The sequence below is a fragment of the Acidiphilium sp. MT5 genome, from assembly GCF_054767495.1.
The window spans coordinates 230,687-288,357 of the sequence record NZ_BAABMR010000003.1 but is presented as its reverse complement, the minus strand read 5'-3'; the positions used below and the strand labels follow the sequence as shown (position 1 = coordinate 288,357).

Here is a 57,671-nt window from a genome sequence, read left to right as displayed (position 1 = left end):
GTCAAGATCACACTTGAGCTACCAGCAGCAGTCCATCGCGATCTCGTTGCCTATGGCGAAATCCTCGGACGCGAAGATGGCCAAGCTCCCATCCCACCGGCACGGTTAATTGGACCAATGCTTGCCAAGTTCATGGTAAAAGATCGTGCGTTTGCCATGCTACGGCGAACACAGCTCACATCAACGCTGGTTTAGGCCCTCCCGAGCAAAAATGATCTCTCTCATATAACAAACGACTGACAGCTCGCCATAAGTGTTTTACCCAGGGTAGGGATACGCGTATTTCGTTGCTGCGGTGCGGGTGCCCTAACGGTAATATGGTGCCGAGCCACCGAAGGAAGTTATTTCGCATACGCTCTGCTGCAGCTTCGCCAGCATGGCCAGCGATTTCGGCTTCGCCGAACTGAAAACCGAAGGCAGACTTGATCGCGAGGCCCGTTGCATCAAGCAGTGCTGCATTGGTATTGACGACGTCTTGGGGGTTGCAGCCGACGAGGTCGATGCAGCACTTCCGGCCTTGTTGGATCGGCAGCCAGCCGTTCGGCTCGAATCGGCCGATCTAAGGGGAGCAAACCCCATTCGATCCGCGGACAGCTGGCCTGATAGGGTAAATTTGGCCCCAACCGTGTCTCCGATGTCTTTACTACTTCGTAGAAGTATGGACATGTGGTGTCTCAGTGAGCGTCCCTTCTGCTGGTCCGGGTTGAGACAGGGGAACGGCCTGACAGCGATGGATGAACGACGGCGGGAGCTAGATTGGGTGAGCAAACTGGTTTGGTAGGTGAACTGGGCACGCGTTTTGGACTAGGCGGCAACAAATTATCTGCGAGTATTACGGAGTGGTCCAAACCGTCAGAGGCATTTACCTTGATATTTATGAGTCGCGCTCCGTGAGCGGAAAAAGCGTTGGACTACAGTTGGAGCTGAAGCATTGCCTCGGACAAATCAGGTTCGGACCGGGACTTACTCGAATGCAAGTCGGCGAGGCTATGTGCATAGACCAACTTCGCGTAACTGCGCTGATCGAAGGCAAAACCCAGAGACTCTCAAACGATCAACTTTTGAAAACACTAAGTGCTTTCGAAGACGACCTCGAGGCGCTCATCACAACAGCAAGAGCCAAACGAGGTTTTTTTCGTGTCGCGCTGGCGTCCGAAGCATGAACATCGAAACCATTTATCTGGGGAAATTTGCATGGAGCTAGACCGCTTGAACACATCATTAGTATCCACCATCGATTACGTCCAAAGTGACGAAAGCGGGGTCAAGCCTATGCAAGGCGATGAGATGTCAGGATTTGCCTCTTTCGATAGGCAAGTCCGAAGCAGCCAATTTGGGCGTCAGGAGTAGGTCGCAATGGACGTCTTCGATCTCGACCACACGTTGGTTGAAGATTACGCAAGATTTGCCCGGTCGTTTACTAAGATTCGCGCGCCCGATATTCAAAAGCAGGTTGAACAAATCTACGAGAGCCGCCGATTTTGGCCAGAACCACTCGTGAGTATCAACCCTCATTTCGAGCGTGATGTGACGGTTGCCGATCTCGTAATAGACGGCTCTCTCCATCAAGAGACTGGCCGAATTTTTCGGCTTCCTGGTGAACCGTTCACGCTGTTCAGACATCAGGCCCAAGCCTTGGCTAAGGCGAATGCCCGTCAGAGCTTTGTTGTCACTACCGGCACCGGCTCTGGCAAATCCCTCTGTTTCTTTCTACCAATCATCGACGCTGCGGTCCGTGCTCGTGCCGCCGGAGAGCCTCAGCGAACCCGCGCGATTATCATCTATCCTATGAATGCACTCGCCAACAGTCAGCTCGAAGAACTGAAAAAGTTCGTTGGCCAGTCCGGGATCAACCCCCGGTTATGTCCAACATTCGCGCGCTATACGGGCCAGGAAGACGACACAGAACGGCAAGAAATTCGGGAGACCAAGCCTGACATTCTGCTGACTAATTTTATGATGCTCGAGCTTCTAATGACGCGCCAAAACGCGCTTGACCAAGCCGTAATCACAAATGCGGATGGCTTGGACTTCGTTGTTCTCGATGAGTTGCACACGTATCGCGGTCGTCAGGGCGCGGACGTCGCGATGTTGGTTCGGCGCCTCAAGGATCGACTGTGCCGTGAGAAGGATCCGATCTGTATCGGTACGTCAGCCACGATGGCGAGCAACGACTCTGCAACCGATCCCGCAGACGCCGTTGCCCTGGTTGCTTCGCGACTGTTCGGGACCAAGGTCGCGAGTAATGCCGTAATTGGCGAGAGCCTTGCGCGCGCAACAGACCCTTCGAAAAATCTCGCGTCGATTTCGAGTTCGCTTCGGCGCGCAGTCGAAGGACCTATTCAAAACTCTATTTCGGATGCAGAACTCCGGTCCCATCCTCTCGCAATCTGGATCGAACTGGAAATAGGGCTTGAAGACGGTCAAAGACTGACGCGTCGTTCGCCAATCACTCTTGCTTGCGCTGCCGAACGGCTTGCGCAGCAAACGGGCTGTGACATCAGCCTCTGTCGCTCACAACTCAAGGCCATGCTGATCGCCATGAGCCGTCCAGTCAGCGAACGTGGCGGTAGCGGAGATCGCGCGTTTTTGGCGTTCAAAGTGCACCAATTTATCTCTGGTGCTGGTCGTCTTTACGCAACCATACGCGAGCCAGGTAGACGTCGCGTGACCCTCGAGGGGCAGCTTTTCGACCCGGAGGATCCCTCCGCGCGTCTTTACTCAACTTTTTTTTGCCGAAACTGCGGTCAAGAGTACCATCCAGTTATCCTGACGGAGCAGACCGGCACTCAACAATTGGTGCCCCGGTCAATAGACGAAACGCCTATACTAGACGAGGATCATCTAAACCAGGCGGGCTATCTCTTGCCCATTGATGCACAAGACCAAGAGTTTGCGTTCGATGGCTCGCCAGAACAATTCCCAGAGGATTGGATAGATACCGCTGGACGCGTCAAAAGTAATCTGCGTCCCTTCCAGCCTCAGCATTTTACGTTGGATGAAGGCGGCATCATTGGAGGTAAAGGACGAGATGCGTGGTTCATCCCCGGTAAGTTTCGCTTCTGTTTAACTTGCAAGGACCAGCCACCGGGTCAGGCTCGCGAAATCAATAAGCTAGCAGGTCTGTCGGGGGAAGGTCGTAGTTCAGCAACTACGCTGCTTGTCTCAAGCGCTCTCCGCTGGATGAATACGCCCGGCAGTATGGTCAAGGCGGATAGGCGAAAGCTTCTGGGTTTCACTGATAACAGGCAAGATGCTGCCCTCCAGGCCGGCCACTTCAACGACTTCCTCTTTGTAACGTTGCTTCGTGCAGCAATTCTTGCCGCCGTCATCGGAGCGGGACCGGAGGGTCTGGGTGAGGACGAGTTTGGTCGGCGAGTCCAAGCCGCACTTGGTTTTGTATCCACCAATCGGGTTCGTCGTGCTGAATGGATGGTGGACCCAGACATCAAAGGCGCCGGTCAAATCGAATCTGATCGCACTTTAGCGCGCGTGCTTACCCACCGAGTTTGGACCGATCAGCGGCGTGGATGGCGGTTCACAAATCCAAATCTTGAGGAATTAGGGCTGGTCCGCGCCGAGTATGTTTCTCTTGACGACTTGGCTCAAGACGAGGAGGCATTCGCCAACGCGCCGCCGGAGTTGAAAACTGCGGATCCGACCACGCGCAGACATGCCCTTCACATCGTATTGGACGCGCTGCGACGGGGGCTTGCTGTCACCGCGAATGCCCTGGACCCCGGGACAGTTGAGGCGATTGCCAATGCGGCGCGGCAGAGCCTGCGTGAACCGTGGTCGATTTCCCAGCAGGAGGTCCCTCGTGTTGCGGCCGCCCTGATCATTGATGCGCCAAAAAGGGCTGAGGCCGGTATTCGAGGGGAGAGTCTCATCGTCCGCGGAGGTTCCCGTAGCAGTTTGGCCCGACAACTTGGCCATGCTCGCGTGTGGGGCAAGCGTCTCGACGGAAAGACCTATCTCTCTGTCTTGCGGGCTCTCCTAGAAGCCGCAGAAGAGTATCAATTGGTCCGAAGCGTCACGACCAGCTTTGACGTGGACGGATGGCAATTGGCCGCAAATGCCGTTCGGCTTTTGCCCGCGCAAGGTCGAACTGACGGACGCGAGCCAAACCCGTACTTCGTCAGCCTGTACCGCTCGTTGGCTGAGGCTCTCGCGGCCGGCGGCGACGGACTTTTCGGGATTGAGGGAAGGGCCCACACGGCTCAAGTCGACCAGGCGCAGCGCGAATGGCGTGAATGGCGGTTCAGGTGGGGCGCTGAAGATCAAGCCAAGATCGCCGCAGAAAAGGACGCGATGCGGCAGGCCGGAGAACCCGCCGCCTTCCTGCCGGCACTCTTTTGCTCACCGACCATGGAGCTTGGTGTCGACATCTCAGCGCTTAACGCTGTTTATCTGCGCAACGTGCCGCCGACGCCGGCCAACTACGCCCAGCGATCCGGGCGGGCGGGAAGATCGGGTCAGGCAGCCCTTGTGGTGACCTACTGCGCCGCGCAAAGCCCGCATGACCAATACTATTTCGAAGATCCGAGCAGGATGGTCAGCGGCTATGTCCGCCCGCCTGCTATTGATCTTGCTAACCGCGATCTGGTCGAAGCCCATCTGCATGCCGTTTGGCTAGCCGAGACTGGCAGGGAGTTGAAGGCGGATATCCCACATGTCCTTGATCTCGCTGACGAGAATCTTCCGGTCCAAGATGACCTCATAGAGGCTATCACGACACCCGATTTGACGGCGCGAGCTGCCAGAGGAATGGAGCGCATCCTGGCAAGCATAGCGCCCGAACTGAGCGCGACCGCTGCGCCATGGGCGGAAGATCGGCAAGCCTTTGCGACCACCACTGCATTTAACGCGTCGCGTCGCTTCTCGGAAGCATTCGACCGGTGGCGCCAGCTTTATCGTGGTGCGCGGACCCAACTTATCGAGGCTAATCGCAAGTCGGAGACCCATGGGATCTCCGCAAGCGAACGTAAGGACGCCAAGATCCAGCAGGCCCAGGCCAATGAGCAATTGGCGCTGCTCGAACGCGGCAACTCAAGTGGCAACTCAGATTTCTACACATATCGATATTTGGCCACTGAAGGATTCCTGCCCGGATACAATTTTCCTCGGCTGCCACTTTATGCATTCGTGCCAGCTGTCGGCGGTGGTGGCCCAAAGGCCGCCTACCTTCAGCGTGCACGATTTCTCGCGATCTCCGAATTCGGTCCAGGCAGTCTGATCTACCATGAGGGACGCGCCTACCGTGTAGTGAAGGTCAAGTTGCCCCCGGGAGTTCGTAATAACGAAGGCGGTCGCCTCGTCACGGGTGCGATATATGTTTGCGATTCGTGTGGCGCTGGTCATGAGCAAGTCGAGCCAGAACGATGCCATGCGTGTGGAGAGCCCATGAGTGGTGTCCATCCAATCCGCAATGTCTTGCGGATCGACAACGTTGAAACGACGCCAGCTGAAAGAATTACGGCCAATGACGAAGACCGCCAACGAAGAGGCTTCGATATTCAAACGATCTTCGCATGGCCCCGCCGTAACGGAATTATCGACGTGAGTTCAGCGATCGCCGGTGATTCCGCTGGACCGATCCTCCATCTTGACTACGCCTCTCGAGCGACAATTAGTCGGCTCAATAAGGGCCTCCGTCGGCGGAGAGAGAAAAGCATCTTGGGCTTTGGGATTGACCCGGCGACTGGCCGTTGGATCGGAGGTCTGCTCAATGACGATGCCGATGAGACGCCCGAAGGGCCGATCAAGCAGCGCATCGTGCCCATCGTGCAGGATAACAAGAACGCCGCGCTCCTTCGGTTGGCAGGCGAGCCGCTGGAGCCTGCGGCGATGACCACCTTACAGCACGCATTGGCGCGTGGACTCGAGCTGGTATTCCAGCTTGAGGAAGGTGAGCTGCTGACCGAACCGGTCCCTTCTCGCGACGGTCGGCACGCAATCCTCGCCTTCGAGGCAACAGAAGGAGGGGCTGGAGTTCTCGGTCGAGTCGCCAGCGAACCCCACACGCTTGGCCATGTCGCGAAAGCCGCCCTTGAGCTCATGCATTACCGAAACCTGGATGATGCGATCGCGGCGTTAGATCCCAACATTCTCACCACCGATCCCAACGCAGCCTGCGTGAGAGGCTGCTATCGTTGCCTACTGTCCTATTACAACCAGCCCGACCATGAGCTGATCGACCGCACGAACCGTGAGGCCGTCGGCGCGCTTCTGCGACTTGCCTGCAGCGAAGTCTCGTCTGTCGCCCCAACGGATCACGCTACGACGGAGGACGATTGGATCGCGGCGTTCCGGCGTTGGAACCTTCCAATACCAAATGACACTCCACTCGTAATCGATGGTCACACGCTGCGGTTTGTCTGGTCCGAACACCGGGTTGCGGCTGCGCCGGCACCGCTAACAGCAGCCGCCCGCGAAGCCGCCGACAACTTGGGTTTTGCTACAGTTGAGCTACCCTCCGCCCCTGGCGCGACGGCGCCGGTTGATCTTCTAAAGCTGTTGGGACCCGCCTTATGAGCGCCAGCTTCTCGCCCGGCGACCTCGTTTTTGCGCGTGGGCGCGAATGGGTAGCTCTCCCGTCACCTGATCCCGAGACGCTCTGCCTACGCCCTCTTTCAGGTTCGGAATCTGATGTGCAAATCCTTATCCCGACCTTAGAGCGCGAGCCGGTAAGACCCGCCCAGTTTGGTATCCCCGAACCGACTGAGATGGCCACCCAGGATGGCGCCCGTCTGTTGTCGGAAGCCCTCCGCCTATCGCTACGGCGCGGCGCTGGACCCTTCCGCTCCGCCGCACGGGTTGGCTTCGAGCCACGCGCCTATCAGCTGGTCCCCCTGCTGATGGCCCTTCGGCTTCCCATCATACGCCTTCTGATCGCCGACGATGTCGGCATCGGCAAGACCATCGAAGCGGGCCTAGTGCTGCGCGAACTGATGGACCGCGGTGAGGTTGATCGCTTCTCGGTGCTATGCCCTCCGCATTTGGTCGAGCAGTGGATCGAGGAGCTGCGCGACAAATTCGACATCGACGCCGCCGCCGTGACCGCCGCCTCGGCCTCGCGCCTTGAGCGCGGCCTTCCTGCATCACAGACGCTGTTCGATGCCAACCCCTACACGGTGGTGAGCCTTGACTACATCAAGGCGGATCGACGCCGCGAAACCTTTGCCCGGGTTTGCCCCCGTCTGGTCATCGTGGACGAGGCTCATGCCTGCATCGGCACACATCAAGGTCGCCAACAACGCTTTGAGTTGCTGAAGCGACTCGCCGATGATGCGGAGCGTCATCTTCTGCTCCTGACCGCGACGCCGCACAGCGGCGACGAAGATGCGTTTGATCGTCTGCTCGGTTTGCTGGGCCCCGGCCTCGGCACTGGGGCTCTTGAAGATGAGGCCTCCCGCATCCGCCTCTCCCGCCACTTCGTCCAGCGTCGCCGCATCGACATCACCGGCCGCGCCAAAGGCGAAAATGAGTGGGGCGAAGACCGCGTCTTTCCCCGCCACGAGACCAAGGAAAGCCCGTATTCCTTCAACGCAGAGCATAACGCCTTCCACGACGCCGTGCTCGACTACTGCCTTGGCGTTGTCGATGGCGCAGGGCCGGACCTGCGCCATCGCCGTCTTGCCTTCTGGGGCACGCTGGCGCTCATGCGCTGCGTCGGATCGTCCCCGGCGGCCGCCGCCAGCGCGCTGCGCAACCGCCTTGCCGCCGATCCCGACCGGCTTGCCGAACAGGTCTTCGATGATGAGGCGGACGCGGTGGACATCGAGCCTGCCTCGGGCCTTGACGAACACGGGCCGTTGGCATCGCTCGTAGGCCAGGCTGAGCGCCTGGCGAAGGCTGCGGACCCGAAGCTCAATGCGATGATCAATGAATTGCGCCCGTTACTCGCCGAGGGTGCCAACCCTGTGGTGTTCTGCCGCTTCATCGCCACCGCCGACCACATGGCTGCGGCGCTGCGCCGCGCCTTTCCGCGTCTGCGGATCGAGGCCGTCACCGGGGCACTGACAGCCGAGGAACGCCGCGCCCGTGTCGAGGACATGGGGGAGGCTGAGCAGCGCCTGCTGGTCGCCACCGACTGCCTCTCGGAGGGCATCAACCTTCAATCCCTCTTCGACACCGTCATCCATTACGACCTGTCCTGGAACCCGACGCGCCATCAGCAACGCGAGGGCCGCGTCGATCGCTTCGGCCAACCCGCGAAACTGGTCCGCTCGATCCTGCTCTACTCCCCCGACAGCGCGATCGACGGTGCGGTGTTGGATGTGATCCTCCGCAAGGCCGAGCGCATCCGCAAAGCTACCGGAATCACCGTCCCGTTGCCGGAGGACCGCGGCGCGGTGACCGGCGCGCTGATGAACGCCGTGCTGCTGCGCAAGGGCCGCACCCGCCAGCTCAGTCTCGACCTCGATTTCGGGGCGGATGCCGCGTCCATGGAAACGCGCTGGCGTGACGCCGAGGAAGGCGAACGCCGCTCGCGTGCCCGCTTCGCACAGAACGCCCTTAAGCCCGAGGACGTCGCCCCTGAGTGGCAGCGCTGGCGCGATCTGCTCGGCGGGCCGAACGAGGTCCGCCGCTTCGTCGAACGGGCCATGAGCCGCCTCGATGCTCCGCTCGATCCCGTCCGACAGAACCTAGTCCGTGCCCATCTCGGAGCCCTGCCCACCACGATCCGCGAACGGCTGGCCGCGCGCGGCATGGAGGGGTCGATCCGCCTGTCCTTCGATGAACCGCCGGCTTCTGCTGCAGAAATGGTAACGCGGACACACAAGCTGCCGGCAACGCTGGCGGAATCCCTACTCGAAGGAGCGCTGGATCCGTCCGCCGCCGCACTGCCCGCGCTCGGCCGCACCGGCGCTTGGCCGACCGATCAGGTCCGCACTGTCACCACGGTGCTGCTGCTGCGCCTGCGCTTCAAGCTCACGGTGCATGGCAGGCGCGAACGTCTGCTGCTGGTGGAGGAAGCAGGCACGCTCGCGCTGGAAGCGAACCGTGACGCACCGAGCCTCGCGGGGGAAGCGGCGCGTGCGCTGCTCGCGCATCCGGCCAGCGGAGATCTCGCACCGATCGCGCGCGACCGGCTGCTGACCCAGGCGCGCGACCGCGTGCGCACCGTACTCCCGACCACGATCGCAGACTATGCGCGGGAACGCGCCCGAGAACTCGCCGACGACCACGCCCGCGTGCGAAGCGCCGCCGGTGCACCCCGCGTCCATGTCGAACCTGTCTTACCGCCAGACGTGATCGGCCTCTACGTGCTGTTGCCGGGGAAGGTCTGATCCATGGCTCGTTCGCCCCGCGCCCGCACGCCGCGCGCTCTCACCCTGGGTCTCGACGCCATCACCGTCGAGGGATCGCTCATCGCACCGGCCATGCTGGCCCAAATCGCCGCACAGCCGGACGACGACGCCACGCGGACCGCCTACCGTATCCCCAAGGGCCTTTCGCTCCGCGACGAGATTGCCCGCTCCTTTCGCATCGGCCAGGCGCTGTTCAGCGATCTAACCGCCAGCCCCACCACTTTCGCAGCCAAGACCATCGCCTTCGCCGAATCCTTCCTGCGCGACGTGCTGGGCTTCACCGACATCACCCGCCCCGGCACGTCTCCTATGGGCACGCGCACGCGGGAAGATCGGGTCTTCGCCGTCACGCTCGAAGCCCTCGGCGGGCGGGTTCCCGTCGTGGTCGTCCCACCCTCGGACGATCTCGACCGACCAAGCACGCATCTACCCGGCGATCATCGCCGCCGCTCGTGCGCCTCAGCCCTGCAGGACTGGCTGAACGCTAACGACGACGCCGTCTGGGGCCTCGCCACCAACGGCGAGCGATTGCGGCTGCTGCGCGACAACGCCAGCCTCACCCGCCCGGCCTATATCGAGGCCGACCTTAAGCGCATCTTCGAGGGCGAGGCCTTCGCTGACTTCACAGCACTTTGGCTACTGCTGCACGCGCAATGCTTCGGGCATCCGGGCAACCCACCCTTCGACAGCAAGCTGGAACACTGGCGCGAGGCCGGAAGCAAGGAAGGCACCGCAGCGCGGGAGCGGTTGCGCGAAGGCGTGGAGGCCGCCCTGTTGGCGCTCGGCACCGGATTTCTGGCCGATCCCGCCAACGCAGATCTGCGTGACCGGCTGCGCACCGGCACGCTGCCGCTGCCCAACTTCTTCGGCCAGTTGCTGCGCCTGATCTATCGGCTAATCTTCCTGCTCACCGCCGAGGACCGCGACCTTCTCCATCCGTCCGGCACCGCGCTCGGTCCCCGCAAGCTCTATGCGGACGGCTATTCGCTCTCCCGCCTGCGCGACCGCGCCATTCGCCGATCCGCTTGGGACCGCTACCACGACGCCTGGGAGGGGCTGCTCATCACCTTTGCTGCCCTGGCGCGCGGCGAGCCGCTTCTCGGCCTGCCAGCACTGGATGGGCTATTCGCGCCGAGCACCATGCCGGACCTTGACGCGCTGCACCTGTCCAACCGCGCGCTGCTGGAGGCGATCTACCGCCTCGCCTGGCTGCGCAACGACGGCGCGCTGGTACCTGTGAACTGGCGGGACATGGAAACCGAGGAACTCGGCTCGGTCTATGAATCGCTCCTCGAACTCACCCCGCGCTTGACTGATGACGCACGCGCGATGACCTTCGCCGAAGGCACCGAGCAAAGAGGCAACGCGCGCAAGACCACCGGCAGCTACTACACGCCCGATACGCTGGTACAAACCCTGCTCGATTCTGCGCTCGACCCGGTGCTCGACCGAGTGGAAGCCGAGGCAGAAAACCCCGCCGCCGCCCTGCTCGGCGTCACCGTCATTGATCCCGCCTGCGGCTCCGGCCATTTTCTCCTCGCGGCGGGGCGGCGCATCGCCACACGGTTGGCCCACGCCCGCTCAGACGGCGTCGCCTCGGCCGAAGATTTTCGCCACGCCCTACGCGATGTGGCCCGATCCTCTCTGTTCGGCGTTGACCGCAATCCCATGGCGGTTGAGCTCACCAAGGTGGCGCTTTGGATTGAAACCGTCGATCCCGGTAAACCGCTCGGCTTCCTTGATGCCAATCTCCGGGTTGGCGACTCCCTGCTCGGAATATTCAACCTCGAAGCACTCAATGACGGCATTCCCGCCGCCGCCTACAAGCCGCTGACCGGCGACGACAAAGAAACCGCAAAACACTACACCGCCCGCAACAACAGCGAGCAAATCGGCCAAGGTCGGCTTGATCTGTTCGCAGGCGGCGGCACCATGCCCCTGCCGCCTCTGGCGCGCATGCTCGAGACCATCCGCCATTTACCTGAGGACACACCAGACCAAATCGCGGCAAAACGCAGTGCCTTCGAAACAACCCGGCAAAGCCCGGAAAACCATGCCTTCCACGTCGCTGCCGATCTTTTCGTCGCCGCTTTTTTGCTCCCGAAAACCGGCGGCGTGCCAACGGCGCATGACGGCGCGACAATTCCAACCACCGATCATGTGCGCCAGGCTCTAGCCGGGCGGCAAGTCGCGCCCACGCTCCAGGCCCGTGCCATGGATAGCGCAGCCAAAGCTCGCGCCTTCCACTGGCCGCTGGAGTTTCCCGATGTTTTCGCCGCAGGTGGGTTTGACGTGGTGTTGGGCAATCCGCCCTGGGAACGCATCAAACTCCAAGAGCAGGAATTCTTCGCAGCACTAGACCCCGAAATTGCCACCGCACCGAACGCCGCCGCGCGCGGTCGGCTAATCGCGGCGCTTGCCAAGGCCGAGCCAGGCACGCGCGAGTTCGCGCTGCATGAGGCGTTCCAAATGGCCAAGCGTCTTGCCGAGGCATCCTCAGTCTTCGCGCGCGAAGGCGGGCGCTTCCCGCTGACTGGGCGCGGCGACGTAAACACCTATGCCTTATTCGCGGAACATTTCGCCAGTCTGGTAAGCCCGCGTGGTCGCGCCGGGGTGATTGTGCCCACGGGTCTCATCACAGACTACACGACGAGCGCGTTCTTTTCATCGCTGACCGAGCGCAATCGTCTGATCCGCTCTCTTGCTTTCGACAACCAGAAAAAAATTTTCCCGGGCATCCATTCAGACACGCCGTTTACGCTCCTTACATTCGGCGCCGCCGAGACAAATCCAGAGTTTGCGGCCTACATCCTTGAAATCGGGCACCTGACGGATCCCGAACGGAGGTATTGTCTTTCGCCTTCCGACATTGCGCGGATCAACCCCAACACCAAAACTGCCCCAGTTTTTCGCGCCCGAGCCGATGCCGCATTAACGGCGAAAATCTATGGCCGCGTGCCGGTGCTCATCGACGAGGCCAAGGGAGCCGCCGGAAACCCCTGGCGCATGTCGTTTGCGCGCCTGTTCGATATGTCTAATGACAGCCAGTTATTCAAAACGGCAGCACAGCTACAGGAATTAGGTTTCGAGCGCGCGGGCGTGGATAGGCAGCGCGGCGCGGCGCGCTGCAGACCGCTCTATGAAGCCAAGATGATCCACCAGTTTGATCATCGCTGGGCCACCTATAACGGCACCGACAGCCGCGACGCGACCCAGGCTGAAAAGCAGAACCCCGATTTCGAGCCAGTTCCGCGCTACTGGGTGCCCGAAGCCGAAATCGCCGACCGCCTGCGCAGCAAAAACTGGGCGCGAGGTTGGCTGATGGGCTGGCGGGACATCACCAACGCGACGAACGAACGCACAGTGATCGCGACGGCATTTCCGAGGGCGGGTGTGGGAAACAAGATTCCACTTATTTTTCCCGGTTCACAGTTCTCGCCACGATTGGTCACCGCGTTGGTGGGAAACCTATCATCTCTGGCGCTTGACTTTGCGGCACGGCAGAAGGTGGGCGGCACCACGCTCAATTTCTTCATTCTGTTCCAATTCCCCGTCCTCCCGCCAACTGTCTATACCGAAACCGACCTCGCCTTCATCGTCCCGCGCGTGCTGGAACTCACCTACACCAGCCACGCCATGACGCCCTTCGCCCGCGATCTCGGCTACGGAGCAAAACCTTTCGCCTGGGACGAGGAGCGCCGGAGCAAAATCCGCGCCGAGCTAGACGCCTTCTACGCCCGCGCCTACGGCCTCACCCGCGACGAACTGCGCTACATCCTCGACCCCGAAGACGCGATGGGCCAAGGCTATCCCTCCGAAACCTTCCGCGTGCTAAAAAAGAACGAAATCGCCCGCCACGGCGAATACCGCACCGCCCGCCTCGTGCTGGCGGCGTGGGACGCTATGGAACGTAATCAAATCGTGTAAGGATTTCTCCCATGCTCACATCCCTCCGCATTCAGAATTTCAAATCTTGGGGCGACACCGGCACGATTCGTCTCGCGCCGCTGACAGTCATTTTTGGCGCCAACAGCGCGGGCAAAAGCAGTCTCGGCCACTTGCTGCTCGCACTGAAACAGACCGCCTTGTCCAGTGACCGTCGCCGCGCGCTCAACCTCGGTGATCCAACCACGTTGATCGATCTCGGGACCTTCGCCGACTGTATTCACGGGCATGATGTTTCGAAAATTCTGGACTTTGATCTCGAATGGAAGTTACCCAAGTCTCTGGAAATCCGCGACGCGGTGAAGCTCAAGCAGCTCTATTCAGGTGACGTCTTGGCACTTCATGCAAGCCTTGCCGCCGACTCAAAAACTGGTCAACCCAGAACGAAATCTGTTCAATATCGCCTCAAATCCGGCAGCAATGAGGTATTGAGCGCCGAGGTTTCAGGCGTGAGCGGTGGTAAGTTTGAATTGACCGCGTTACATCTTACCTTGGTGAAAGCGCAGGGACGTGCCTGGCCGTTGGAAGAACCTGAAAAATTTTACCGCCTTTCAGAACGGAGCATCGCCCGGTTTCAGAACGCGGATTTCATGGCCGATTTCGCACTGGAAACCGAAGCCATGCTGCGCAGCATTTCGTATCTTGGACCACTGCGCCAGCCTCCCGCGCGGATGTATCAATGGTCCGGTGACACGCCGGATGATGTTGGACAACGCGGCGAACATGCCATCGCTGCGATTTTAGCGGCGGAAGGTGAGAAAACAAAGCTTAATCGAGGCCCGAGGAAACCGCTTATGGGGTTTGCGGAATTCATCGCCTCGTGGCTGAAGGATTTGGGAATTATAAGCAGCTTTACCGTCCGGCCGGTGGCAGAGGGGCGCAAGGAATATGAAGTGCTTCTAACAACCCAGGCAAGCGCACCTGAAGTAAAACTCACAGACGTCGGTTTTGGGGTTTCGCAAGTTCTACCCGCATTGGTGCAGGCATTTTATTGTCCTGCTGGTTCGACAGTGTGGATGGAACAACCAGAGATACATTTACATCCGCGCGTTCAGGCCGAGCTTGCTGACGTGTTCATTTCCGCAGTGCAAGCGCGTGAAGCCGGCAAACCGCGCCATGTTCAGTTGATTGTTGAAAGCCACTCAGAGCATTTTCTCAACAGGCTCCAACGCCGGATTGCCGAGGAAACGATTAAGCCGGAAGATGTTTCTATCTATTTTGCGCGCCGCAAAGGTGCCAGCACTGAATTACAGCCGCTACGGCTCAACAAATTCGGCGATATCGAGAATTGGCCGGAGAATTTTTTCGGCGATGAAATGGCAGACCTTACCGCCCGCACCGTTGCCGCCGCGCGGCGCCGCCAGAAAGAGAATTCTAAATGAGTATCGTGGTTGTGGATACCAACGTCGTCCTAGTTGCCAATGGCCAGCATCAGGATGTCTCCGACCAATGCGTTGTAAACTGCGCTGAAAGATTACAGGCGGTCATGCAGCAAGGGCGGCTCGCACTGGATGATTGCTTCCGTATCCTTTTAGAATATCAGAATAAAACGACTCCAAAAAACGGCAATCGCCCCGGTGATGCCTTTGTGAAATGGGCCTTGCAGAACAACGCGAATACGCTTCGGGTGGAGTGTGTTAAATTGGAGGACCACGCCGACCGGGCTTTCGTGACCTTTCCCGACGACCGAGATCTCGAAAAGTTCGACCCGCCCGATCGCAAATTCGTTGCGGTCGCAAGTGCACACCCTGAAGAGCCGCCAATTCTGCAAGCGGCGGACTCAAAATGGCTCGGTTTGGCAAGCGCTCTAAAACGTCACTCTATCACGGTGGATTTCTTGTGCCATGACGACATCAAGCGTTTCCGGGCCAACAAGTCTAAGCCATGACGGACTTCTTCCGGTTTCCACATACCCCACATCTCGCCTGGCTCGATACTGGCAAGCCGCGGGATGACAAGGTGCTAGCGCCGACGGAGGCCAACTCACTGCTAGCAGGAGAAGTCATCGTGGAGGAGAAGCTCGATGGTGCCAACCTTGGCGTGTCGGGTGATCCCTCCGGCCAGCTGCGCCTGCAGAACCGTGGTGAATACCTGATCCCGCCCTTCCTCGGGCAATTTTCCAGAGCGGCTGCCTGGATAGCTTGCCATGAAAACGACTTGGCCCCGCTACTCGGAAACACGCTGATCCTGTTCGGCGAGTGGTGCGCCGCCCGCCATTCCGTCGTCTATGATCATCTGCCGGACTGGTTCGTCGCCTTCGACATTTATGATCGGACAGCCGGAAAGTTTTGGAGCACGCAGCGTCGCGATGCCTGGGCGGCGGCGCTGGACCTTGCGGTCGCGCCGGTGCTTGCGCGGCGGCGAATGACGCTGGCCGAGCTGAAGTCGCTGGTCATGGCCGACACCAGCCGGTTCGGCACCACGCCGTTGGAGGGCGTGATCGTCCGGCGGGAGGGCCCAGCGTTCCTCGAACAGCGCGCCAAGCTGGTGCGGCCGGACTTCACACAGGCGATCGGGGAACACTGGCGCAGCCGCCGCATCGAATGGAACGCCTTAGCGCACGCATGATTGCGCCCGAAGACCCGCCAAGCTTCATCATTCGCACCGAAGCGCAGAAAGCCGCCGCAGATAACGGCTTTCGGCTGCCGCGCGGCGGAGAAAATGGCTGGTTGCGCTTCGGTTCCACCACCGCCCAAGGCGATGTCTGGATTGCCGGGGCTTCGCCAACCGGGCCCTGGCTCCTCGCGCTCGACCGTGCGGAGGTCGCGGCGGAGATCGGGGCGGCTGAGACCGCGCTCGCCACCGGGCCGGGGGCGGCGATATTCGTCTTCGACACACTGCCACCTCTCTACGCAGCCCTCGATCGCGCCTACCGCCTCTCGGTCAGCTTGCCGAACGCACCGCTCATGCGGTTCGAGGTGGTCGCAGAAAACCTGCCTCGGACCACCGAGGCTGAGCGGCTCGTGATCCAGCGCGTCGGCCAGGATGTGTTCCGTCAAGCCCTGATGGCTTATTGGGGCGGTCGCTGCCCCCTCACGGGCATCACCGACCCAGCACTTCTGCGCGCCTCGCACATCATCCCGTGGGCTGAATGCGAAACCGACGCCGAACGCCTCGACGTCCACAATGGCCTCCTCCTCTCAGCCCTCTGGGACGCCGCATTCGACCGTGCGCTCGTGACGTTTAACGACCATGGAGAACCCGAATTTTCGCCGGACCTCAGCGATCAAGCGCGCGCAGAACTTCGCTGGAGCACCCCAATAGCCTTAACCGATAATCACCGCCGACGGCTTACTCGCCATCGAGAGCGAGCCCGAGCCGAAAAATTTCAAACGGGGCAATAAGCACGGCTTTGCCGACCAAAGCTTAGCGCCGACAAGACGGGTCGTTCACCAGCGTATGACTTTTAGAATCGGCCAGAAACCCCGCCTAAATTACGATTCCCTATCCGGCGATTTTCCTTTGAATGCTTACAAAGTGCTTACACGAGAGCCTGAAAAGGACACTGTAAGCAGAGTGGGTCCCAAAGGACCGCTCTTAAACCACTGATTTCCTTGGGAAAATCTGGAGCGGGCGATGGGATTCGAACCCACGACCCCAACCTTGGCAAGGTTGTGCTCTACCCCTGAGCTACGCCCGCTCGGTGCGTGAGAGCGGCATACTGCGACCCGCGCGCGATTGCAAGCGGGGGGATCATCGCTTATTTCAGGTGCAACTCTGCCAGCCCACCGCCGGGGGGTCGTGCGCGCGCGCTTGCCCTTGCGTTCTGGGGTTTGCGCATCATCTCCCGGTCAACGAGATTGGATTTTTCTCATGGAACTGCTCGATACCAATAGCGCCCCGGCCAATACTGGCGTCATTATGGATGGCGATCAAACCACCTTCATCAAGGATGTGATCGAGGCCTCGCGCCGTATGCCGGTCCTGGTGGATTTCTGGGCCAGCTGGTGCGGCCCCTGCAAAACCCTCACCCCCACGCTGGAAAAAGTCGTCCGCGCCGCCGGTGGCAAGGTGCGGCTGGTTAAAATCGATGTTGATCGCAATCGTGCTTTGGTCGAGCAGCTCGCCGGGCTGGGCTTGCCGATGCAATCGATTCCCACCGTCGCCGCGTTTTGGCAGGGCCAGATTGCCGATCTATTTCAGGGCGCGCTGCCGGAGAGCGAGGTCCGCCGTTTTGTCGAGACGTTGATGAAATTGGCCGGCACCGCCGCCCCGGCTGCCGATCTGATCACCGAAGCCAAAACTGCCTTCGAGGCGGGTGATTTTGAACAGGCGGCTGGCCTGTTCGAGGCGGCCCTTGAAGAAGATTCCGAGAAACCCGAAGCCTGGGCCGGCCTCGCTCGAAGCTTTCTTGGGATGGGCGATCAGGCCGCCGCCGAGCACGCGCTGGGCCGGGTTCCAGCCAAATTGGCCGATCACGCCGAAATCACCGGCGCGCGTTCCGCCTTGGCGCTCGCCCGCGAAGGTCAGGCCGCCATCGGCGCGCGTCAGGCGCTCGAACAGCGCCTCACCGCCGACCCGAACGATCACGAAGCGCGATACGAACTCGCTAGCGCTCTGAACGCCGCCGGCGAGCGCGAAGCCGCCGCCGAGGCTCTGCTGACCATTCTGCGCAAACAGCGTGGCTGGAATGACGGTGCCGCACGATTGCAACTGCTCAAGCTCTTCGAAAGCTGGGGCCTGGAAGACCCGGTGACCATTGCGGCCCGGCGCAAACTATCAACATTGCTGTTTAGCTGATCGTATCTGGCATGACTGATGATGAAGCCGTCGCGATTGAACTCCCCGAAATTTTCCCGGTATTCCCGCTGAATGGCGCGTTGCTGCTGCCGCGCGGGCGTTTGCCGCTGAATATTTTCGAGCCGCGCTACCTCGCGATGGTGGATGATGCGCTGGGGGCGGGCCGGATGTTCGGCATGATCCAGTCCGATCCGAAAAAACCCGCCGTCAGCAATGGTCCGGGCCTTTATCGCATTGGCTGTCTTGGCCGCCTCTCCGCCTTTAGCGAAACCGATGATGGCCGCTATCTGATCACCCTTACCGGCATGATCCGCTTCACTGTCATTGATGAATTGCCCCTGAAAAACGGCTACCGGCGCATTCGCGCCGAGTTTGGCGGGTTCGCCGATGATTTGCTCCCGGTAGAGGACCGGCAAGACCTGATCGATCGCGCGCCGATCATCGCGGCCTTGCAGCCCTATTTCGCCGCCGTCGATATCGATGCGAACTGGGAAGCCATCCATGCGATGTCGGACGAAGATTTACTGATCACCCTCGCGATGGCCTGCCCATTCAGCCCACCCGAAAAGCAAGCCCTCCTTGAAGCCGAGGACATCAACGCCCGCGCCGAAGTGTTGCTCGCCTTGCTTGAAATCAACGCGCATCAACCACGCATGTAATCGCCTTCAAACGCCGTCAAAACGAAGCCGCGCCATCGCCAGACTATCGATGAATTGGCCATCGCGAAACACATCACCGCGCAACCGGCCCTCAATCTCAAAGCCAAATTTCCGATAAAGTGCAATCGCGCGCGCATTATCGGCATTGACAGTGAGCGCGACTCGCTTCAGCCCAAGCCACCGATCCGCCACATCCAGCAACGCGGTCATCAGCGCAGAGCCAACCCCCGTGCCAACATGATTGTCATGCACGAATATGACCAACGAGGCCGCATGCGCGGTTCGCTCGCGCCCCGGCATCAGGATCGCAAGTCCAATCACCTCAGAGTCGCGCTCGGCGAGGATTGTTTTGAAGGTCGGCTCGGTGCCCCAGCTTTCGACGAAGGCGGTGCTGATAAATGGGGTTCGCAGCGTGCCGAACTGCACACCGGGTAAGTTCATTAAAGCCGCAATCGCGGCGGCATCGCTTTTTTCACGCGCGCGGAGCACCAAATCAGTCATCAGAGCTTTCCTGACATCCATGAGCTTGTTATCGAACAGATCAAATAGCAAGGAGCGAAAAGATGAGCGAATCCTCAATCGAGGCTGTCCTCGCGACGATCGATGCAAACCTCGATGACGCGCGCGCCCGTTGGTTCGAGCTCCTGCGTATCCCTTCGATCAGTGCTCAGCCCGCGCATAAGCCCGACTGCCTGCGCGCCGCGCAATTTTTATGCGATCAACTCGCGGGACTCGGCTTTGAGGCGCGGCTATCGCCCACCGAAGGCTTGCCCGGCGTGATCGCGACCCATCATCACGCCGGCGCCAACGCGCCGCGCGTATTGTGGTATGGCCATTATGACGTGCAACCCGCTGACCCGTTCGAGCTTTGGCATGCGGACCCGTTCGATCCGCAACTGGTGGATGGCCCCCATGGCCCACGCGTGGTCGCACGTGGCGCCGTTGATGATAAGGGCCAGGTGATGATGGTGCTCGAAGCGATCCGCGCCACCTTGAACACCACTGGCAAGCTGCCGGTTAACCTCACCGTTTTGCTCGAAGGCGAGGAAGAATGTGGTAGCCCGTCGCTGGACGCCATGCTGCATGCCGAACGGCATAATCTCGCTGCCGATTTCGTCTTGGTCGCGGATACTAATATGTGGAATATCGACACCCCGGCGATCACCACCTCGCTGCGCGGTCTTGCCGCGATTGAATTGACGCTCCATGGCCCCAACCGCGATTTACATTCGGGTTTGTTCGGCGGCCCGGCCCTCAACCCGATTCGGGCGCTGACCCATGTGCTCGGCGAGCTGTTCGATGAGCATGGCCATATTCGCATCCCCGGCTTTTACGATAGCATCACCGAAATACCCGCTGATATGCTGGATTCATGGCGCCGCACCGGCTTTGATGAGGCGGCGTGGCTGAACGCGATCGGCCTCACCCAGGCCAGCGGCGAGCGCGGCTTGTCGGTGCTGGAGCAAAATTGGGCGCGCCCGACGGCGGAAATCAACGGGATTTTCGGGGGCTACCAGGGGGCGGGGAGCAAAACCGTGATCCCGGCTCAAGCGGGTGCCAAACTCACCTTCCGGCTGGTGCCCGGTCAAGACCCGGCCCAGGTGATCGAAGGATTCAAACAATTCGTCAATGCCCGCTTGCTGCCCGATGCCCGCGCAGAATTCACCGTGTTTGGCGCATCAGCCGGGCTGATGGTGCCCATCGATGCTCCCTATGTCCGCGCTGCCCGTCATGCGCTGGAGGCCGAATTCGGGGTTCCGCCAGTGCTCGCGGGCTGTGGGGCTTCGATCCCGGTGGTTGAGGCCTTTGAACGTCAACTCGGCCTGCGCACCCTGCTCGTTGGGTTTGGCCTTGATGATGATTGTATTCACTCGCCGAACGAAAAATTCGAGATGCGCTGCTTTCATCGCGGCATGCGTGCCGAGGCTCGGATGCTGGCAGCCTTCGCCGGTGACTGAGGGGCTGCACGTGATCAACCTCACCGGCGCTGCTGGCGGGCCGTTCAATTTTTCTCTCCCCCCCGGAACCGCCATGGCGATCACCGGCCCCTCTGGTGCGGGCAAATCGGTTTTGCTTCGCATGATCGCTGATCTTGATCCGCATCAGGGCACGGTGCGGCTCAACGGCATCGACCGTGCGAGCCAACCGGCGCCGGTTTGGCGGCGGCGGGTTGCCTATCTCGCTGCCGAACCGGGCTGGTGGCACGAGCAAGCCAGCGCGCATTTTCCGCACCGCGAACAGGCCGAAATTCTGATGCCGGCTTTGGCGCTCGCTCCCGCGTTACTCGATCAGCCGGTGCATCGGCTCTCCACCGGCGAGCGCATGCGCCTGGCTTTGATCCGCACGCTGCTCAATCAGCCAGCGGTTCTGCTGCTTGATGAACCGACCGGCGCGCTCGACCCGCACAGCACCACGCTCGTTGAATCGGTGCTGGCCGAGCGGCTGCGCCAGGGCCTGATTCTGATCCTGGTGACGCATGATACCGATCAAGCGGGCCGCCTCGGCGCGGAACGCTGGCATCTTGACGCGGGCCGCCTGACCCCGATCACCCCCTGATCGCGCTGGCGCTCTGGAGCTATCATTATGAACCCGATTTTACTCACACCGCTTGATTTGCTGATCGCGGCTTCGCTGGTCCTGATCGACGCCGTGGTGTCGATCCAGCTTGGCTTGCGGTTGCACCGGCAATTGATTGTCGCGGCGATCCGCTGCACGGTGCAGTTGCTGCTGGTCGGTTATTTGCTCCGCTTCGTGTTTCGGATCGATACCCCAGTGCTGACCCTGGGACTGATCTTGCTGATGGTCGCGATTGCCGGGCGGGAAGTTGCGGCGCGACCGGAGAAAAAACTGGCCCGCTATGGTAATCAAATCGCCGGGCTCTCCGCCGTTGCTTTGGCGACTTTTGTGACCGCGACTTTCGCGCTCGCGACGGCGCTGCGCCCGCATCCGTGGTTCTCGGCACGCTACGCCATTCCCCTCGCCGGCATTATGCTTGGTAATGCGCTCAACGCCGCATCCCTCTCGCTCGATGCGCTGCTCTCGGGGGTTCTGCGCGAGCGGGCCGCGATTGAGGCGCAATTGGCCCTTGGTGTGCGGTTTCGCGACGCGACCAAACCGCTGATCCGCACGGCGGTGCGCCGGGGCATTCTGCCGGTGATCAATGTGATGTCAGCCGCCGGGATCGTGACGCTCCCCGGTATCATGACCGGGCAAATTCTGGCGGGGCTTTCGCCGATTGAGGCGGTCAAATACCAAATCCTGCTGATGTTTCTCCTTGCCGGTGCGAATGGCATCGCCGCTGTTGGCAGTGCCTATTTCGCGATGGCCCGCCTGACCGATGCGCGCGAAAGGCTCCGGGTTGATTTTCTCTCCTGACCTTTTTGCTCACAAAATTACTTTGTAAAGCAAAGTGATTTGTGTCTATGGTGTCGCACCTAAAGGAGCACATCATGAACATCTCGCCGCAAGACGCCGAACAATCTCTCGCCGCCATCGCAACGGCCAACCAGGAAAGCCAAACGCGTCGAGGCTATCGCAAAGCCGCTCCCTACATTATCGGGTGGGGAGTTACCTGGGCCATTGGCTATACGGGCACCTCAGCTCTGTCCCCGTCCCAGTCGAATAAACTTTGGCTGGCGCTGATCCTGATCATGATTGGTTTCAGCGGCGTGATAATGCGCTGGCAATCTGGGCATAAACTTGGCTGGGGCAGGATTGCGCTGTTCACCGCCGTCCCAAGTGCCGCCCTGATTCTCCTGGTCAATCTCATTGTCAATGTCTTTGACATTCACAGCGCAACGACGATCGCCGCCCTGTTCATTCTCATTGTCGCTGCCGCCTATGCCGTCACCGGCTTGAAATATGGCCGCCGTTATACTCAACTTGGAGTCGCTTTAGCTTTGCTTACCGCATTAGGCCTTTGGCTCTTGCCGCCGCCGCTCAAAATCATTGTGTTGTTCTTCGACGCTGCGTGCCTACTGCTGGTTGGACTCTGGTTCCGGAGCGCGTGACCCATGGCAGATTTTGCAGGACCGCCGGATGAGATCATTCACCAAATCATCCGTCTGAAAATTATGGCGGCCCTGGCTGCCTTGCCCGCGCCGGAAATGCTCGAATTCATCCGCCTACGTGCCATTGTTCAAGCAAGCGACGGTAATCTGGCCACCCATCTGAATACGCTGGAGCATGCGGGCTACATCGCCATCAGTAAAGATTTCAACGGCAAAAAACCCCGCACCCGCATCAGCATCACCCCAACCGGCCGCGCCGCCCTCCAGCGCCATACCGGCTATTTGCGTGCCATCATTGATGGCACGGCCATCGATGAACCAACTCCCGACCAACAGGCAAGTGAGGCGCCATGCTGAAGCAATCCGATCGCCTGCGCGGCGTGAGTCTATTGATCGAGATCTTGGTCAATATACTGCTCCCTTACCTTATTTATGTTGAAACCAAACCGTCGCTCGATGATGTGCATGCATTGATGGCCTCCTCTCTGCCGCCAATCCTGTGGAGCATGATCGAGTTTGCCCGCAAACGTCGCGTCGATGCCATTTCCATCATGGTCATTACCGGCATCATTCTCTCGCTCCTCGCCTTTATCGGCGGTGGTTCGGTGCGATTCCTACAGCTGCGCGAAAATCTCGTCTCGGGCTTGGTCGCCATCGTTTTTCTGGGTTCCGTCGTGATCGACAAGCCGCTCATTTTCACCTTCGCCCGCGCCACCATGGCCCGCCGCTCGCACGAGCAAGCCGATGAATTCGCCGCCTTGCAGGTCCATGCTGGATTCCGCGCCACCATGCGACTGATGACGCTTGTTTGGGGTTTCGGCCTACTCGCCTCCGCCGCACTCTCGATCATTCTGGTCTATCGCCTGTCGATCCGCCATTATCTGCTGGTGAGCCCGTTTCTCAGCTATGGCACCTTTGGCGCACTCGGCCTCTGGTCCTTCTGGTATGGGCGCTACCGTCGCCGCCAACATTAGCTACCAAAGCGGCGGTCGCGGCGTTGGAAGGCGCGGATGGCGCGCAGGTAATCGATGCGGCGGAGCATGGGCCAATTAACGTCGCAGAAATAGAGTTCGCTATGCACGCTTTGCCAGAGCATGAAGCCGGACAGGCGAATTTCGCCGCTAGTTCGGATGATCAAATCGGGGTCGGGCATGTCGGCGCGGTAGAGATGGCGCCCGATGGCCTCTTGGGTGAATTGGGCGGCGGCTTCGGCGGTGGATAATCCGCGATGGGCGCAATCGAGCAGGAAGGCGCGGCCAGCATCGGCGATTTCTTCGCGGCCACCATAGCCGATGGCCAGGGTGACGGCGATTTGATCATTGCCGCGCGTGGCGGCTTCGGCTTTGTCGATCGCATCGAGCAAGGCGGGGGGCAGCAAATCACGCCGGCCCATGGCGGCGATGTGAACGCCGCGACGATGAATATGCGGATCGGCGGCGAGTGCGCGCATTTTGGATTCGACCGCGCCGAAAATGCCGCCGATCTCCGCGTCTGAACGGCGCAGATTATCGGGAGAAAAAACCCAGAGCGTGACCCGGCGCACGCCGAGATCCACGCTCCAGGCCAAAATGTCATCGAGCTTAGCCGCGCCGCGCTGATAGATCAGGTCCGGGTCACGCAGGCCGGTTTCGCGGGCGTGGCGGCGGTTGCCATCGAGGATGATGCCAATATGGCCGGGCATCGGCTGGGCGCGGACTTGGCGCTCAAGCTGGCGCTCATAGAGGCCATAGACCAGTCGCCACGCGAGGTCAGGGAGAAATCGACCGGGGCGGCGCGGTGGCGCGGGTTCGATCGGGGGCGTTGGTGGTGGAGCCGACATTAGGCTGTTCTGCCCCAATCACCGGGGCCGATACAATATCGGCGCAAAAAGAGGGGCGTGGTTCAGAAAATCTCGACCAGGCCGAACATGGGGCTATGATCGACACCGAGTAGCTTGAGCGACACGGCGGCATCGACCCCGCGGGCGTGGTGGGCTTCGGCGAGGGCGTCGAGTGTTGCGATGGCGGCGCGGGCTTCGGCTTGGGTCGCGATGGCATCAAGGGCGTGCTGATTGGGGGCGTGCTGATTGGGTGCGCGCTTGGCGGCGGCGGCGGTGGCGGCGGCGCGCAGGCGGGCGGCCTGTTGATCGGCCCGGCGGGCTTGGTGGCAGGCGGCGATGGCGGTGGCGAAGGCGCGTTCGCTCATCGCCTGCAATTGCGCGTGAAAGGCGGGCAGGTCTGATTGGTCGGATTCGGCGATTTTGATCCGGGTTTCGCGTTCGCTGCGGTCGATTAGATCGAACGGCAACGGTTCGAGGCCGAACTGCTCGGCGAGGCTATCAGCCAGCATGATATCCGGCTCCACATCCACCAGCGCGTCAAGGTCCAGCGCGCGGGTTTGCCGGGCGAAGGGGATGATATTGTGGTTGGTCTCGATATGGTTACTCTCGATGGTCCGCATGCTCACTGACGCTCCTTGACGCGGTTTAGGCTCCGCATACCGTCTCATTGTCAACTCTGGCAACCGCTTCATCACAGCTTCGTCTCATAAAACCCGTTCATGTCTAAATTGCGTTACCAGCAATATCGCGGATTGGATGAGACCTAGATCACATCAAAAATCTACGACCGGAATTAATCTGACCAGTTTATGTACCGCCAATGCGCGGGGCGCGCAATGATTGATTGCCACGCCCCTGGCTCAATAGGTTTGTGCGTTGTCGATTTTTGTTTTTTATCCGGAACGATTTGGGCACGACTCTCCGCCTAGCGCTCGAAGTTGATTTTTGCGCGGGAGGGTGGCGCGTAGATATGGCCGGGGAGTGTGGGGCGTGGGGGTGGCGGCGGGTATTTTTGGAGAAAATATTCGTAGAGCGTTGGCTCTGGTTTTTTGCTCCGCCGCGATGGTTTTTGCTCCGATTTGGTGCGGGGCTGGCGCGGTTTGCGCGGTAATTTGAGGTAATCAGGGAGCGGAATCGCGAGCATGTGGCAGATTGGGCGCAGCACGCGACCGATGCTTGGGTTTTCGCCGTGGAGGAGCGACAAGCCAGGGTCTTCGAGGAAGCGGATTAGGTGACCACGGACATAGGGGATGTGATGGCCGGGGAATGTTTGCAGCAACCAGCCATTTTGCCCCGGTAGTTTGCTCTTTGCGCCGGTTATGGGAGTTGGCGCTGGTGCTTCTGCGGGTTCGGGCGCGGTTTGCGCTTTGGGCTGGGGTTTGCGCGCGCGGATGGGGCGGGGATTGCAGGAGAGCGAGCGAAAACGGCGGGAGAGGAACGAAATACGGTGCCAGATGGCCCACTTGAGCGAAAGATCGAAGCGGGCATAGTCGGGGGCGCCGAGGGTTTTGCGGAGCATGCGCGCAATGGTGGTGAAGCGGTCGGCGAGACAAAGCGCGAGGGGGTTAGTGACCTGCTCCATTTCGCTAACATGGCACAGGAGCCGGGGGGTGCGAAAGGGGAAAATGAGTGATGGCGTTGTGCGCGAGATTGGTTGATTTTTCACGAGGGCGTACGGTGGTTGCGAGATGGGGGTGCTCAGGCGCACCCCGCCCTACGGGCTAGTTAATGATGCAATTGACGGCCCGCATTGTTGGCTGGTATTACATGCTGTGAAAATTAAATGGGGGTAATTTGATTTCAATCAAACTATCGGTTGTAGTTCCCTTTTTTAACGAGTACGCAGGGATTCACGAGCTTCATCGACGCCTAACCGCCATCTGTCGCGCGTGCGTTAACGAATCATACGAGTTGGTTTTTGTGAATGATGGCTCAAAGGATCTGACTTGGGTCGCGATGAGGGATATCGCCCAACAAGACAAACAGGTAGTTGCTATAAACTTGTCGCGTAATTACGGTCAGCAACTCGCCATTACGGCAGGGCTAAAGATTTGCCGGGGTGAACGTGCGTTCCTCTTGGACGCTGACTTACAAGACCCACCGGACCTTTTGCCGGACATGATGGCTCGCATGGATGATGGTTGCGACATTGTGTACGGCGTGCGCACCGAAAGACAATGCGAATCTCTTTTCAAAAGGACGAGCGCCACCATTTTCTATAAGGTGCTCCGGCGTATGGTGGATATTGAGATACCCGCCGATGCTGGAGATTTCAGGCTGATGAGTCGACGAGCCGTAGATATTCTTAATAGTATGCCGGAGCACCATAGGTTTATTCGGGGCATGGTAAGTTGGATCGGCTTACGTCAGGAGCCCCTACCTTACGAGCGTGCCGGTCGCTTCGCGGGGCGGGGACATTATCCGCTATCAAAAATGATCCGCCTGTCAATTGACGCAATTACGGGCTTTTCGACCCGTCCTCTGCGTATAGCAGCATACTCAGGCATTGCATTTAGCGCGGCAACTTTGTTGCTCTTGATATATGTTTTAGTTAGGCATTTCACCGGCCATACTATTCGGGGCTGGACCTCCCTTGCTGTCATTGTGCTCGCTATCGGTAGCGTTCAAATGCTCATCGTCGGAGTTATGGGTGAGTATCTGGGAAGACTATATATAGAATCAAAAAATCGCCCACTGTATATCATTCAAGAGATTGTTTCATCATCGACAATAAATACAAGCTTTCCTTCGTTCTCTTCTGGAGCGCCCCGTGAAAAATGAAATTCCTAGCGTAGAGGTTGACGGGCAAGCCCTACGGGCCGAATTCGACCTCCTGGCCGATACGTATTATCAAGACCATAAAAAGAATATCGCAATCACTGGTGAAGAGCCCGAATATTTTGCTGAATATAAGATCGCAGACCTCGCCGCACTAGTGTGCAGCAAATCTCTCAACAAAAAAAATATCCTAGATTTCGGTTGCGGGATCGGGAATTCAGTTCCTTATTTCCGAAAATATTTTGCAGAAAGTATGATTTCTTGTTGTGATGTCTCTGCGCGAAGCATTGAGATCGCTCAAACACGTTTTGTCGGACGGGAGAAGTATTTCCTTGTGGACAAGAATATTCACCTGCCAACCGCCAGCCAGGACATTATTTTTTCTGCCTGCGTATTTCACCATATTCCCCATCAGCAACATCATCACTGGTTGAGCGAACTGCGCCGCGTTACGCGTCCTGGTGGTCTATTGGCGATCTACGAGCACAATCCTCTTAATCCGCTCACTGTCCATGCCGTTAATACGTGCCCTTTCGACGTTAATGCAAAACTCATTTCAGGGAGAACAATGCGTCATCGCGCATCCAGTAGCGGTTGGTATGACGCCGACACAGATTATCGCCTTTTTTTCCCCTCAATACTCCGATCCTTGCGACCACTGGAACGACACCTTGGCTGGCTTGTTCTCGGGGCGCAATATCGCATGACTGCATATAACGGCGCTAGATGAAATTATTCGTTCAATTGATTCGCTTTGGGGTGGTTGGGGTCGCGAACACGCTAGTCGGCCTGATAATCATATATGGACTCATGTTTTTCTTCGACACTGGAATCTTAATTTCGAATCTAACAGGTTATATTATTGGATTAATTTTTGGTTTTACCCTACATCGTGTCTGGACGTTCAATAACTCCCAAGAGCTGCCAACCTTGTTCTCCAAGTATACTTTTGTAGCGATTGTGTGTTACTGTCTTAATATCAGTGCGGTTTTGATAATTAATTTTTACTTCAACTCCAATCGTTATTTGGATCAATTATTAGGAATTTGTGTATATTCCATAGCTATGTTTCTAGGATGTAGGCAATTTGTTTTCACGGGGTCACAATTGGAGATATGAATAATATGATACCGAAAAATATCGAATCTACTTTCTTGCGTTTATTGCCGATTTATTTAGGCGTCTTTTTTATTTTTGTTATTGGCATTACCATAGGCGCCTATTTTCCACCTGGAAAATTAGAATACGGACCTGGCTTACCGCAACATTTGCTGACTTGGGACGGGCTTTGGTACCGCGATATCGCCGAACACGGATATCACTGGAACGCGACCATCGGCACACTACCAGCCCGATACCAAAATGTTGCCTTTTTTCCCTTGTACCCACTTATCGAACGGGTATTTATGAGGGCACTCGGGACGCATGGATGGCTTACAACTATCGCGCCCGGCATTGTTTTCGGACTCTGGTCGATCAGATCGTTTGACCGTCTCGCCCAACGCGTTCTATGCGACAACCAAACAGCGCTACGCGCAACGGCGTTTTACGCGTTTTGGCCAGCAACATGTTTTTACTTTATGGGCTATGCCACTGGACTAATAAATCTATGTGTTATTCAATCAATGATTGCGTATGTCGATGGCAGATTTATGCGTTCTGCGTTCTGGTGTGGCCTGGGCACGACAGCTGGCCCTGGAGCAGTCTTCGTGGCGTGCGGACTTTGCCTCGACCAAAGCCTGAGGTGGATGCGTAACTCGCTCGATTGGCGTCAAGTTCCAAGATTGATTGGCTTTGGATTATTGTCGGTCTTTGGGCTATTACTCTTCATGACCTATCTTTCATGGCGTTTTGGCAATCCACTTCTCTTCGTCTTAGCACAAAAGGCTTGGGAGTTCCCCGAATCCGCTCTCCGAAGTGAAAGTCTAATTATTCATATCACTTTGATGGTTCTCCCAATATGGTATGCATTTCCGTTTTACCAAACAATTTCGACCCTATTAAAATTGTCTTCCGCCCCAATTTTCGGGACTCAATATTTTTACTTTATTCTCGAACATTTGTATCAAGATGATATTGATGTAGTTGCGGTATTATTATTATTTTATATTTTATACAAGCAAATAAAAAATAGATTTATAGAAAATCATATTTTATTTCATACTGGCATATTTGTCTTGATAGGCTATATGTGGTTCAATGGATCGACATATAACGGTTTTGAGAACGGAATTCGAATATTATACCCTGCGCTAATTATTTTTTTATTTTTAGGCTCAAGGAGATTCAGATTCAAATATACTTCAGAAATTTTGTTGGGATTTTCGTGCGCGCTTGCTTGTTCGGAAATAGCCCTCGTATGGAGTGGTTATATGGTTATATAAAACAGTGGTCTTTAGTAAGATCCGATGGAATTATGGAGCCGCATACGGGAGGGCGGTTAGAAAGAAAGAGTAGACTTTTTCCGAACATTGCCGATAAACCATCGGCGATGGTCAAAGAAGCGGTCGTGATTGAGCGCTTGTCACCTAAAGTGAGCGCAAGAAATGAGTTTTTTTATGCTCCGCACACAAGCCCGTTTTCGTATTACAGCCCGGACTCATTGCTTGATCGAAAAGATAATTGTTGCTGCGGTGTCAGATGGCCCATTTAAGGGTCAGATCGAAGCGGGCATAGTCGGGGGCGCCGAGGGTTTTGCGGAGCATGTGCGTGATCGCGGTGAAGCGGTCGGCGAGACTCTGTGCGGGGGGGGGTTAGTGACCTGCTCCATTTCGCTAACATGGCACAGGAGCCGGGGGGGTGCGAAAGGGGAGAATGATTAGGCGCGGTGTTGGGTGGGGGGTTGGGTGGGTTGTTGGGTTGGGTAGGCTAGGGTGGCGGCGAGTTTGAGGGTGATGGGGCCGTGTTTTGCGAGGGCGGCGGGGATTAGTCCGCTCCCGTTGGTCCAGCGGCCATCGGGTTCCACGCCGTGCCAGCCTTCGGTGAGGAGCGGGTGATCGAGCGGGATTTTGCGGCTCCCGGCGTGGAGCGAGAGGATTTTGACGCCGAGGGTGCGTTGGTCGCGCGGGTCAGGCGAGAAATAACCGGGGATGGCGTGCCGCGAGCGAATGGTGACGCTCCCGTCTGGGTTGGGTTGGAGGGTTAGGGCTGGGTCGTTGGTGAGGGGTTGGTGGGTGCGGGCGAGGATTTGGGTGCGGGTTTGCTCGACGATGGGGCCGGATTCGGCGAAGGGGGCGCAGCTGGTTTGTTCGCGGAGGGTTTGTGCGAAATCGGGATGGAGGGTAATCGCTCCGCCGCCGCCATTTTCAAAGGCACTTCGGTTGCCGGTTTCGAGGTAGCTTTCGGCGGGGGTGCCCTCGGCGTAGAGCACGGCGTGGTGGGGAAGTTCGATGTGGTAGTAGGTGATGGTGCGGCGGGATTCTTGGCGGATGGTTGAGCCGTTGAGGAGGGCTTTTGCCGGGATCAGGGCGCCGTTGAGATAGAGGGCGTGGTCAGGGGAGAGAAAAAGGTCGCGGCGGGGGATTCCATCCATCAGGGCGTTCGCGGCAATGCGGATGGGGTTTACTTGCGCCGGGTGTGGATGGCGGAGGAGTGAAAGAGAGCGGTGGCCGATCCATTGGATGGGGGCGGTGCCGCCGGTGTGGAGGATGAGGGAATCGCCGGTGCGGAGTTGTTCAACGGGGATTTCGCCACGGGTGGTGAGGATGCGGGTTCCCTGCGCGAAACAATTGATCGGGAGGAGCTGGCTCCAGACCGCCTCCTGGGCCGCGTTCAAGCTGCCGTTGGCATTGGTCGTGCCATCGGGCGATTCGCCGGGGAAATTGCCCCAGACCCACCAATCGCCAGCGACCGGCTGCTGCTTGGCGGTGAAGGTGGGGCCGCCCTGTGCGCCGTCCTGCCCGTTCATGTAGGCGATCATGGTCGCGGCCCAGACCTGGGAATTGGCGCTGATCATGCTTGACCCCATTTCACCAATCCAGACGGGCGCGATGTTGGTGGTTTCGAGATAGCCCCAGGCCTGGTTCATGCGGGTGACGGCGGCGGGTCCGGTATCGGTGGTGATGCCGGAGATTTCGGTGGGGTATTCGTGGACGGAGTAAACGACCTTGTTCGCCTCGGTGAGCACGACGGGGTCTGCGCCCGCGACGCTGAGGTCGCCTTCCGGGGCGGTGCCGGTGCCGGCGAAGTCGCCACCATAATTCTGCGGTCCTTCGCAGATGATGAGCGCACCGGGATCGACCGCCTGGATCGCATCGCCGACATTTTGGTACATAGCATGAATATCGGTAGGGCCATAGCCGCCATTCGGGCCGTACGGCCCCCAGGTGACGTTGCCAACGGAGGTCGGTTCGTTGTCGAGATCGAAGCCGATGACAGTGGAATTACCGGCGAAGGCCTGAGCGATGGTGACCCAGTCGGCCTGGAAGCTGGCTTGCGTGACGGTGCCGGCGACGCCCGCGCCGTTGGTATTGTTGGTGCCGGGGCCGAGATCGTACCAGAGGCCGTTTTTCTGTTGGGCGCCGTAGCCGTCAGCAGGGTTGGTGAAGCCTTCGTCGTTATGGTGATCGATGATGACTTTCAGCCCGTCAGCACCGGCGGCAGCGACGATGGCTTGGAGGCGCTGGAGATCAAAGCCCGTGTTGTTATGGAGATCGGCATCGTCCCAGGAGACGCGGATGGTGTTGAACCCCGACGCGGCGATGGCGGCGACGGTGGCGGGAATGTTGGTGAAATTCTGGTTCCACCCGACGCTCGCGATCCGCACATCCACGCCTGCAGCATCGATAATCTGATTGCCATCCGTGCTGAGATAGCCCGCAGGCAACAAAGTGGACGAAACCGACGGCGCCGTGAGCGGGGCATCGGCGAACGTCATTTTGGTATTGGTGATGCCGGGAGCGCATAAACGTGATTGAAGCATTTTTTGCCTTACGACAGCCTCGTTGCACACAAATCAATGAACGCATTCGGTAGTCGCATGATCGCCAGATTTTATCAAATTATTTTTTTGTTTTGATATCGATTTATTATCGTCTCTTGTCTTTATGGATCATGATGACGAGCGTGAGAGACTGATGCGGTGCGGTGCGATGCGCTGCCGGACGGGCTTGGCGGTGGCGATAAGCAGGATCAATCGGACCGTTATTGCTTGGTTATGGCGCGACGATGATGGTTGGTTGGTGATGGATTGGGAAATTAACCGAGCGGGCGATGAAGCACATGGCGTGGGCTTGGTGGTGGAGGGTTTGGGCGGTGGTGGGGTTTGACGCGGCGGTGATGGTGATGTGGGGGCGGAGTGTGACCGCGCGGAATTCGCCGGCACCGTTGGGGTGTTCGATCATTAGGGCTTCGGCGTTGTCTTCATAGGCGGTGACGATAACGCCCGCTTGCGCGCAGAGGCTGAGATACCAGAGTTTGTGGCAGGCGGCGAGGGAGGCGAGTAGCAGGTATTCGGGGTTCCAGCGGGTGGGATCGCCGCGAAAGGCGGGGTCGGCGGAGCCGGGGATGGTGGGTTTGCCTGGGGCGATAATGTCGTGCGTGCGCTCATAGGCCTGATAGCGGCTGGTGCCGGTGCCCTGATTGCCGGTCCAGACCACGCGGACTTGGTAGTGATGCTGTTTGTCCATGCGCGCGCTCCTGATGGGGTTGATGCGGCGATCGGCGCGTTATGATCCTGTTAGCAGACTCTGGTGGTTTGACCCGGTTTGGGTTTGGTTAGGCGATGCGGGCCAGGGCGGCGTCGAGGCGGGAGAGTTCGGATTGGGCGGTGGTCAGGCGGTCTTCATTTTCGGCGATGATGGCTTCGGGGGCGCGGGCGCGGAAATCTTGGTTGGCGAGTTTGGTGGTGATTTTGTCGATCTCGGCTTGGGTTTTGGCGCGGGTGGTTTGCAGGCGGGTGCGCTCGGCGGCGAGGTCGATCAGATCGGCGAGCGGGAGGATCAGGGTGGTTTCATCGAGGATGGCTTGGGCGGCGCCATGCGGCATGTCACCCACGAGCGGTTCGATGGTGGTGATGCGCGCGAGGCGGGCGATGGTGCTGTGCCAGGTTTGGCTCCGGGCGAGGCTGGTGGGGCTGGCATCGCGGAGTAGGAGCGGAATGCGGCTGGCGGCGGGGACGTTCATTTCGCTGCGCACGGCGCGGATTTCCGAGATGAGGCGGATGACCCAGGTGAGTTCGGCGCGGGCGGCTTGCGCGTTGGCGATGGGTTCTGGGGTGGGCCAGGGCGCGGTAATCAGGCTGCCGGGCGCGCCGTAGCCGAAATCATCCCACAGGGCTTCGGTGACGAAGGGGATCAGCGGGTGCAGCAGGCGGAGCAATTGGCCGAGCACGGAGGCGGCGACGGCGCGCAGTTCGGCGGCTTCGGGGCTGGTGGCTTGATCCGGCGCGAGGGCGGGTTTGGCGAGTTCGAGGAACCAATCGCAGAAATCGCCCCAGACGAAGCGGTAGGCGATTTGGGCGTAGTCACCGAGGCGGCAATTTTCGAGGGCTTGGGTGGCTTCGGTGATGGCGTTGTTGGCGGCGTCGAGAATCCACAGCGAGAGCGGGAGTTTGGCGTCGGTTGGCTGGAAGCCAGGGTTGGGCGTGCAGCCATTCATTTCGCAGAAGCGGGCGGCGTTCCAGATTTTGGTGATGAAGCTGCGATTGGTCTCGACCAGGGCTGGGCCGAGCTTGATGTCACGCCCGCCGCCGCTTTGGACGATGACGGTGTAGCGCAGGGCATCGGTGCCGTAGGTGTCGATCAGGGTGAGCGGGTTGATGACGTTGCCCTTGGTTTTGCTCATTTTCTGGCCGCGTTCGTCGCGGACGAGGCCGTGCATGAGGACGGTGCGGAACGGTACGTCATGCATAACGTAAAGCCCCATCATGATCATCCGGGCGACCCAGAAGAAGATGATGTCAAAGCCGGTGACCAGCACGTCGCCGGGATAATAGCGGGCGAGTTCGGGCGTTTGATCGGGCCAGCCGAGGGTGGAGAATGGCCAGAGGGCGGAGGAGAACCAGGTATCCAGCACGTCCTCGTCTTGGCGGAGTGCGGTGGCGGCGCCGTAATGGACGGCAGCGTCCGCATGGGCGGCGTCGGCGGTTTCGGCGACGAAAATATGGCCATCAGGGCCATACCAGGCGGGGATGCGATGGCCCCACCAGAGCTGGCGCGAGATGCACCAAGGCTCGATGTTGCGCATCCAGGCGAAGTAGGTGTTTTCCCATTGTTTCGGGGTGAATTGGATGCGACCGGATTCGACCGCTTCGATGGCGGGTTTGGCGAGGGTTGCGGCGTCGCAATACCATTGCTCGGTGAGCATCGGCTCGATGGGCACGCCGGAGCGTTCGCCATGGGGGACGGCATGGGTGTGCGGCTCGGTTTTTTCGAGCGCGCCGATGGCATCGAGATGGGCGATGATGGCTTTGCGAGCGGCGAAGCGATCCATGCCTTCAAGCGAGTCGAGGAAGGCCGCGTCGGCGGGCTGGCACAGGGTGCGGATTTCGCCGAGCGCGATGCGGCCGGCGCGATCGATGATGGTGGGGGTGGGCAGTGCGTGGCGCTGGCCGACCGCGAAATCGTTGAAATCATGGGCGGGGGTGATTTTGACCGCGCCGCTGCCTTTGGTGGGGTCGGAATGGGCATCGGCGATGATCGGGATGGCGCGACCGGTGATCGGCAGGATCACCGATTGGCCGATCAGGGCTTGGTAGCGTTCATCCTCGGGGTGGACCGCGATGGCGGTGTCACCGAGCATGGTTTCGGGGCGGGTGGTGGCGACGATGATGCTGCCGCCGGAGGCGATTGGGTAGCGCAGATACCAGAGGTTGCCTTTGATTTCGCGCATATCGACTTCGAGATCGGAGACGGCGGTGGCGAAATGCGGGTCCCAATTGACCAGGCGTTTGGCGCGATAGATCAGCCCATCGCGATGGAGCATGGTGAACACGCGGGTGACGGCGCGCGACAGGCCTGCATCCATGGTGAAGCGTTCGCGCGCCCAGTCCGGCGAGGCGCCGAGGCGGCGGAGCTGGCCGGTGATGGCGCCGCCTTGTTCGGCTTTCCAGTCCCACACCCGCTTCAGGAAGGCTTCACGACCAATGCCCAGGCGGGTTTTGCCTTCGGCGATCAAAGCGCGTTCGACCATGAGTTGGGTGGCGATGCCGGCGTGATCGGTGCCGGGCTGCCAGAGTGCATCGCGGCCCTGCATGCGCCGCCAGCGGATCAGCACGTCTTGCATGGTCATATCCAGCGCGTGGCCGACATGTAGGCTGCCGGTGACGTTGGGCGGCGGGATCATGATGGTGAACGGGGCGGCGTCGCGCGTCGGGTCGGCGGCGAAGGCGCCGGATTGTTCCCAGAGCGCGTAGAGGCGCGCCTCGAAGCTGGCTGGGTCGTAATTTTTATCGAGCATCGGCCTACTTTACGTGAAGAGAGAAAATATTAGGAGCGAGCATGACGCAAGGCAGGCCGTTGGCAGCGATTAACGATCCGACGGGTCGATCAGGCGATCGATTTCGGCGCGGACGACGCGCTCGACGATGCTGGAGAGATTGGCATCGAGCCAGGATTTGAGCATCGGGCGAAGTTCTTCGCGGACGATGTCTTCGATGGTGGGGCCGCCCCGGGAGATGGCGACGCGGCGCTGGCCGTGCAGGGTGCGGACCAGCGAGCCGATATGGCGGCTGGCTTCGCGCGCGGTTTGCTCGCCAATGATGCCACTCGGCACGTCGATATCCGGGGTGCTGGAGAAGGCGGCTTGCTGGGCGTCATCGCCGATCGGGCCGGATTGGGCTGGCTCGGCACTGGGGGCTGGTTCGGCGGGTTTCGCGGGTTCGGTGGTTTGGAACGCCTCGAACGAGGGGACTTGGAAATCTGCGACTTTCGCCACGGCGGGCGGTTCGACGGGGGCGGGAGCCGGTGTGGGGGCCGGTTCGGGCGCGGGTTCGGCCATGACTGGTTGCGCGGCGGTGGGGTCGAGCATTGAGGTGTCGAGCGCGATCACGTTGCCAAGCTCGGGGCTGGGCGGTGCGCTGGCATCGAGCGCGGGGGACGATGATTTACCCGCGCTGGTTTGATCGTCCTCCTTCAGCATCCGCCGGATGGAGGCGAGGATTTCGTCCATTGACGGATCGGCGCTGGTGGTCGGTGTGGACACGGTCATCGATCAACTCCTTGGGGCGGACGCGGACGGCTTTGACATTGTTGGCTCCGGTACGCTGGGCATCGGGGCCGGATTGGTAGGCACGGAATGGGGCAATAAATCGCCATTGGGTGCAATCCCGACATCATGATAGGCCAAATTACCGTTACCAAACAATGCCTCTTTGACTGCACGATAATATTTTAGATCATCATAGTGATGAACTGGCAAGCCTAAATCGGTGGCGGTGAGGCGACCGATGGCGGCGAGAATGCCGTATGAGCTGGTGACGACGTTGCCGATATTCTGAATTTGTTGCGTCTGGGCGTTCAATAATGCTTGTTGTGCATTCAAAACATCAAGCGTGGTGCGGGTGCCGACGATTTCCTGGCGTTCGGTGCCATCGAGGGCGATGGCGTCGGCGCGGATTTGCGCTTGGGAGCTGCGGACGGCGGCTTGCGAGGCGCGCAACGCCTCCCAGGACTGGGTGGCTTGGGCGACGGAGGTGCGCTGGGCATCGATCAGGGCGGCGAAGGCGGCTTGCACCTTGTCCCGCGCTTGGCGGATGGCGGCGTATTCGGTGCCGCCTTGATAGAGCGGCACGGTGAGGTTGGCGAGCACCTGGCCGCCGGTGGAGGCGGTGTGCGGGCCGCTGGGGTTGTTTTCATCAAAAGCGGAGGCGGAGACTGAGAGCTGCGGCGCGAGGGCGGCGATGGCGACATCGACCGCGTCTTTGGCGGCGGCTTGGGCGAACACGGCGACCACGACGTTGGGGTTGTTGCGGGCGGCTTCTTTGGCGGCTTGGGCTTTGGAGCCGACCGGCAGGGCGAGCGGTTGCGGCGGGACCAGATTTTTCGCGGGATAGGCGCCGACATAGCGGCGGAAATTCTCGTTGGCGATGTGCAAATCACCGCGCGCGATTTCGACGGTGGCGTGCGCCTGGGCGACCGAGGCTTCGGCCTGGGCGACGGAGGTTTCGGTCAATTCGCCGACATTGAACTGATCTTGCACCGCGTGGCGCTGCTGGCGCAGGACCGCGAGATTGTTCAAATCGAGCGCGAGAAGCTGACGGTCGGTGATGACGGCGACATAGGCTTGGACGACGTTGGTGAAGACCGTTTCCTCGGTCGCGTAGAGCTGGGCGCGGGCGGAATAGACGTTGTTTTTCGCCTCATGGGTTTTGGCGAGGGTGGAACCGCCAGTGTAGATCGGTTGGGTGACGGTGAGCTGGCCGATGACTTCGTTGCGCGATTGCGGGAGTTTGATGTGGTTGAGGACCGTTTGCGGCAACCCGGTTTGAAAATTGAATTGAGTGCTGGGCAGCGCCTCGCTGCTGGTGCCGGTGATGCGCCCGACGGTGCCTTGGATGGTGACGGTGGGGCGCCAGCCGGCGAGGGCGGCGGGGACGTTTTCATCGGTGGCGCGCAGATTGGCGCGTTGTTCCTGCAAGGTGGGGTTGTTGGCGTAGGCTTGCGCGAGCGCTTGGGCCAGGGTGGTGGGGCTTGCTGGTGGCGTGGTGGCTGAATGGGCGTCTGCGCGGGCGGGCGTGACCGTCGCGATTGCCAGAAGCAGGGCGGTGATGCTGAGGGTGGAGCGAGATTTGATCAAAATACGAACTCCGCCTTGGGGGTAAAGCCGGGCAGGAACGGGGCTGCGCAATCGGCGATGGTGCGGTGGGCGAAGCCGCCACCGGTGACGGCTTCGGCGATGATGACGCGACCGAGGCCGCGCACGCGCAGGATGGTGATCAGGCGTCCCGTGGCGCTGAGTTGGGCGGCGAGCGATTCGGGCAGGGTTGCCACCTGGCCTTCGAGGATGATGCGGTCATAGGGCGCGCCATCTTGGCCACCACAGGCGGGGTCGCCATCGGCGAGATCGCCGGAGAGCAGCCGGACGGCGGGGGCATGTTTGGCGAGGGCGGGAGCGGCGATGGCGTGCAGGGCGGCGCTCGATTCCAGGGCGGTGACGCGGCAGCCGCATTGGGCGAGCAGGGAAGCCGTGTAGCCGGTGCCGGCGCCGATGACGAGCACGGCGAGGCCGGGTTGCGGGGCGCAGGCGCGCAGCAGGCGACCGATGGTGAGCGGGGCGAGCAGCGCGCGGCCCTCGGGGAGCGGAATATCGGCATCGATATAGGCGCGGGAGGCGAGCGGAGCGGGCAGAAAATCTTCGCGCGGGATGGCGCGGAAGGCGGCGATCAGACGCGGCTCGACAATGTCGTTGGGCCGGATTTGGCGATCGACCATCAGGGTTCGCGCTGTCGTGAAATCGGTTTTTTGCTCAGTCATGCCACCGCCTCATTCTTTCGCACCGTTTTTTGCGCCCGCCCGATGGTGCGCTGGAGCTAGGCTTATAGAGGGAGTGTAAAGCCACGGTAAAGCGGTTGGGGGCGGAAATGACGATCACGCTCTTGACCGCACGCCCCGCATGGCTTGATAAGCGCGCTGGCCCCGATGGTCCGGTGGCAGAGTGGTGATGCAGCGGACTGCAAATCCGTGTATGCCGGTTCGATTCCGGCCCGGACCTCCATATTATTGCGCCCCGTCCCTCGATTTTTCGGTCTCCCCTGCCCTGTTTTGGGCTAATAGGGTGCATTGCGCCAGTTGGGTGATCGGCATAGTTTGGCGGGCAAATCAGAATAACGAGGACGCCTAATCTACCCCGCCATATAACTCAACGATATTTTATCCATATTCTTCGAAAAATCAGATATTTAATATCCACTCCACTCTCGCTTGTGTTGATTTATTGTCCACGGATGTCCAAAGATGCCCAGGGATGTCGGGGTCTCGTCGGGACCCTGGTGGGACCCAGAATAAGGTGGGATGGCAGAATGGCGACGGTAAAACTGACAGATGCGGCGATCAGAAAAATCATCTCAGAGGCTGCGACTGGTGTTCGCACTGAGCTGACTGACGCCGCGACGCTGGGGCTAAAGATCCGGGCGACAAGGGACGGTCGCGCTATATGGTCTATCAAGCTGCGGGACCACGCCGGCACGCAAGTGCGTGTGACGCTCGGTGAATATCCTCATCTCGGGATCGCGGATGCGAGACGTGAAGCGACGGTCACACGCCATCAAGTTCGGTATGAAGGCAAAAATCCGACTGCTGAGAGGCGTGCAGCTCGGCAGAAAGCTGGCGCCCCAGTTGATGGGACCCCGCCTGAGATGACGCTCACTGGCCTATTGGATGAATTCACCCGCGTGGTGAAACATGACAGTCAGACTTGGCCCGATTATCGCCATCGAATTGAGCTTGTTTTCAACGCTCTGCTCGACAAGCCCGCAGCGACGCTATCACTTGCCGATATTCAGCGAGTGGCGGACAGCTATAAATCGCTCAGCGTAGCGTCTCTCGCCGTCGCCTTATTGCGGCCCGTCTTGAAATGGGGTGCCGCCCGCGATTACGTCGATTTCAAGACGACCATCATCAGCGCCCCACGCCCGCCGATGCAGCGAGAGCGATTTCTCGCCAATGACGAGCTAAAATCACTCGTCACCGTGCTGCGCGGAGAGGCTGGACCTGCCGGAAAGAGGGCTGCTTATGCAAATCACCGCGATGCGCTTCTGATGATCTTATACACCGCGACCCGCCGGAATGAGGTCTGCGGTGCCACTTGGGCGGAATTCGATCTTGATCCTGTTGATGGAAGTCATCCTGCCTGGACGATACCGGCGTCTCGGATCAAAGACACTCGGCGGGCAAGTTCGAAATCTCGGAAGAAGAGGCCACCCCACATAATCCCGCTACCTCGCCAAGTGCTCAACTTTATTATAGCGAGGCGCCCGGAGAATTGGCGGCCTGATGATCTCGTATTTCCGAACGAGGCGGGTGGCGCTCTTGGCGCGTGGGATAGGGTGACAAAACATCTGTTCGACGTCACCGGCACATCGGGATGGACCCGGCATGATCTGCGCCGGACCGCCGCGACAATGATGGGGGAGATGGGCACCCCGCCCCATGTCATCGAATCAGTGCTCAACCACGCGACCATTCATTCCAGTTTGGCCGATACCTATAATCGGTCGCGCTATCTCACTGAGGTCGGGGAGGCGTTGCAAAAATGGGCGGATTGGATTGATGGGTTGGTGGGTATACGCGGTCAAGCTATCCCGGAATCCACATTAGCTTTGACCGCCTGAGATTAATTAACCCGTGATAATACCCCGTTGAACGAAACCTGAGCCCCGTGAAAATACGAGCAGTTGGTTTCACCGACACTGACATTATTGCCCTGCGGCGTGAATGAAAGATCGCACTGCTCGGGCTGGGTGTCTACGTTGCTCTCGAAACCCTGGGTCATGATGAGCTGGTTCCCCCGCCGATATGCATACCCTTCAACCTGCCCTGCCCCCACATTGCTGGAAACACTGACTGAGACAAAATAGGTGCCCTGGCCCCTTTTGGTCATCGTCATCGAGCCATTGCCGCCTTCGAGATATCCGGCATAATTCTGCGGGACACCGATCTGAGTGGGGAATGGGGTTGGCCCAATCGGGCCCTGAGGTTGGCCGGTGGCGAAGATTTGCCCCATCGGGACTGGGTTGAGCGCCACCCCGCCATTGGGCAGGTTTTGGACAGTGCAACCGGCAAGAGCGACGAGAAGGCTACCTGCGGCTATCGTTTTCAATGCGATCTTCATATACACCTCTGTGAATGTGAGAATGGCGCAAATAAGCTGATTAAATTCTATTTTTTGCACCGGAGATTATTATATCAAAAATATAAAAAACGGCAATATTTGTTATTATATAAGATACACTCCAGATCGGGCCACATTCAGCATTTCGCATTGCCGGCGGACCGATAGATCGGGATGGTGCCGGTCGAGCTTCGCTCTACGGTCCGGTGCGCTCATTTGCCGAACCTCTTTGCGAAAAAATCGTTCTCAATCGTCAGCTGTCCGATCTTCGCGTGCAGCTTCTCGATCGCCCGGCTCGAGGCCGCCTCGGCATCCTGGCCAATCTTCGGATCAAACGCGCGCGCCGCATGCCCCTGCAACTGCTTCTTCCACGCGTAAATCTGGTTCGGGTGAACCTGATAGCGGGTCGCCAAATCGGCCACCGTCGCCTGCTCACGCAACGCCTCCAAGGCAATCTTCGCCTTCAACGCCGCATCAATCGTCCGTCTCGTTTTGCTCATAGTTCGCTCCGTTTACCACAACTGAGCGACGCCTCTTCCAATTAAGCCCCCGGTCCCATTTTCGGGGCCCAGTTCAGACATCAAATATCGGCATTACATGATTACCCGACAAGGCAAAAATCGTTTTGATGATCACGTCCGTCAACGTGGTGTAATTTGGTTGTGGGATAAGGTGGCCTCGGATCATTCTGCTGCGGTGGCGATCTGGGATGGCATTATTTCGACGGTTGGCGGCGCGAGCTCTGCCATGGCTTCGGTCTGCATATAGCGATGTTGGGTTTGCCACTCGTCGTTCTGTTCGAGCAGGACGGCGCCGACGAGGCGGATGATCGACGCTTCGTTGGGGAAGATGCCGACGACATCGGCGCGGCGTTTGATTTCGCCGTTGAGACGTTCGAGCGGATTGGTAACCGGTATGACATGATCGGTGCCGATGTTCCTACCTCGGTCTCCAGATCGAGGTGTATGCTGCGAGCATCCGGGACAGAGGCACCGGGAGCACGAAGGTGCGGGCAGGCCGGTCCACATCCATGAGCTTCGAGCTCGAGTTAGTAGCTGGCCACCTCTGCGACTCGCCCGGTTGCGCTGAGAGCGCGAATCCGTAGTTGTCGTGTCGCCCGGCCGCTCCCGTCGTTATAGGCAACGATAGGAGGTTGGCATGCGCCGTGTGATCGGCATCGACATCCACCGAACCTTCGGCGAGGTGGTGATATGGGAGAGCGGTATGCTTCGGCATGCCGGGCGGGTCGACATGACCCGCATAGGGCTGGAAGGCTTCGGCAAGCGGCTTCAACCGACGGATGAGGTGGTCATTGAAGCAACAGGCAACTGCATGGCGGTCTCGCGCGTGCTGTCGCCCTTCGTAGCGCGGGTCATCATCGCCAACCCGCTGCAGGTGAAGGCGATCGCCTATGCGCACGTGAAGACCGACAAGGTCGATGCGGGCACTCTGGCAAGCCTGCATGCGGCTGGTTTCCTGCCGGAGATATGGACGCCGGACCCGGCGACCGAGCGCATGCGCCGCCTGGTGGCGCGCCGCTACCAGGTTGTCCGGCACCGGACGCGGATCAAGAACGAGGTGCATTCCATCCTGCACGCCCACCTGATCCCGAAGTGTCCACATGCTGACCTGTTCAACACCCGTGGCCGGGACTGGCTGGCACGCCAGCCGGTGCCCGACGATGAACGCGCCGCCATTGAGCGGCATGTCCGGGAGCTTGATCGTTTGGCGGAAGATCTCGAGGAACTTGATCGGGAGATTGCGAATGGCGCGCTGGACGATCCTGCCGTGAAGCGGCTTCTGACGATCACCGGCATCAATCTGACAGTAGCGACCGGCCTGCTGGCTGCGATTGGCGACATCCGCCGCTTCAAGAGCCCGCAGAAGCTGGTCAGCTATTTCGGGCTGAACCCTCGCGTGCGCCAGTCCGGTCTGGGAGCGGCACACCATGGCCGAATCAGCAAGGTCGGGCGCAGCCATGCCCGCGCCATGCTGGTCGAGGCGGCCTGGGCGGCAGCCAAGGCACCAGGGCCGCTGCACGCATTCTTCGTGCGCATCCGCGCCAAGCGCGGCCTGCAAATCGCGGCGGTCGCGCTGGCACGGAAGCTGACGGTCCTTTGCTGGCATCTCCTCACGAAGGAGGAGGACTATCTCTGGGCGCGGCCTGCGCTGGTCGCCAACAAGATGCGCGCCATGGAACTCCAGGCCGGCCTACCCCAGAGAAAGGGTAGCCGGAGAGGGACAACCTATGCCTACAACGTCAAGGAACTGCGGGATCAGGAGCGGCAACTGGCCGAACGGGCGGAACGCAGCTACGAGCACCTTGTCGAAAACTGGAAGGCACGACGACCGCGGAACACGGTCCGCGAGCGCCTCAATCCGGCAGGGCATGATTAGGCGACCCGGCGGCGCTCTCAGCCGACGCGCCGCTCTTCGCCACGAGGTCACCCGCGCAGAAGGACAATAGCACAAAAGCCAGCGAAAACGCTTGTCAATCTCATCCGTGCTGTGGATCTTGACCCTGTGTTGTGCGGGGAAGTCCATATAGGCGAGGACGTCGGTTTCGCTGTCGTCGATGAAGGTGGCGAGTTTTGGCCATTTGGTGCGGAGCTGATCGGCGGTGTGGCGGAGCGTCTGGCTGGCATTGGCGCGGTCCGGCTGGATGAACGCCTGGCGCAGGGCGGCGCAGACCATGCTCTGCTGGCCCTTGCCGACATAGGATTGGGCGTTGCGCATCCAGTGGACGCGGCAGCGCTGCCAGGACGCTCCCATGACGCGGCGGATCGCGGCCTTGAGGCCCTCGTGGGCGTCGGAGATGACGAGCTTGGTGCCGCGCAGGCCGCGGCGCACCAGGCTCTTGAGGAAGGTTGCCCAGAAGGTTTCGGCTTCGGATGGCCCGATATGCAGGCCGACGATCTCGCGCTTGCCATCAGTGTTGGCTGCCACAGCGATTATTGCCGCGACCGAGACGATGCGACCTCCTTCGCGTTGCTTGAGATAGGTGGCATCGAGCCAAAGATACGGCCAGTCGCCGATAAGGAGGCGGTCGAGGAAAGCGTTGACGCGGTCATCGATGTCTTTGCAGAGCTTGCTGACGGTGCTCTTGCCGATGCCCGTGAGCCCCATGGCCTGCACCAGGTCATCAACGCGCCGGGTGGACACGCCGCTCACCCAGGCTTCTTGGATCACCGCGACGAGCGCTTTCTCGGAGGTTTTGCGGGGTTCGAGGAACGGCGGGAAGTAGCTGCCTTGCCGGAGCTTTGGAATGCGGAGCTGCAGGCTGCCGAGGCGGGTATCGAGGGTGCGGTCGCGATAGCCGTTGCGATAGGTGGTGCGCTCACCGGAGCGTTCATGCCGCCCGGCGCCGATCACACCTTCCACATCGGTCTCCATCAACAGTTGCACCACCGCCTCCGCAACGCTGCGCAAGAAATCGCCATCGCCGGCTGGAGGCGATTTCCTGATATGGATGCTCACACCTCCCGCGCTCGCCCCACGCAATCGGACCAAGACCGCACACGCTGGGTCACCGGTGCCGGGCGTTATCTCGCCGATATTGCCGCACCGGGCGCGCTCAGTGCCGCGTTTTTGCGCTCGCCTTATGGCCATGCCGAAATTAATCGGCTCGATGCTACAGCAGCGCAGGCCATGCCGGGGGTGGTGGCGGTGCTCACGGGTGCCGATTGCGCAGCGGCAGGATTTGGCAATTTCCGCGCGTTGATGCGCTATGGCGCGGGCGGTCCAAATCCGATGATTGTGCCATTCCGCCCCGTGCTCGCGCAGGATCGCGTGCGGCATGTGGGCGAGGCGGTGGCGTGCGTCATCGCGGAAACGCCGGCCATGGCGCTCGATGCGATTGAAGCGATCATGGTCGATTATCGTGAGTTGCCCACGGTGATTGGCCTTGAGGCATCATCACAAGCACAGGCGATTGTGCATGAAGTCGCACCGGATAATCTCGCTTTTGTCCATCACGCGGGTGATGCCGAGGCGGTGCGCGCAGCCTTTGCGCAAGCAGACCAGATCGTCAGCACCCAATTCGAACTGCCCCGCCTCGCGCCAACCACAATGGAGCTGCGCGGCGCGCTCGCCCGGTACGATCAAGCGGCGGAGATCTATCATTTGATCACGCCGCACCAGGGGATCAACGAAATCCGCGCGGATCTCGCCGCAATCTTGAATGTGGCAGAGACGAAAATTCACATCGAACTGCCCGATGTTGGCGGTGGCTTTGGCGCGCGCAGCCCGGCCTATCCAGAACATGCTGCCTTGTTGCTGGCAGCGCGCTTGATCGGGCGACCGGTTCGTTGGGTCGCAAGCCGCAGCGAAGCGTTTCTCACTGATTATTATGGCCGCAGCACGCGCCTAACGGGACGTTTAGCGCTGGATAAAACCGGCAAATTTACCGCGCTGGACCTGCGTTATGAGACCGATTTGGGGGCTTATATCACCACGGTGGGCGCGTTTGTGAATGTGCATAATCCGCTGATGACCAGTGGCGGAACCTACGATATTCCAGCCATCACCGTCGAGTTCCGGCAATATTTCACCCATACCGGGCCAATTGGGCCGTATCGCGGCGCGGGCCGACCGGACATGGCGCTGCTCATCGAGCGGCTGGTGGATTGTGCCGCATCCGCACGGGGCGATGATCCGCTGGCATTGCGCGCACGAAATGCCATTGCCCATGCCGCGTTTCCCTATCAAACAGCGCTGGGTGTTACCTATGACAATGCCGATTACCCGCAGCTAATCGAGGCGGCGCAGCACGCGGCTGATTGGGAAAATTTTGCCGCCCGGCGGGATGCGGCGCAAGCGCGCGGGCGGTTGCTCGGTCGCGGCGTTGCGCTCTTCACCGAAATCGCCGGTGGTGGCGCTGCAGCGCGCGACGAGGCACGGGTGACACTGCATTTGGTGAACGGACAGGTGCGGGCGCGGATTGAAACCGTGACCGGGGGTAGCGGGCAGAGCCAGGCCGAGACCTACGCGTTCATTCTGGCGCCGCGCCTGGGTCTTGATCCGGCGGATATTGAATTGGTGGCCAGCCCAGCCGATTCGACATTGCAAGGCGCCGGCTCGATTGCGTCACGCTCGACCTTGAGTGCGGGCAGTGCGGTTGCCGCTGCGGGTGATCAATTACGCACGCGGCTCTTGGCCCTGGCCGGCTTGCGGGCCAATGCGGCGCCGGATGAGTTGATCTTGGCCGACGGCGCAATTTGCCGTCAGGATGGATCGTTGGTGTTGCGGCTGGCCGATGCCATCGAGGCGGCTGACGCGCCATTGATCGCGGTGGGTGCAATGCCCTTGTCGGCCAGCTTTCCCTCTGGCTGCCATGTGGCGGAGGTTGACATTGACCCACAGACTGGTGTTGCAACTTTGGTGCGCTATGTCGCGGTTGATGATGCCGGGCTGGTGCTGAACCCGATGGCGGCGGAGGGTCAGATCCATGGCGGCATCGCACAAGGTTTGGGCGAAGTGTTTGGCGAGGCGATGATCTATGATGAGGCGGGCCAAGTGTTGACCGGCAGTTTCATGGATTATCCGATGCCACGGGCCGCCGACATGCCGTTTTTTATGACGGCAGAACGGCCAACCTTGTCGCCGCATAACCCGCTTGGGGTCAAAGGCCTGGGCGAGGCCGGCACCACCGGCGCGCTGGCGGCGGCAACCAACGCAATCGCCGATTCGCTGGCACAAGCGGGCGCAGCGTTGCCCGCTCTGCCCTGCACCCCGCAGCGTATTTGGCAAAGCCTGCGTCAGGCTGAAACAATAGCGCGGTAAAATTCCAGGGAGCAGCGTCTCAATATTTGCTGGACCGCTTGGCATTCGCGCAAATTGCTGGGGGAGAGTGACACACAGTATTCGATCGCGGTAGGGACGCCCATTACTGGACGTCCCCCGCACAGATCCACACGTGCGCGATTCGCGCATACGGCTCCTACCTTGGGTGTTTGACGGCCAAACGATCGCGCGGCCATGGATGAAGGATACGCGGTTTCGGGAGCCGGTCGTTGGCCAGCTTCTTCATCCGTTCGTATGTCGTGTTGTCCCTCTGGCTCCGTTGTTTGAGGGAGCGCCGCCAGTGGTCCCGGAATGCCTGTAATGCCGCAAAGTTAGTCGGCACCGAGTGGTAGTTGAAGAATCCGGTTACGACGTGCGCCAGCCTCTTCCCCTGTTCGGGAATTGACTGGTGTCTGCGATGTCGGTGCTCTGTTACAGCGGAGGGCGTTGAAACTGAAGCTCCAACTTGAATTCGTTACCGACATTTTGTTTCTTTCGTGCAATGTTATCTCTTCAGTCACCCCTTGTCGGCAATCGCCATACATACCCGCCTGAAGCAACACGTTGGGCCGGGTGGCTATTGCGTAAAATAGCAGCGGTGGGTTTATCGGAGTCAGCTTGGTGCTGCTCCCAGCGGCAGCGCCGAAGTCAGGAATCGCCGGCCATTGGTGGATGATAATTTACGCTGCCATCTGCACCAAAGGTGACGCCTTTAGTCTCTAGGGCCACCTTGATCGCATGTAGATTTGCTTCGGTCGTCGTTGGCGCCTCATCAGCAAGTTCTGCTCGGATCACAGTCATTCGCCCAATGCGCGCCAGTGCCGCCAACTCATTTATGGATAGCCTCGCGAGAGCCCGACCGCCTCGAATTTGAGCTCCGGTGATTTTCATAGGCCATTAAAAGACCGCCGCGACCTGTAGCGTCAAGATGTGATGAAGAATTTTTAATCTCACATGATCCTTTTTATCATTGCATTAGAGATCAATAGTCCCATATGATAATCGTGAGGCTAGGGAAGAAATCCTGCTTCCCAGCTGACCGTGCCAGACGGTTTTCTGGTAACCAATACGGCTGGTTGGAGCGCGCCAACGCTTCAACCAGCCTGGCCCATCGCATGACAAGGAAAACGACATGCAACAGGTTACCCCTATTATGCCGCCCCATTGGGGCGCGCACTACCCTGCGCAGCCCAATGCCAGGCCGACAGAAGCACCAAGACGCGATTTATTCGCGCCGGGTCCGATTAGTCCCGGGCCCAGACTCGGCGATCCAGACGAGTTGAGACCCAGGGCGCCACAGCGGGTCGCTCGACAAGCCCTGCCAACGCCAATCACGAAGGCTGGGCCGAAAGCGGGCCGGAGCACGACCTTAAAGGTGGACGCGGCGTTCAGCGCAGAGCCATTTGCCAACACCGACCTGGACGCGGGTGCATCGCCACTCCACCGAGGGGGCGCAGGATATGGCGCGCCGTCTGCGATTCTCATTGGCGAGGCCGGGACAAACCTCGTTCTGTCGTGGCTGCAAAGTTTGGGCATCCCGGCCCAAATCGCGATGCCGGGGATCGCCTATGATTTGATCGCCGATGTCGCGGGTCTGGATCTGCTCCGCATTCAGGTCAAAACGCGCAGCACGCCAAAGGGGCAGAGCTGCTCGTTCAACATGACGCGGGGTTGCTATTACTCCAAGGCGGGGATGTTCAATTATGGGCAGGATGATTTTGATCTCGCGGCTTTTGTGTGCCTTTCCATTGGCGCGGTATTTTTCTGCGCGGGTCCGGTGGAGCGCATCAGCGTCCGCCGCGCTTGGATGCAATCATCGACGATTGCGCGCGACAGTTTTGATCTGGCGCTGCATGCCATTCAGCGGCGGCGTTATGCTGATCAAGCCGCATGGCTGGCGTCAATGAATGATCATGCATCGGTGCTGAACTTCGCAGATGATCCGGCACAAAAATCGGCATCGCCCGTCTTGCCCTGTCCGGCGCCAAACCCCGTCCCGACTCTGATGCCGATTTCTACGCCAATTGCCGCGCCAATCGCCGCGCCAGTCCCCTCACCAGTTCCTGCGCCGCTTTCCGCATCACGGCCCGAAGCAAAATTGGAGCCAGATTTGCCGCAGGCATCTGAGCCAAAGCGGCGCCCAGTGCGGATGCCCGCCCCACCCAGGGTGCGCCCGCAAAAGGCTCCACCCCCCATATCCCCGTCGCAAGATGCGCTTGACGCGGTGGATTGGGATGAAGCGCTGGCCATGTTCGACGACCATGGCGACTTCGACGCGATCATCCCGATTTAAGCCCGCGCGACAACCCTCCCCCACCCATTTGCACTCCGGTTTTGCCCCGGCGCCAGAAGCGCCGTGCGGCCACACGCAACCTCATTTTGATTGAAGGTAGATGACCTATGACCAACCAATCTTCGACTGATAACAACAAAACTCACTCTCTGGCGGATCAGGGGGCTCATGATGTGACGCCCCAGGCCGGGGTCGGCGCCCAGGTCGGCACCGCTACTGTCACAAACGCGGCGAATGACGTTGCCACCAAGGCCGCGACCAATACAGGCACCGATTTCATCACCGACCATGACACCAACTTGGTGATCAACTCGACCAGCGAATCTCTCAGCAACCCGGCACTTGATCCGGCAACCGCCTCGCTCACCTCTGCGGATACGGAGTTTACGTTCGACTTTGAGTCGGACGGCCCGGTCTGCACTCTGCCCACGACCGCAGCGTCATCTGATCACTCTGATCACTCCGATCAATGGGACCTGCCCGAGCCGTCTGACCCGTCTGCGGCAACGGATGAGTGGGCAGAAAAAGATGACGCGGTGCCGTCAGATCAACCAGATCAAACGGACCAGCCCCGTCAGCCCAACCAGCCCAACCAGCCGCACCAGCCGGACCAACCCACCCAAGTGGGACCCAACCAACCCGAGCCGGGGCAACTCGATTGCGCGTATTTTGTCGGCGCAAAAATGCTCGATCGGGCTTTGGGCCCATGGGCCAACCCGCCCCGCCCGGGATTGTTCATCGTGCAAACCTCCAACAGCGCCTGGACCTCGACGATCAAAAATCTGATCGACCCCTATTTGAAACGCCGGCCCGGACAAGCCCGACGCCGCTCGTCGCGACGGCCCTATATCTACCAAGGCCCAACGATTTGCTCTTACGGTATGACCGCAGAGGAGCAATCATCCGATCTGACCTCGGAGAATAATCGTTTGCTGCAAAATATCGAGCAAAACCTTGCCGCCGGCAGCGTTGTGTTCATCGTCACCGATGATCTCGAGACCGTGCCTTTGGCGTTTCGCCATGCGGCGGATCGCATTTTTATCCTGCCACCCCCCAACCGGCAGGCCGTCATCGCCCTGCTGCGCGAGATCGCACCTGGGGCAAAAAGGTTCGATCTGCTCGATGTCCCCGTGGAGCAGCTGATGCCCCATATGCTCCGCTTGGCTTATCGGCCAGCGATCAAAACCCAGACTTTTCTCCGCCGCTTGAAACAACTTTCTACACCCGTGCCCAAAATCATCGACCACCAGATCATTCCGTTTAGTCGGCTGCATGGCGTGGAGAAGGCCGAAGCCTGGGCTGATGAACTTAAGCAGGACCTGCAGGATTATGCGGCAAAAAAATTGACCTGGTCGCAGGCACGACGGAGCCTGCTGCTCTGTGGCGTGCCCGGCACCGCTAAGACCACGCTTGCTCGCACCATTGCCGCGCATTGCGACATTGGCTTCGTGGCGACCAGCTATGCCAAATGGCAGCGCGATCAACGCGGGCATCTCGGGGATGTGTTGCGCGCCATGGCGAGCGTCTTTGCCGAGGCCCGCGCCTGCGCACCCTGCGTTTTGTTCATTGATGAGCTCGATACGCTCGGCTCGCGAGGCGATAATAGTCCGCAACGGAGCGATTGGTGGCGCTCGATCATCAATGCGCTGCTGGAGCAGATTGCCGGTGTGGATAGCAATGAGGGCGTCATTATCATTGGCGCCACCAACTATCCGGAGTTGATCGATCCGGCCATTTTGCGGTCAGGCCGGATGGAGGATCATATCATGCTCTACCCGCCGGAACCTGCCGCGCTCGCACGGATTTACCAGGATGAGCTTCAAGGTCACTGCGCGGATTCAGTGGATTTGAAACAGCTTGGGTATCTGAGTGCGGGCAAGACGGGGGCGGATGTGGTGCGGATTTGCGCGGCAGCCCGCCGCAAGGCGCGCAACCAGAGCCAGCAGGTCACGCAGGAGGATTTGATCGCGGCACTCGACAAGGACGGGGGGACGCTGAGTGCCGAGCATCGGCGGCGCATCGCGATCCATGAGGCCGGGCACGCGGTGGTGATGCACCAGCTTGACGGCGTAGAGGTTACATCGATCACGGTGATCGGGACGGGTGAGACGGGCGGCGCCACCATGAGCACGATGACGGAGCATAATTTTCTGACGCCATCGCTTTTGGAGACGCGGCTCATTGCCTTGATGGGTGGTAGGGCAGCGGAAGCGGTATTACTGGGGGATGTGAGTTCGGGGTCTGGGGGTGCTGAGGGGTCTGATTTGGGCAGTGCGACCGTGCTCGCGGCGCAGGCTGAGCTTTCCCTTGGGTTGGGGAGCCAGGGTTTGATCTGGCAGATGCCGCCGACCGCTCGGACTGTGGGTGAATGGCTGGGGCGGCGCCCGGATGTGGCGGAGGCGGTGCGTAAGAGGCTTGACCGCGCTTATCAGCGTGCTTGTGAGCTGATCCGCGCCCGGATCAGAACGGTGGAAAAACTGGCCGAGGCATTGTTGCGCCATCAGGCTCTGGCGGGTGAAGACCTTGCGCGCTTGCTCCAGGATGATGCCGTGCCCGGCGATACTACGCCGCTCCCTCACCGTTCGCGCCGCCACGATCCTCTTGGTTACGATCCAGTCGGTCACGGGCCGCTCAGCCAGGGAACAACGTCTGGCAAGCCGGCGCACAGCGAGGGGTCTGCGCCATCCGGCGCAAATTCGCGCTGCGATGATCAGGGGGCGACACCGACAGACTCTTGGCAGGCGTCAACTGCGCGTCCGGACAACGAACCGTCAGCGATTTAGGCGCACCAACCTGGCTGGCATGCGGATGCCAAATTGTCAGCCAGGCCAGCCTATCCGGAAGATCAGCCTGTATGGCGGGAGAGTGGCGTGCAGGCTGATCGCCGGTTCTGATTGCCGGTTCTGATGGTTGGTGGACGATATGGGCTGATATCGGCTGGCATCTTTCGGTATCGCCGAATATCGCCCGTTGCCCACCGATCCCGATCAATGCTGGCTGAACCCTCCTGACCCCCGCCGATGCCTATCGGTATTGGTGGGCTTTTATTCACGCCGATGAACTTCAACCGATTTTGGCACGGTATTCTCCGCCGCAGCGGCGCGAAATACCGATAGGAGCAAAATTGACCAAACGCAGCGCGCCTGATCACCGTGAACCGTCAGGCATCCTGTTCTATGGCGACCCTCATGGAAATTGGCGCCCTTTGATTGAAGCTGTGTTGCGCGACCGGCCCGCTGCCGTCGTGATCCTAGGCGATTGCGGTCTCGATGCACCACTCCGTCAAAAACTCGCCGCGATTTGGGATCAGGTGCCAGCTTGGAAATGGATCATTGGCAATCACGATGTCGATAGTCTCGGAGAATACGAGTTTTTGGTGGAGAGCCATCCGGAGGGCAATCTTGATGGAAGCTGGGCCTTACTGGACGGCCATATCGTCGCGGGGCTGGGTGGCATTTATCGCGCCCAAGTTTGGTATCCCAAATTCGGGGGCACCGATGATGATCCCCCAAAATTCCGCACCCGGCGCGACATGATCAACGTTACCGCCCGGGCGGATCGGCTCAAAGGCGGGCTGCCGCGCTCTGCACGGGCGACGATCTTTCCCGAAGATCACCAGGCGCTGCGGTCAATTCGGGCCGACATCCTCGTTTGCCATGAAGCACCGACATCGGATCGGCATGGATTTGCCGCGATCGACGCACTCGCCCATGAGATGGGCGTCAGCCTCGTGGTGCATGGTCACCATCATCGGAGTTATGAGGGGCACACCGCCCACGGTATTCCCGTCAGGGGGCTGGGTATCGCCGAGCCGTGGTTGTGGCAGGGCAACCAATGAGGAGCGGCGCGGACGATTAATCCGGCAATAATAAACGCCTTCTGATCGCGTCTATTGCGCGCGTTAACGCTCCAAGGCATGCTCCGTGTCATGCTTGATCCATTTGATCCAGATGCCTTCATTATTCATGCTGACGTCCATATCCAGGATATCCAACCGCGAATTTTCCGAAGCCTGGAACTGCCGGTCAGTAGGGCGATCAGCGCCGAATCAAGCTTTGCAGGGGAAATTGTCAGTCGCGCGCGTTTCGGGTCTGTCTTCTGTAAAGCCGCTTGAGCGGTTTGCACCCTAGCGGTCGCCGGGGCCGACCAAGTCATAGAAATTGCTTTTTGTGACTTTCACCTTGGGATATCCATTCGCCGGGTTGAAGTAGTTTCGGATCATCTCGCGGATGGAGACGATGTGGGTAATAGCGTTGGCCATCTTCTCGAACTCTACCTTCAATGGACCATGAAGTCCGTTCAGCCCGGTGGTGCCGATATTTACCGAATTCTGGCTGATAACTCGGCCATCACCGAGCGAGCAGGCAACATGGCCAAATACCTTATAGGGGGTCTCAAAATAGACTGTATAGCCGGCGGGAACGATAATCTCCCCGTTGTTGAAAGCATCGAAGTTGGTCGAATGGTCGATGATCGTATCCCAGCCAACCTGGGAATAGATTGGGAAAAATTGGTTGCCATCCTTACCCTGTAAGCGGTTCCAAAGATAACGCTTGCTGATGGCACCTGCCTGGAATGCCCAGAACACGCAGGCATTATAGCAATTGAACGACTTATTTGCATGATAGACGCCGCGGACTGCATCCTTCGCCTCGAAATTTATATTGTTCCACTTCGGCATTTTCAGGATGTTGTTCTGAGCATGCAACGCAACCATACTCCCGGCGATACCGGGCAGCGTGAACCAACTTTTGATCTCGGCTATCAACGGCGTCTCCGATTGCTCGGGCAGGGCCTTCAGCCGTGCCATCTCGGTCCCACGCTGGCCAGGGTCGGCAATGAATAACCGGGCGAGCAGCATGAGCGCGCGCTTCGCCCGCCGCGGGCCAGAGTTAAACAGATTGAAGTTACCGATCGAGAGTGCATTGCCAAGAGCGGTCTTGTCTGCCACCCCGGCAATCAGCGTTGTCACCTCGTTATATTGTGTAGGCGAGATGTGGTTCGAGAGATATAGCTTGGTATCGTTCAATCGGTCGGCAGCGTTCTTCATGACAGACCTCATTGGGGTGTGACGATTTCGGACATTCACCAGGACGCTTGGCTTGCGAGAAGCGCAAAAAACTATACACAATATTTTGTTATCTATCTAACGTTATAATATCACCGCCTCGTCGAAACATGCAACCATGGCTCCATCGCTGGGTTGAAATTCGAGACGCAACCGAGTGTGATGAGGTAGTGGGGAAAGTGATCGGATTTTCGTTGATTAATCGACGGTTTCTCGGGAATGTGTTAATGGCAACGGTCAGCGTCCCGACATTGGCGGGACTTTGGAAAAATCCCCAGTGAGACCACAATGGAAGAAAAGGGGACCTGATAGCCAATAGACTAGGGTTTAGAAGGAACCTTCATCATTCTCAGCGTGATGATCCGCGCGACGGTCAATATCCTCCCGGAATATGAGCGCCGTGTTGCATTCACACTTAGTCGATTTCAGTAGGTGAAAGGGCCCGGTTTGATCGTGCTGATCCCATTCAGGAGTTACAACCGTGCTGACGCAACCCTACAGGCCAAAAAGACACAGGAGTGCCGCGACAATCAAAGCCCTCCGAACAGATCGATCGGGTCTTTTGGTCCTCGTGACGTCAATTCATGTCAAATCGCACGCCCCTTATTGTGTCTACTCTCGGCTCTGTTGGGCTACACGACCCAACAGAACCGCTGAGCCCGACCTATTTAATGATTGAACCGGGATATTTCGCGAGTAGAGCCACGTAGGTTGGTGACATGGCTTGTTTTGGGAAAAACGCTTTCCAGACCGATACCGGCAATAGTTGCGAAGGCGGCGGCGCAAAGACAAAATCGGACTTTGTGACCATCGCATGGCATGCATCACAGCTCGCTATTTTTCCAAATGCGACTGATTTTCCGGTGGGCGAATAGGCGGCCATCACCCAGTTCCGGTTGGCGGCGTCATAGCCCGATAATTTCAGCATCGCCGTGACCCCGGTGAGTTGATGCTGAGCATTATAGTTTTTCTTGACCAGCAGACTGCCGTTGGGATAGCGCGTGACCGCCTGCACCGATCGCGCCGCCGTGATCGCAGAACTGGCAGATTGATTGCTCAAATCGGTTGTGAACACATCGACCGTTCGTGATCCGGGTTGGAAAGCGTGGCTGAACGGCATGATCGATTTCGATTTTTCGAGCGCTTGGATTTGCTGCCAAAGTTGGGCAGGTGTCGGCGGGAGTGCATGAACGGCTGGATTATTAGCCGCACCAGCGATCCCAACTAGACCCACCATAGCGGCGGCAAGTGAAAATGCGCTGATCATGATCCTTGAGGTTTGATGCATGGTTTTATCCTCTTTTAAGATTGATATTCATTAGTTGGAAGGGCGTCGGGTTACCGCACATCTGCGATGAGACGATCACTGCCAGCCCCATTTGGTGAAAATCGCTCGCCCTCGTGCCGATGCGAGGAATGCGGCGAATTGCTTAACCACGGGGCGCGCCTCGCCGGCATGGGTTAGGGCGATTCCGGCATCGCGATAGATTTGATATTTCGGAGCAATCGACACGGTGGTGGCGAGCGTGGGGTTGGCAACCTGCCAAATGTTCCAGATCAGCCAAGCATCGAGAGATTTATCTTTGATCCAATCGGCGCGAGCGACAGCGCTGTTGCCGGCAACAACGGCGATGTTGCGCCGGAAGCCCTGGACATCGGCGATGCTACCGGTGCGTCCAGCGACATCCTCCCACAGCCCTTGCTGGCCGGCCCCATTCACAACCAGAATATGGTGTCCAGATTTGAACAAGTCGGTGACGCCGGTAATGTGGTCGGGGTTGCCCGGTCGCACGAGAATGGCGGCGGAGCGCAGGTAGAGCGGTTCGACTGTCGCGGGATCAATCTCGGTGGGCATGGCGGCTTGAAAATCGCTCATCATGGTTTCCGCACCGCTGAAGATCAGGTCGGCGTTGGTCTTGGCCATGTGGAGCCATTTTGGGGTCGGGCCCGCAACAACGATCACCTTGATATGGTGGGCGGCACCAAATTGCCGGGCGGCCTCGGTCATTGCGGGAGCGGGACCACCAGGGCCATAAACATAGATCGGCGTCGCCGCATAGGCTGCTTGGACGGTGGCGACTGTCATCAATAAGGCCAGTGCCAGTCCAATCATGATCGCTTTACTCATGTTGATGTCCCTGATGGTTGATAGTGCAGATTAATCGTCGATGGATTAGGGTTTTGCCGTCCATGAAACTTGCGCCATGCCGGGCTTGATCACCCGCCAGACACCTTTGACGCCCTGGCCGGTAATGTCGCCAGGCTTTTTATCCTTAATCCACGTGTAAAGCGGATAGCCCTGATAGGTCAGCTCCTTTTCCCCGCCTTTGCGAACCGCGATGCCCCATGGCTTCATCGGCTTGAAGCCTGCAGGGGCTGCCACCGGGGGCCAAAGCGTGGCGCATTCGCCGTAGCATGTTGATTTATGGCTATGGGGGACGTCCTTCTTGAACTCATAGACGGTCATGCCTTTGGAGGTGGCATAAACCGGACCCAACTTGGATTTCTCAAGGCGAATCGTTTTAGGCAGGTTCGTGTGCATTGCCGCATGGGCGGTGAACCCAAGTGCCAAGGCCAGAACAACGCCACTTGCGATTGCGAAGGGGGTCTTTCGAGTGGTCATGATTATGCTCCGAAAAAACGTGATAATGTTGAGACATTTAGTCAGGTCTTTGTTGTTCGATGCGCCAGAACGCCGAGGTTCGGCTCTTGTCACAGAGCACTTACCCAGCGCGGAACATCCGTCTGATTATCAATCGGGCTACATCACGCGTGCCTCCTATCAGGTGAGTGGCCGCTTGGCCGTTGGTGCCGCGCGCGATTTTGGCGACGATCAAATCGCATTTTCGTCATCGCGGATTTTATTGGCGAGATGATGCAGTTGCTTTGCCTGAGCATCGGCGATGACTGCATAACCAATTCCATTGTGAATCCAAGAAAAACTTGTGTGATCGCGACCGCGATGCTCCACCATTTTCACCGAAGGAGAAGCGATCTCCATTTTCCGAACCAGGAGGATGAGAGAGTTGCCTGATTGGTCGCGATAGAGCACCGAAGCTGCGGGCCCGTGGATGGTAGCAACCCAGTCGACCTCGATGCGTTGAAAGCCAGACGCTGAGAGATCCGGGAGCTTAAAACGACCGCCAATCCGCGTCCCAATCACAGCCGGATCGATATTTGCTTGGGTCGAGCTACCGGCTGAATCACCAGATTTTTGCGGATTGAAGTTGCGACCAGCAAAAATCTCGAATGCCGCTTTGCTTTCCAGCGCAAGCGAATGAATCCCGGTATCACGCGCCAGTGACTGATCCGACCCCGCTTGCCCATGGCCAATCCAGCCGGCAGCACCACCAATCGTGAGCGCGATCAGCAAACCCGCAGCCGCGCGCAGCTGGGGCTTAAACCATAATGCCGAACGGGCCATCGGTCTGGTAGAATGTTTAATATCACCGGCAACCGCGATATGAGCCAGAACTAATTCAGAAGGCAAAGGCTCA

Annotated in this window: 45 protein-coding genes, 2 tRNA genes and 2 pseudogenes (2 of these 49 running past the window's edge); 28 read left to right on the top strand and 21 right to left on the bottom strand. The window is 59.2% G+C overall.

Going from position 1 to position 57,671, the window contains the following annotated elements; genetic code table 11:
- From ACYUCQ_RS05340 to ACYUCQ_RS05305, 8 genes are all read left to right on the top strand, one after another.
- Positions 1–195: the 3' portion of a DUF2274 domain-containing protein gene (locus ACYUCQ_RS05340; RefSeq protein WP_460253465.1), read on the top strand. The gene continues 42 nt to the left of window position 1, outside the view; the window shows 195 of its 237 coding nt (coding positions 43–237); its start codon lies beyond the left edge, outside the window; its stop codon occupies positions 193–195.
- A 1,161-nt stretch (positions 196–1,356) separates the two neighbouring features.
- Positions 1,357–6,534 (top strand): DEAD/DEAH box helicase, encoded by a 5,178-nt coding sequence (locus ACYUCQ_RS05335; RefSeq protein WP_460253464.1) that lies wholly within the window; start codon positions 1,357–1,359, stop codon positions 6,532–6,534.
- Between the two features lie 191 nt (positions 6,535–6,725).
- Positions 6,726–9,293, top strand: coding sequence for a helicase-related protein (locus tag ACYUCQ_RS05330; RefSeq protein ID WP_460253463.1), 2,568 nt, complete (start codon positions 6,726–6,728; stop codon positions 9,291–9,293).
- Between the two features lie 3 nt (positions 9,294–9,296).
- Complete coding sequence (locus ACYUCQ_RS05325; RefSeq protein ID WP_460253462.1) at positions 9,297–13,241, top strand: Eco57I restriction-modification methylase domain-containing protein; 3,945 nt, start codon at positions 9,297–9,299, stop codon at positions 13,239–13,241.
- 11 nt (positions 13,242–13,252) lie between these two features.
- Positions 13,253–14,641 carry an AAA family ATPase gene (locus ACYUCQ_RS05320; protein WP_460253461.1) on the top strand — a complete coding sequence of 463 codons (1,389 nt, stop codon included), beginning with the start codon at positions 13,253–13,255 and terminating at the stop codon, positions 14,639–14,641.
- A complete protein-coding gene (locus tag ACYUCQ_RS05315) occupies positions 14,638–15,147 on the top strand; it encodes a hypothetical protein (protein WP_460253460.1) in 510 nt (169 codons plus the stop codon). The genes ACYUCQ_RS05320 and ACYUCQ_RS05315 overlap by 4 nt, the downstream gene beginning before the upstream one ends.
- Complete coding sequence (locus ACYUCQ_RS05310) at positions 15,144–15,827, top strand: RNA ligase family protein (protein WP_460253459.1); 684 nt, start codon at positions 15,144–15,146, stop codon at positions 15,825–15,827. The genes ACYUCQ_RS05315 and ACYUCQ_RS05310 overlap by 4 nt, the downstream gene beginning before the upstream one ends.
- Positions 15,824–16,603 (top strand): HNH endonuclease, encoded by a 780-nt coding sequence (locus tag ACYUCQ_RS05305; RefSeq protein ID WP_460253458.1) that lies wholly within the window; start codon positions 15,824–15,826, stop codon positions 16,601–16,603. Before ACYUCQ_RS05310 ends, ACYUCQ_RS05305 begins: the two co-directional genes overlap by 4 nt.
- A gap of 221 nt (positions 16,604–16,824) precedes the next feature.
- On the opposite strand, the gene ACYUCQ_RS05300 is transcribed toward ACYUCQ_RS05305, so the two are convergent.
- Positions 16,825–16,899, bottom strand: a tRNA-Gly gene (locus tag ACYUCQ_RS05300).
- Between the two features lie 173 nt (positions 16,900–17,072).
- Here ACYUCQ_RS05300 and ACYUCQ_RS05295 point away from each other — a divergent pair.
- Together ACYUCQ_RS05295 and ACYUCQ_RS05290 are read left to right on the top strand one after the other, a co-directional pair.
- Positions 17,073–17,999 (top strand): tetratricopeptide repeat protein, encoded by a 927-nt coding sequence (locus ACYUCQ_RS05295; RefSeq protein ID WP_460253457.1) that lies wholly within the window; start codon positions 17,073–17,075, stop codon positions 17,997–17,999.
- 11 nt (positions 18,000–18,010) lie between these two features.
- Complete coding sequence (locus tag ACYUCQ_RS05290) at positions 18,011–18,658, top strand: LON peptidase substrate-binding domain-containing protein (protein ID WP_460253456.1); 648 nt, start codon at positions 18,011–18,013, stop codon at positions 18,656–18,658.
- Between the two features lie 6 nt (positions 18,659–18,664).
- Here ACYUCQ_RS05290 and ACYUCQ_RS05285 read toward each other — a convergent pair whose 3' ends face one another.
- Entirely contained in the window at positions 18,665–19,180 is a 516-nt protein-coding gene (locus ACYUCQ_RS05285; RefSeq protein ID WP_460253455.1) for a GNAT family N-acetyltransferase, read from the bottom strand.
- A 41-nt stretch (positions 19,181–19,221) separates the two neighbouring features.
- Between ACYUCQ_RS05285 and ACYUCQ_RS05280 the strand changes: the two genes are divergently transcribed.
- The 6 genes from ACYUCQ_RS05280 to ACYUCQ_RS05255 all read left to right on the top strand — a co-directional run bounded on the left by ACYUCQ_RS05280 (position 19,222) and on the right by ACYUCQ_RS05255 (position 23,642).
- Positions 19,222–20,616, top strand: a complete 1,395-nt coding sequence (locus ACYUCQ_RS05280) for a dipeptidase (RefSeq protein WP_460253454.1) — start codon at positions 19,222–19,224, stop codon at positions 20,614–20,616.
- A complete protein-coding gene (locus tag ACYUCQ_RS05275) occupies positions 20,609–21,214 on the top strand; it encodes an ABC transporter ATP-binding protein (protein WP_460253453.1) in 606 nt (201 codons plus the stop codon). The genes ACYUCQ_RS05280 and ACYUCQ_RS05275 overlap by 8 nt, the downstream gene beginning before the upstream one ends.
- Positions 21,215–21,241: 27 nt before the next feature.
- Positions 21,242–22,033, top strand: a complete 792-nt coding sequence (locus ACYUCQ_RS05270) for an ABC transporter permease (RefSeq protein WP_460253452.1) — start codon at positions 21,242–21,244, stop codon at positions 22,031–22,033.
- Positions 22,034–22,107: 74 nt separating this feature from the next.
- A complete protein-coding gene (locus ACYUCQ_RS05265; protein ID WP_460253451.1) occupies positions 22,108–22,668 on the top strand; it encodes a hypothetical protein in 561 nt (186 codons plus the stop codon).
- A 3-nt stretch (positions 22,669–22,671) separates the two neighbouring features.
- Positions 22,672–23,025, top strand: coding sequence for a winged helix-turn-helix domain-containing protein (locus ACYUCQ_RS05260; protein ID WP_460253450.1), 354 nt, complete (start codon positions 22,672–22,674; stop codon positions 23,023–23,025).
- Positions 23,019–23,642 (top strand): VC0807 family protein, encoded by a 624-nt coding sequence (locus ACYUCQ_RS05255; RefSeq protein WP_460253449.1) that lies wholly within the window; start codon positions 23,019–23,021, stop codon positions 23,640–23,642. Before ACYUCQ_RS05260 ends, ACYUCQ_RS05255 begins: the two co-directional genes overlap by 7 nt.
- Here the strand turns inward: ACYUCQ_RS05255 and uppS are convergent.
- The 3 genes from uppS to ACYUCQ_RS05240 all read right to left on the bottom strand — a co-directional run bounded on the left by uppS (position 23,639) and on the right by ACYUCQ_RS05240 (position 26,069).
- A complete protein-coding gene (gene uppS / locus ACYUCQ_RS05250; protein WP_460253448.1) occupies positions 23,639–24,487 on the bottom strand; it encodes a polyprenyl diphosphate synthase in 849 nt (282 codons plus the stop codon). The genes ACYUCQ_RS05255 and uppS overlap by 4 nt on opposite strands.
- A gap of 62 nt (positions 24,488–24,549) precedes the next feature.
- Complete coding sequence (locus ACYUCQ_RS05245) at positions 24,550–25,113, bottom strand: hypothetical protein (protein WP_460253447.1); 564 nt, start codon at positions 25,111–25,113, stop codon at positions 24,550–24,552.
- A 299-nt stretch (positions 25,114–25,412) separates the two neighbouring features.
- On the bottom strand, positions 25,413–26,069 hold the full coding sequence (locus tag ACYUCQ_RS05240; protein WP_460253446.1) for a hypothetical protein: 657 nt from the start codon (positions 26,067–26,069) through the stop codon (positions 25,413–25,415).
- Positions 26,070–26,281: 212 nt separating this feature from the next.
- On the opposite strand from ACYUCQ_RS05240, the gene ACYUCQ_RS05235 reads away from it, so the two are divergent.
- From ACYUCQ_RS05235 to ACYUCQ_RS05220, 4 genes are read left to right on the top strand one after another with little or no spacing between them, the layout of a single operon-like run.
- A complete protein-coding gene (locus ACYUCQ_RS05235; RefSeq protein WP_460253445.1) occupies positions 26,282–27,268 on the top strand; it encodes a glycosyltransferase family 2 protein in 987 nt (328 codons plus the stop codon).
- Entirely contained in the window at positions 27,258–27,995 is a 738-nt protein-coding gene (locus ACYUCQ_RS05230) for a class I SAM-dependent methyltransferase (protein WP_460253444.1), read from the top strand. Before ACYUCQ_RS05235 ends, ACYUCQ_RS05230 begins: the two co-directional genes overlap by 11 nt.
- On the top strand, positions 27,992–28,384 hold the full coding sequence (locus ACYUCQ_RS05225; protein ID WP_460253443.1) for a GtrA family protein: 393 nt from the start codon (positions 27,992–27,994) through the stop codon (positions 28,382–28,384). The genes ACYUCQ_RS05230 and ACYUCQ_RS05225 overlap by 4 nt, the downstream gene beginning before the upstream one ends.
- Positions 28,385–28,389: 5 nt before the next feature.
- A complete protein-coding gene (locus tag ACYUCQ_RS05220) occupies positions 28,390–29,649 on the top strand; it encodes a mannosyltransferase family protein (RefSeq protein ID WP_460253442.1) in 1,260 nt (419 codons plus the stop codon).
- Between the two features lie 434 nt (positions 29,650–30,083).
- On the opposite strand, the gene ACYUCQ_RS05215 is transcribed toward ACYUCQ_RS05220, so the two are convergent.
- The 6 genes from ACYUCQ_RS05215 to ACYUCQ_RS05190 form a co-directional block, all read right to left on the bottom strand.
- Positions 30,084–32,141, bottom strand: a complete 2,058-nt coding sequence (locus ACYUCQ_RS05215) for a Hint domain-containing protein (RefSeq protein WP_460253441.1) — start codon at positions 32,139–32,141, stop codon at positions 30,084–30,086.
- Between the two features lie 277 nt (positions 32,142–32,418).
- Positions 32,419–32,892 (bottom strand): OsmC family protein, encoded by a 474-nt coding sequence (locus ACYUCQ_RS05210; RefSeq protein ID WP_460253440.1) that lies wholly within the window; start codon positions 32,890–32,892, stop codon positions 32,419–32,421.
- 88 nt (positions 32,893–32,980) lie between these two features.
- A complete protein-coding gene (locus ACYUCQ_RS05205) occupies positions 32,981–35,662 on the bottom strand; it encodes a valine--tRNA ligase (RefSeq protein WP_460253439.1) in 2,682 nt (893 codons plus the stop codon).
- A 69-nt stretch (positions 35,663–35,731) separates the two neighbouring features.
- Entirely contained in the window at positions 35,732–36,412 is a 681-nt protein-coding gene (locus ACYUCQ_RS05200) for a DUF2497 domain-containing protein (protein WP_460253438.1), read from the bottom strand.
- 3 nt (positions 36,413–36,415) lie between these two features.
- Positions 36,416–37,999 carry a TolC family outer membrane protein gene (locus tag ACYUCQ_RS05195; protein ID WP_460253437.1) on the bottom strand — a complete coding sequence of 528 codons (1,584 nt, stop codon included), beginning with the start codon at positions 37,997–37,999 and terminating at the stop codon, positions 36,416–36,418.
- A complete protein-coding gene (locus ACYUCQ_RS05190; RefSeq protein ID WP_460253436.1) occupies positions 37,996–38,676 on the bottom strand; it encodes a protein-L-isoaspartate O-methyltransferase family protein in 681 nt (226 codons plus the stop codon). Before ACYUCQ_RS05190 ends, ACYUCQ_RS05195 begins: the two co-directional genes overlap by 4 nt.
- Positions 38,677–38,843: 167 nt before the next feature.
- On the opposite strand from ACYUCQ_RS05190, the gene ACYUCQ_RS05185 reads away from it, so the two are divergent.
- A tRNA-Cys gene (locus ACYUCQ_RS05185) sits at positions 38,844–38,917 on the top strand.
- Positions 38,918–39,221: 304 nt separating this feature from the next.
- Positions 39,222–40,532 carry a tyrosine-type recombinase/integrase gene (locus ACYUCQ_RS05180; protein ID WP_460253435.1) on the top strand — a complete coding sequence of 437 codons (1,311 nt, stop codon included), beginning with the start codon at positions 39,222–39,224 and terminating at the stop codon, positions 40,530–40,532.
- 2 nt (positions 40,533–40,534) lie between these two features.
- On the opposite strand, the gene ACYUCQ_RS05175 is transcribed toward ACYUCQ_RS05180, so the two are convergent.
- From ACYUCQ_RS05175 to ACYUCQ_RS05165, 3 genes and pseudogenes are all read right to left on the bottom strand, one after another.
- On the bottom strand, positions 40,535–41,092 hold the full coding sequence (locus ACYUCQ_RS05175) for a hypothetical protein (protein WP_460253434.1): 558 nt from the start codon (positions 41,090–41,092) through the stop codon (positions 40,535–40,537).
- Between the two features lie 152 nt (positions 41,093–41,244).
- Positions 41,245–41,532 carry a transposase gene (locus ACYUCQ_RS05170; protein ID WP_460253433.1) on the bottom strand — a complete coding sequence of 96 codons (288 nt, stop codon included), beginning with the start codon at positions 41,530–41,532 and terminating at the stop codon, positions 41,245–41,247.
- Positions 41,533–41,715: 183 nt separating this feature from the next.
- Positions 41,716–41,940, bottom strand: a pseudogene (locus tag ACYUCQ_RS05165) (transposase); the annotation flags it as partial.
- Between the two features lie 268 nt (positions 41,941–42,208).
- Between ACYUCQ_RS05165 and ACYUCQ_RS05160 the strand changes: the two are divergent.
- Positions 42,209–43,429 carry an IS110 family RNA-guided transposase gene (locus tag ACYUCQ_RS05160; protein ID WP_460253515.1) on the top strand — a complete coding sequence of 407 codons (1,221 nt, stop codon included), beginning with the start codon at positions 42,209–42,211 and terminating at the stop codon, positions 43,427–43,429.
- Between the two features lie 90 nt (positions 43,430–43,519).
- On the opposite strand, the pseudogene ACYUCQ_RS05155 reads toward ACYUCQ_RS05160, so the two are convergent.
- Positions 43,520–44,509: pseudogene (locus ACYUCQ_RS05155) on the bottom strand (IS256 family transposase); the annotation flags it as partial.
- Between ACYUCQ_RS05155 and ACYUCQ_RS05150 the strand changes: the two are divergent.
- A complete protein-coding gene (locus ACYUCQ_RS05150; RefSeq protein WP_460253432.1) occupies positions 44,498–46,813 on the top strand; it encodes a xanthine dehydrogenase family protein molybdopterin-binding subunit in 2,316 nt (771 codons plus the stop codon). The pseudogene ACYUCQ_RS05155 and the gene ACYUCQ_RS05150 overlap by 12 nt on opposite strands.
- A 648-nt stretch (positions 46,814–47,461) precedes the next feature.
- On the opposite strand, the gene ACYUCQ_RS05145 is transcribed toward ACYUCQ_RS05150, so the two are convergent.
- Positions 47,462–47,704, bottom strand: a complete 243-nt coding sequence (locus ACYUCQ_RS05145) for an XRE family transcriptional regulator (protein ID WP_460253431.1) — start codon at positions 47,702–47,704, stop codon at positions 47,462–47,464.
- 484 nt (positions 47,705–48,188) lie between these two features.
- Here ACYUCQ_RS05145 and ACYUCQ_RS05140 point away from each other — a divergent pair, with 484 nt between their 5' ends.
- The 4 genes from ACYUCQ_RS05140 (at position 48,189) to ACYUCQ_RS05125 (ending at position 53,220) form a co-directional block, all read left to right on the top strand.
- Positions 48,189–49,106 carry a PDDEXK-like family protein gene (locus ACYUCQ_RS05140; RefSeq protein WP_460253430.1) on the top strand — a complete coding sequence of 306 codons (918 nt, stop codon included), beginning with the start codon at positions 48,189–48,191 and terminating at the stop codon, positions 49,104–49,106.
- A gap of 107 nt (positions 49,107–49,213) precedes the next feature.
- The gene (locus ACYUCQ_RS05135; RefSeq protein WP_460253429.1) at positions 49,214–51,889 is read left to right on the top strand and encodes an AAA family ATPase; all 2,676 of its coding nucleotides are present in this window, start codon (positions 49,214–49,216) and stop codon (positions 51,887–51,889) included.
- Between the two features lie 341 nt (positions 51,890–52,230).
- On the top strand, positions 52,231–52,944 hold the full coding sequence (locus ACYUCQ_RS05130) for a metallophosphoesterase family protein (protein WP_460253428.1): 714 nt from the start codon (positions 52,231–52,233) through the stop codon (positions 52,942–52,944).
- A 90-nt stretch (positions 52,945–53,034) separates the two neighbouring features.
- On the top strand, positions 53,035–53,220 hold the full coding sequence (locus tag ACYUCQ_RS05125) for a hypothetical protein (RefSeq protein WP_460253427.1): 186 nt from the start codon (positions 53,035–53,037) through the stop codon (positions 53,218–53,220).
- 12 nt (positions 53,221–53,232) lie between these two features.
- Here the strand turns inward: ACYUCQ_RS05125 and ACYUCQ_RS05120 are convergent, their stop codons facing one another.
- The 5 genes from ACYUCQ_RS05120 to ACYUCQ_RS05100 all read right to left on the bottom strand — a co-directional run.
- Positions 53,233–54,156 carry a hypothetical protein gene (locus tag ACYUCQ_RS05120; protein ID WP_460253426.1) on the bottom strand — a complete coding sequence of 308 codons (924 nt, stop codon included), beginning with the start codon at positions 54,154–54,156 and terminating at the stop codon, positions 53,233–53,235.
- Between the two features lie 682 nt (positions 54,157–54,838).
- Entirely contained in the window at positions 54,839–55,294 is a 456-nt protein-coding gene (locus tag ACYUCQ_RS05115) for a cytochrome P460 family protein (RefSeq protein WP_460253514.1), read from the bottom strand.
- Positions 55,295–55,537: 243 nt separating this feature from the next.
- Positions 55,538–56,302: a substrate-binding domain-containing protein gene (locus ACYUCQ_RS05110; protein WP_460253425.1), complete on the bottom strand. Its 765-nt coding sequence runs from the start codon at positions 56,300–56,302 to the stop codon at positions 55,538–55,540.
- Between the two features lie 45 nt (positions 56,303–56,347).
- The gene (locus tag ACYUCQ_RS05105; protein ID WP_460253424.1) at positions 56,348–56,797 is read right to left on the bottom strand and encodes a COG4315 family predicted lipoprotein; all 450 of its coding nucleotides are present in this window, start codon (positions 56,795–56,797) and stop codon (positions 56,348–56,350) included.
- 210 nt (positions 56,798–57,007) lie between these two features.
- Positions 57,008–57,671 carry the 3' portion of an anti-sigma factor family protein gene (locus tag ACYUCQ_RS05100; protein WP_460253423.1) on the bottom strand. Its footprint extends 149 nt past the window's final position, so only the last 664 of its 813 coding nucleotides appear in the window; the start codon falls outside the window, past its right edge — the gene reads right to left on this strand; it ends in the stop codon at positions 57,008–57,010.

Bases quoted from the DNA above. Each gene is read 5' to 3' on its own strand.
- ACYUCQ_RS05335 (WP_460253464.1), top strand. From the start codon at position 1,357: ATGGACGTCTTCGATCTCGACCACACGTTGGTTGAAGATTACGCAAGA.
- ACYUCQ_RS05330 (WP_460253463.1), top strand. From the start codon at position 6,726: ATGGCCACCCAGGATGGCGCCCGTCTGTTGTCGGAAGCCCTCCGCCTA.
- ACYUCQ_RS05325 (WP_460253462.1), top strand. From the start codon at position 9,297: ATGGCTCGTTCGCCCCGCGCCCGCACGCCGCGCGCTCTCACCCTGGGT.
- ACYUCQ_RS05320 (WP_460253461.1), top strand. From the start codon at position 13,253: ATGCTCACATCCCTCCGCATTCAGAATTTCAAATCTTGGGGCGACACC.
- ACYUCQ_RS05315 (WP_460253460.1), top strand. From the start codon at position 14,638: ATGAGTATCGTGGTTGTGGATACCAACGTCGTCCTAGTTGCCAATGGC.
- ACYUCQ_RS05310 (WP_460253459.1), top strand. From the start codon at position 15,144: ATGACGGACTTCTTCCGGTTTCCACATACCCCACATCTCGCCTGGCTC.
- ACYUCQ_RS05305 (WP_460253458.1), top strand. From the start codon at position 15,824: ATGATTGCGCCCGAAGACCCGCCAAGCTTCATCATTCGCACCGAAGCG.
- ACYUCQ_RS05295 (WP_460253457.1), top strand. From the start codon at position 17,073: ATGGAACTGCTCGATACCAATAGCGCCCCGGCCAATACTGGCGTCATT.
- ACYUCQ_RS05290 (WP_460253456.1), top strand. From the start codon at position 18,011: ATGACTGATGATGAAGCCGTCGCGATTGAACTCCCCGAAATTTTCCCG.
- ACYUCQ_RS05285 (WP_460253455.1), bottom strand. From the start codon at position 19,180: ATGGATGTCAGGAAAGCTCTGATGACTGATTTGGTGCTCCGCGCGCGT.
- ACYUCQ_RS05280 (WP_460253454.1), top strand. From the start codon at position 19,222: ATGAGCGAATCCTCAATCGAGGCTGTCCTCGCGACGATCGATGCAAAC.
- ACYUCQ_RS05270 (WP_460253452.1), top strand. From the start codon at position 21,242: ATGAACCCGATTTTACTCACACCGCTTGATTTGCTGATCGCGGCTTCG.
- ACYUCQ_RS05265 (WP_460253451.1), top strand. From the start codon at position 22,108: ATGAACATCTCGCCGCAAGACGCCGAACAATCTCTCGCCGCCATCGCA.
- ACYUCQ_RS05260 (WP_460253450.1), top strand. From the start codon at position 22,672: ATGGCAGATTTTGCAGGACCGCCGGATGAGATCATTCACCAAATCATC.
- ACYUCQ_RS05255 (WP_460253449.1), top strand. From the start codon at position 23,019: ATGCTGAAGCAATCCGATCGCCTGCGCGGCGTGAGTCTATTGATCGAG.
- uppS (WP_460253448.1), bottom strand. From the start codon at position 24,487: ATGTCGGCTCCACCACCAACGCCCCCGATCGAACCCGCGCCACCGCGC.
- ACYUCQ_RS05240 (WP_460253446.1), bottom strand. From the start codon at position 26,069: ATGGAGCAGGTCACTAACCCCCTCGCGCTTTGTCTCGCCGACCGCTTC.
- ACYUCQ_RS05225 (WP_460253443.1), top strand. From the start codon at position 27,992: ATGAAATTATTCGTTCAATTGATTCGCTTTGGGGTGGTTGGGGTCGCG.
- ACYUCQ_RS05220 (WP_460253442.1), top strand. From the start codon at position 28,390: ATGATACCGAAAAATATCGAATCTACTTTCTTGCGTTTATTGCCGATT.
- ACYUCQ_RS05215 (WP_460253441.1), bottom strand. From the start codon at position 32,141: ATGACGTTCGCCGATGCCCCGCTCACGGCGCCGTCGGTTTCGTCCACT.
- ACYUCQ_RS05210 (WP_460253440.1), bottom strand. From the start codon at position 32,892: ATGGACAAACAGCATCACTACCAAGTCCGCGTGGTCTGGACCGGCAAT.
- ACYUCQ_RS05205 (WP_460253439.1), bottom strand. From the start codon at position 35,662: ATGCTCGATAAAAATTACGACCCAGCCAGCTTCGAGGCGCGCCTCTAC.
- ACYUCQ_RS05200 (WP_460253438.1), bottom strand. From the start codon at position 36,412: ATGACCGTGTCCACACCGACCACCAGCGCCGATCCGTCAATGGACGAA.
- ACYUCQ_RS05190 (WP_460253436.1), bottom strand. From the start codon at position 38,676: ATGACTGAGCAAAAAACCGATTTCACGACAGCGCGAACCCTGATGGTC.
- ACYUCQ_RS05180 (WP_460253435.1), top strand. From the start codon at position 39,222: ATGGCGACGGTAAAACTGACAGATGCGGCGATCAGAAAAATCATCTCA.
- ACYUCQ_RS05170 (WP_460253433.1), bottom strand. From the start codon at position 41,532: ATGAGCAAAACGAGACGGACGATTGATGCGGCGTTGAAGGCGAAGATT.
- ACYUCQ_RS05150 (WP_460253432.1), top strand. From the start codon at position 44,498: ATGGATGCTCACACCTCCCGCGCTCGCCCCACGCAATCGGACCAAGAC.
- ACYUCQ_RS05145 (WP_460253431.1), bottom strand. From the start codon at position 47,704: ATGAAAATCACCGGAGCTCAAATTCGAGGCGGTCGGGCTCTCGCGAGG.
- ACYUCQ_RS05135 (WP_460253429.1), top strand. From the start codon at position 49,214: ATGACCAACCAATCTTCGACTGATAACAACAAAACTCACTCTCTGGCG.
- ACYUCQ_RS05125 (WP_460253427.1), top strand. From the start codon at position 53,035: ATGCTTGATCCATTTGATCCAGATGCCTTCATTATTCATGCTGACGTC.
- ACYUCQ_RS05120 (WP_460253426.1), bottom strand. From the start codon at position 54,156: ATGAAGAACGCTGCCGACCGATTGAACGATACCAAGCTATATCTCTCG.
- ACYUCQ_RS05115 (WP_460253514.1), bottom strand. From the start codon at position 55,294: ATGCCGTTCAGCCACGCTTTCCAACCCGGATCACGAACGGTCGATGTG.
- ACYUCQ_RS05110 (WP_460253425.1), bottom strand. From the start codon at position 56,302: ATGAGTAAAGCGATCATGATTGGACTGGCACTGGCCTTATTGATGACA.
- ACYUCQ_RS05105 (WP_460253424.1), bottom strand. From the start codon at position 56,797: ATGACCACTCGAAAGACCCCCTTCGCAATCGCAAGTGGCGTTGTTCTG.